This window comes from Shewanella sp. ECSMB14102 (assembly GCF_000813075.1).
GTDB classification, from domain to species: Bacteria; Pseudomonadota; Gammaproteobacteria; order Enterobacterales; family Shewanellaceae; genus Shewanella; species Shewanella indica.
This window is the reverse complement of record NZ_JWGX01000002.1, coordinates 57,672-115,342: the sequence shown is the minus strand read 5'-3', so window position 1 is coordinate 115,342 and position 57,671 is coordinate 57,672. Positions and strand designations below refer to the sequence as shown.

At 52.1% G+C, this 57,671-nt stretch carries 49 protein-coding genes and 1 pseudogene (1 of these 50 only partly in view); 16 read left to right on the top strand and 34 right to left on the bottom strand.

Annotation, left to right across the window (positions count from 1 at the left end; genetic code table 11):
- Nucleotides 1-10: 10 nt before the first annotated feature.
- Genes RC73_RS00555 through xthA form a run of 3 tightly spaced genes read left to right on the top strand, consistent with a single transcriptional unit; the run spans nucleotide 11 to nucleotide 1,661 of the window.
- Nucleotides 11-556, top strand: a complete 546-nt coding sequence (locus tag RC73_RS00555) for a septation protein A (RefSeq protein WP_039032799.1) — start codon at nucleotides 11-13, stop codon at nucleotides 554-556.
- Nucleotides 556-855: a YciI family protein gene (locus RC73_RS00550; protein ID WP_025011774.1), complete on the top strand. Its 300-nt coding sequence runs from the start codon at nucleotides 556-558 to the stop codon at nucleotides 853-855. The genes RC73_RS00555 and RC73_RS00550 overlap by 1 nt, the downstream gene beginning before the upstream one ends.
- On the top strand, nucleotides 855-1,661 hold the full coding sequence (gene xthA / locus RC73_RS00545; RefSeq protein ID WP_025011773.1) for an exodeoxyribonuclease III: 807 nt from the start codon (nucleotides 855-857) through the stop codon (nucleotides 1,659-1,661). Before RC73_RS00550 ends, xthA begins: the two co-directional genes overlap by 1 nt.
- Nucleotides 1,662-1,809: 148 nt before the next feature.
- Here xthA and RC73_RS00540 read toward each other — a convergent pair whose 3' ends face one another.
- The 3 genes from RC73_RS00540 to RC73_RS00530 all read right to left on the bottom strand — a co-directional run bounded on the left by RC73_RS00540 (nucleotide 1,810) and on the right by RC73_RS00530 (nucleotide 4,635).
- Nucleotides 1,810-3,225 carry a methyl-accepting chemotaxis protein gene (locus RC73_RS00540; protein WP_039032798.1) on the bottom strand — a complete coding sequence of 472 codons (1,416 nt, stop codon included), beginning with the start codon at nucleotides 3,223-3,225 and terminating at the stop codon, nucleotides 1,810-1,812.
- A 56-nt stretch (nucleotides 3,226-3,281) separates the two neighbouring features.
- Complete coding sequence (locus RC73_RS00535) at nucleotides 3,282-3,785, bottom strand: DUF1097 domain-containing protein (RefSeq protein ID WP_039032797.1); 504 nt, start codon at nucleotides 3,783-3,785, stop codon at nucleotides 3,282-3,284.
- 202 nt (nucleotides 3,786-3,987) lie between these two features.
- Nucleotides 3,988-4,635 (bottom strand): MBL fold metallo-hydrolase, encoded by a 648-nt coding sequence (locus RC73_RS00530; RefSeq protein ID WP_028781082.1) that lies wholly within the window; start codon nucleotides 4,633-4,635, stop codon nucleotides 3,988-3,990.
- A gap of 192 nt (nucleotides 4,636-4,827) precedes the next feature.
- Between RC73_RS00530 and RC73_RS00525 the strand changes: the two genes are divergently transcribed.
- Nucleotides 4,828-6,114: an alpha/beta fold hydrolase gene (locus RC73_RS00525; RefSeq protein WP_039032796.1), complete on the top strand. Its 1,287-nt coding sequence runs from the start codon at nucleotides 4,828-4,830 to the stop codon at nucleotides 6,112-6,114.
- Nucleotides 6,115-6,317: 203 nt separating this feature from the next.
- On the opposite strand, the gene RC73_RS00520 is transcribed toward RC73_RS00525, so the two are convergent.
- From RC73_RS00520 to RC73_RS00510, 3 genes are read right to left on the bottom strand one after another with little or no spacing between them, the layout of a single operon-like run.
- Nucleotides 6,318-6,701, bottom strand: a complete 384-nt coding sequence (locus tag RC73_RS00520) for a cytochrome c3 family protein (protein WP_039032795.1) — start codon at nucleotides 6,699-6,701, stop codon at nucleotides 6,318-6,320.
- 44 nt (nucleotides 6,702-6,745) lie between these two features.
- A complete protein-coding gene (locus tag RC73_RS00515; protein WP_039032794.1) occupies nucleotides 6,746-8,383 on the bottom strand; it encodes an HAL/PAL/TAL family ammonia-lyase in 1,638 nt (545 codons plus the stop codon).
- Between the two features lie 26 nt (nucleotides 8,384-8,409).
- Nucleotides 8,410-9,969, bottom strand: a complete 1,560-nt coding sequence (locus tag RC73_RS00510; protein WP_039032793.1) for a flavocytochrome c — start codon at nucleotides 9,967-9,969, stop codon at nucleotides 8,410-8,412.
- A gap of 168 nt (nucleotides 9,970-10,137) precedes the next feature.
- Here RC73_RS00510 and RC73_RS00505 point away from each other — a divergent pair, with 168 nt between their 5' ends.
- The gene (locus tag RC73_RS00505; protein WP_039032792.1) at nucleotides 10,138-11,661 is read left to right on the top strand and encodes a sigma-54-dependent Fis family transcriptional regulator; all 1,524 of its coding nucleotides are present in this window, start codon (nucleotides 10,138-10,140) and stop codon (nucleotides 11,659-11,661) included.
- Nucleotides 11,662-11,722: 61 nt separating this feature from the next.
- Here the strand turns inward: RC73_RS00505 and RC73_RS00500 are convergent, their stop codons facing one another.
- Complete coding sequence (locus RC73_RS00500) at nucleotides 11,723-12,478, bottom strand: hypothetical protein (protein WP_039032791.1); 756 nt, start codon at nucleotides 12,476-12,478, stop codon at nucleotides 11,723-11,725.
- Between the two features lie 91 nt (nucleotides 12,479-12,569).
- The gene (locus tag RC73_RS00495) at nucleotides 12,570-13,742 is read right to left on the bottom strand and encodes a porin (protein WP_039032790.1); all 1,173 of its coding nucleotides are present in this window, start codon (nucleotides 13,740-13,742) and stop codon (nucleotides 12,570-12,572) included.
- Nucleotides 13,743-14,254: 512 nt separating this feature from the next.
- Between RC73_RS00495 and RC73_RS00490 the strand changes: the two genes are divergently transcribed.
- A complete protein-coding gene (locus RC73_RS00490; RefSeq protein ID WP_039032789.1) occupies nucleotides 14,255-14,446 on the top strand; it encodes a DUF4250 domain-containing protein in 192 nt (63 codons plus the stop codon).
- Nucleotides 14,447-14,456: 10 nt separating this feature from the next.
- Here the strand turns inward: RC73_RS00490 and RC73_RS00485 are convergent, their stop codons facing one another.
- A complete protein-coding gene (locus tag RC73_RS00485) occupies nucleotides 14,457-16,493 on the bottom strand; it encodes a DNA topoisomerase III (protein ID WP_039032788.1) in 2,037 nt (678 codons plus the stop codon).
- A gap of 318 nt (nucleotides 16,494-16,811) precedes the next feature.
- Between RC73_RS00485 and RC73_RS00480 the strand changes: the two genes are divergently transcribed.
- The 5 genes from RC73_RS00480 to RC73_RS00465 all read left to right on the top strand — a co-directional run bounded on the left by RC73_RS00480 (nucleotide 16,812) and on the right by RC73_RS00465 (nucleotide 20,590).
- Nucleotides 16,812-17,255, top strand: a complete 444-nt coding sequence (locus RC73_RS00480; protein ID WP_235369932.1) for a redoxin domain-containing protein — start codon at nucleotides 16,812-16,814, stop codon at nucleotides 17,253-17,255.
- Nucleotides 17,252-17,425 carry a hypothetical protein gene (locus RC73_RS21050; protein ID WP_235369931.1) on the top strand — a complete coding sequence of 58 codons (174 nt, stop codon included), beginning with the start codon at nucleotides 17,252-17,254 and terminating at the stop codon, nucleotides 17,423-17,425. Before RC73_RS00480 ends, RC73_RS21050 begins: the two co-directional genes overlap by 4 nt.
- Nucleotides 17,426-17,542: 117 nt before the next feature.
- Nucleotides 17,543-18,406, top strand: a complete 864-nt coding sequence (locus RC73_RS00475; protein ID WP_039032787.1) for an MBL fold metallo-hydrolase — start codon at nucleotides 17,543-17,545, stop codon at nucleotides 18,404-18,406.
- Between the two features lie 15 nt (nucleotides 18,407-18,421).
- Entirely contained in the window at nucleotides 18,422-18,832 is a 411-nt protein-coding gene (locus RC73_RS00470; RefSeq protein ID WP_039032786.1) for a TIGR01244 family sulfur transferase, read from the top strand.
- Between the two features lie 33 nt (nucleotides 18,833-18,865).
- Nucleotides 18,866-20,590, top strand: a complete 1,725-nt coding sequence (locus RC73_RS00465) for a SulP family inorganic anion transporter (protein WP_039032785.1) — start codon at nucleotides 18,866-18,868, stop codon at nucleotides 20,588-20,590.
- A gap of 147 nt (nucleotides 20,591-20,737) precedes the next feature.
- On the opposite strand, the gene RC73_RS00460 is transcribed toward RC73_RS00465, so the two are convergent.
- The 5 genes and pseudogenes from RC73_RS00460 to RC73_RS21345 form a co-directional block, all read right to left on the bottom strand.
- Complete coding sequence (locus RC73_RS00460) at nucleotides 20,738-22,687, bottom strand: acyltransferase family protein (RefSeq protein ID WP_039032784.1); 1,950 nt, start codon at nucleotides 22,685-22,687, stop codon at nucleotides 20,738-20,740.
- Between the two features lie 367 nt (nucleotides 22,688-23,054).
- On the bottom strand, nucleotides 23,055-24,647 hold the full coding sequence (locus tag RC73_RS00455) for an ABC-F family ATPase (RefSeq protein ID WP_025009796.1): 1,593 nt from the start codon (nucleotides 24,645-24,647) through the stop codon (nucleotides 23,055-23,057).
- A gap of 204 nt (nucleotides 24,648-24,851) precedes the next feature.
- Nucleotides 24,852-25,238 (bottom strand): hypothetical protein, encoded by a 387-nt coding sequence (locus RC73_RS00450; RefSeq protein WP_052247896.1) that lies wholly within the window; start codon nucleotides 25,236-25,238, stop codon nucleotides 24,852-24,854.
- A 283-nt stretch (nucleotides 25,239-25,521) separates the two neighbouring features.
- Nucleotides 25,522-27,726 (bottom strand): heavy metal translocating P-type ATPase, encoded by a 2,205-nt coding sequence (locus tag RC73_RS00445; RefSeq protein WP_276529997.1) that lies wholly within the window; start codon nucleotides 27,724-27,726, stop codon nucleotides 25,522-25,524.
- 192 nt (nucleotides 27,727-27,918) lie between these two features.
- A pseudogene (locus tag RC73_RS21345) lies at nucleotides 27,919-28,572 on the bottom strand (heavy-metal-associated domain-containing protein); the annotation flags it as partial.
- Between the two features lie 190 nt (nucleotides 28,573-28,762).
- On the opposite strand from RC73_RS21345, the gene RC73_RS00440 reads away from it, so the two are divergent.
- A complete protein-coding gene (locus RC73_RS00440) occupies nucleotides 28,763-29,161 on the top strand; it encodes a MerR family DNA-binding protein (protein ID WP_039032783.1) in 399 nt (132 codons plus the stop codon).
- Nucleotides 29,162-29,166: 5 nt separating this feature from the next.
- Here the strand turns inward: RC73_RS00440 and RC73_RS00435 are convergent, their stop codons facing one another.
- The 12 genes from RC73_RS00435 to RC73_RS00380 all read right to left on the bottom strand — a co-directional run bounded on the left by RC73_RS00435 (nucleotide 29,167) and on the right by RC73_RS00380 (nucleotide 41,705).
- Nucleotides 29,167-31,224 carry a S9 family peptidase gene (locus RC73_RS00435; RefSeq protein WP_052247894.1) on the bottom strand — a complete coding sequence of 686 codons (2,058 nt, stop codon included), beginning with the start codon at nucleotides 31,222-31,224 and terminating at the stop codon, nucleotides 29,167-29,169.
- Nucleotides 31,225-31,291: 67 nt separating this feature from the next.
- On the bottom strand, nucleotides 31,292-31,513 hold the full coding sequence (locus tag RC73_RS21040; protein ID WP_039032782.1) for a hypothetical protein: 222 nt from the start codon (nucleotides 31,511-31,513) through the stop codon (nucleotides 31,292-31,294).
- A 102-nt stretch (nucleotides 31,514-31,615) separates the two neighbouring features.
- The gene (locus RC73_RS20705) at nucleotides 31,616-31,792 is read right to left on the bottom strand and encodes a hypothetical protein (protein ID WP_160289552.1); all 177 of its coding nucleotides are present in this window, start codon (nucleotides 31,790-31,792) and stop codon (nucleotides 31,616-31,618) included.
- 104 nt (nucleotides 31,793-31,896) lie between these two features.
- Entirely contained in the window at nucleotides 31,897-32,652 is a 756-nt protein-coding gene (locus tag RC73_RS00425) for an SDR family oxidoreductase (protein ID WP_039032781.1), read from the bottom strand.
- A gap of 10 nt (nucleotides 32,653-32,662) precedes the next feature.
- Complete coding sequence (gene mmsB, locus RC73_RS00420) at nucleotides 32,663-33,562, bottom strand: 3-hydroxyisobutyrate dehydrogenase (RefSeq protein WP_039032780.1); 900 nt, start codon at nucleotides 33,560-33,562, stop codon at nucleotides 32,663-32,665.
- Between the two features lie 77 nt (nucleotides 33,563-33,639).
- Entirely contained in the window at nucleotides 33,640-34,752 is a 1,113-nt protein-coding gene (locus RC73_RS00415) for an enoyl-CoA hydratase/isomerase family protein (protein ID WP_039032779.1), read from the bottom strand.
- A gap of 12 nt (nucleotides 34,753-34,764) precedes the next feature.
- Nucleotides 34,765-35,538 (bottom strand): enoyl-CoA hydratase, encoded by a 774-nt coding sequence (locus RC73_RS00410; protein WP_039032778.1) that lies wholly within the window; start codon nucleotides 35,536-35,538, stop codon nucleotides 34,765-34,767.
- A 37-nt stretch (nucleotides 35,539-35,575) separates the two neighbouring features.
- A complete protein-coding gene (locus RC73_RS00405; RefSeq protein ID WP_025009787.1) occupies nucleotides 35,576-36,733 on the bottom strand; it encodes an acyl-CoA dehydrogenase family protein in 1,158 nt (385 codons plus the stop codon).
- A gap of 123 nt (nucleotides 36,734-36,856) precedes the next feature.
- The gene (locus RC73_RS00400) at nucleotides 36,857-38,350 is read right to left on the bottom strand and encodes a CoA-acylating methylmalonate-semialdehyde dehydrogenase (RefSeq protein WP_025009786.1); all 1,494 of its coding nucleotides are present in this window, start codon (nucleotides 38,348-38,350) and stop codon (nucleotides 36,857-36,859) included.
- 125 nt (nucleotides 38,351-38,475) lie between these two features.
- A complete protein-coding gene (locus RC73_RS00395) occupies nucleotides 38,476-39,657 on the bottom strand; it encodes a thiolase family protein (protein ID WP_039032777.1) in 1,182 nt (393 codons plus the stop codon).
- 638 nt (nucleotides 39,658-40,295) lie between these two features.
- Nucleotides 40,296-41,240 (bottom strand): homoserine O-acetyltransferase MetA, encoded by a 945-nt coding sequence (gene metA, locus RC73_RS00385; RefSeq protein WP_039032775.1) that lies wholly within the window; start codon nucleotides 41,238-41,240, stop codon nucleotides 40,296-40,298.
- A 51-nt stretch (nucleotides 41,241-41,291) separates the two neighbouring features.
- Nucleotides 41,292-41,705, bottom strand: a complete 414-nt coding sequence (locus RC73_RS00380) for a YbaY family lipoprotein (RefSeq protein ID WP_039032774.1) — start codon at nucleotides 41,703-41,705, stop codon at nucleotides 41,292-41,294.
- A 117-nt stretch (nucleotides 41,706-41,822) separates the two neighbouring features.
- Here RC73_RS00380 and RC73_RS00375 point away from each other — a divergent pair, with 117 nt between their 5' ends.
- Nucleotides 41,823-42,569 (top strand): SDR family NAD(P)-dependent oxidoreductase, encoded by a 747-nt coding sequence (locus RC73_RS00375; protein ID WP_039032773.1) that lies wholly within the window; start codon nucleotides 41,823-41,825, stop codon nucleotides 42,567-42,569.
- A gap of 100 nt (nucleotides 42,570-42,669) precedes the next feature.
- Here the strand turns inward: RC73_RS00375 and ompW are convergent, their stop codons facing one another.
- The 5 genes from ompW to RC73_RS00350 all read right to left on the bottom strand — a co-directional run bounded on the left by ompW (nucleotide 42,670) and on the right by RC73_RS00350 (nucleotide 47,364).
- On the bottom strand, nucleotides 42,670-43,317 hold the full coding sequence (gene ompW / locus RC73_RS00370; protein ID WP_039032772.1) for an outer membrane protein OmpW: 648 nt from the start codon (nucleotides 43,315-43,317) through the stop codon (nucleotides 42,670-42,672).
- Between the two features lie 497 nt (nucleotides 43,318-43,814).
- The gene (locus RC73_RS00365) at nucleotides 43,815-44,441 is read right to left on the bottom strand and encodes a nucleotidyltransferase family protein (protein ID WP_226684086.1); all 627 of its coding nucleotides are present in this window, start codon (nucleotides 44,439-44,441) and stop codon (nucleotides 43,815-43,817) included.
- 66 nt (nucleotides 44,442-44,507) lie between these two features.
- Entirely contained in the window at nucleotides 44,508-44,621 is a 114-nt protein-coding gene (cydX, locus tag RC73_RS19980) for a cytochrome bd-I oxidase subunit CydX (protein ID WP_039032771.1), read from the bottom strand.
- A 12-nt stretch (nucleotides 44,622-44,633) separates the two neighbouring features.
- Complete coding sequence (gene cydB / locus RC73_RS00355; RefSeq protein ID WP_039032770.1) at nucleotides 44,634-45,773, bottom strand: cytochrome d ubiquinol oxidase subunit II; 1,140 nt, start codon at nucleotides 45,771-45,773, stop codon at nucleotides 44,634-44,636.
- A 16-nt stretch (nucleotides 45,774-45,789) separates the two neighbouring features.
- A complete protein-coding gene (locus RC73_RS00350; RefSeq protein ID WP_039032769.1) occupies nucleotides 45,790-47,364 on the bottom strand; it encodes a cytochrome ubiquinol oxidase subunit I in 1,575 nt (524 codons plus the stop codon).
- A 125-nt stretch (nucleotides 47,365-47,489) separates the two neighbouring features.
- On the opposite strand from RC73_RS00350, the gene RC73_RS20700 reads away from it, so the two are divergent.
- On the top strand, nucleotides 47,490-47,633 hold the full coding sequence (locus RC73_RS20700; RefSeq protein ID WP_160289551.1) for a hypothetical protein: 144 nt from the start codon (nucleotides 47,490-47,492) through the stop codon (nucleotides 47,631-47,633).
- Nucleotides 47,634-48,541: 908 nt separating this feature from the next.
- Here the strand turns inward: RC73_RS20700 and purL are convergent.
- A complete protein-coding gene (purL, locus tag RC73_RS00345; RefSeq protein WP_039032768.1) occupies nucleotides 48,542-52,423 on the bottom strand; it encodes a phosphoribosylformylglycinamidine synthase in 3,882 nt (1,293 codons plus the stop codon).
- Nucleotides 52,424-52,713: 290 nt separating this feature from the next.
- Between purL and mltF the strand changes: the two genes are divergently transcribed.
- Entirely contained in the window at nucleotides 52,714-54,162 is a 1,449-nt protein-coding gene (gene mltF / locus RC73_RS00340; RefSeq protein WP_039032767.1) for a membrane-bound lytic murein transglycosylase MltF, read from the top strand.
- Nucleotides 54,163-54,397: 235 nt separating this feature from the next.
- Here the strand turns inward: mltF and tadA are convergent, their stop codons facing one another.
- Together tadA and RC73_RS00330 are read right to left on the bottom strand one after the other, a co-directional pair.
- Nucleotides 54,398-54,910, bottom strand: a complete 513-nt coding sequence (gene tadA / locus RC73_RS00335; RefSeq protein ID WP_039032766.1) for a tRNA adenosine(34) deaminase TadA — start codon at nucleotides 54,908-54,910, stop codon at nucleotides 54,398-54,400.
- 363 nt (nucleotides 54,911-55,273) lie between these two features.
- Nucleotides 55,274-57,187, bottom strand: coding sequence for a TonB-dependent receptor domain-containing protein (locus tag RC73_RS00330; protein ID WP_039032765.1), 1,914 nt, complete (start codon nucleotides 57,185-57,187; stop codon nucleotides 55,274-55,276).
- 234 nt (nucleotides 57,188-57,421) lie between these two features.
- Here RC73_RS00330 and RC73_RS00325 point away from each other — a divergent pair, with 234 nt between their 5' ends.
- On the top strand, nucleotides 57,422-57,671 hold the beginning of the coding sequence (locus RC73_RS00325) for an alpha/beta hydrolase (protein ID WP_052247893.1). 821 nt of this gene lie beyond the right edge of the window; only the first 250 of its 1,071 coding nucleotides appear in the window; the start codon lies at nucleotides 57,422-57,424; its stop codon lies beyond the right edge, outside the window.

Here is a 57,671-nt window from a genome sequence, read left to right as displayed (position 1 = left end):
TCTGATTACTATGAAACAACTGCTGGATTTCCTGCCGCTGGTCATCTTCTTCGCCGTTTATAAGTTTTACGATATCTACGTCGCCAGTGGCGCCCTGATAGCCGCAACGGCGCTGCAACTCGTGGTGACCTATCTCTTGTACCGCAAGCTTGAGAAAATGCATCTCATCACCTTTGCCATGGTGGCCGTATTCGGCACCCTGACTCTGGTGTTTCACGACGATACCTTTATCAAATGGAAAGTCACCATAGTCTATGCCCTGTTCGCCTTGGGTCTGGGTGTCAGCCAATTGCTGAATAAGCCTGTACTCAAGGGCATGCTGGGGCAAGAACTCAAGGTCGCCGACAAGATATGGGCCCAAGTCACCTGGTACTGGGTCAGTTTCTTTATTGTCTGCGGCATTATCAATATCTATGTCGCCTTCAGTCTGAGTCAGGAAACCTGGGTCAACTTCAAGGTCTTTGGCCTGACCGCAGTGACGCTGCTGAACACCATAGCAACCGTGGTTTATCTCTTTAAACACATCCCCGAAGAGCAACGCAAGGAACTCAAATAATGTGGTATATGATCTCATCCCAAGATGTTGAAAACAGCCTGGAAAAACGTCTTGCCGCTCGTCCGGCCCATCTACAGCGCCTGCAACTGCTGGCCGATGAAGGACGATTGATGCTGGCCGGCCCACATCCCGCCGTGGACAGTGAAAACCCGGGGGACGCAGGATTCAGCGGCTCTTTGGTGGTGGCCGAGTTTGAATCGCTGGAAGCCGCCCAGGCCTGGGCCAATGCCGATCCTTATGTTGCCGCCGGCGTTTATCTGAGTGTTATCGTTAAACCCTTCAAACGAGTGCTGCCCTGATGAAAATCGTTTCCTTCAACATCAACGGATTGAGAGCCCGTCTGCATCAGCTGCAACAGTTGATAGACAGCCACCAACCGGACATCATAGGGCTGCAGGAAACCAAGGTGCACGACGAGGCCTTCCCTCTGGCCGAAGTGGAAGCCATGGGTTATCAGGTACATTTCCACGGTGGCAAGGCCCACTATGGTGTGGCTCTGTTATCCAAACAGGCCCCCATTGAGGTTCAAAAAGGCTTTCCCACCGACGATGAAGATGCCCAGCGCCGGCTTATCGCCGGCAAGTTCATCCAGGACAACGGCCGTGTACTGACAGTGATCAACGGCTACTTCCCCCAGGGGGAGAATATCAATCACGAGACCAAGTACCCGGCCAAGCGTAAGTTTTATGCCGATCTGATGCAGTATCTGCAAAACTCATTCAGCCCGGATCAGGATATTGCCATCATAGGAGATATCAATATCTCGCCGCTGGATCTGGATATCGGCATCGGCGACGCCAATGCCAAACGTTGGCTGAAGACGGGTAAATGCAGCTTCCAGCCGGAAGAGCGTGAATGGTTGCAAACCCTGCTGGACTGGGGTTTGGTGGATACCTTCCGCCAGTTGCACCCGCAGCGCAGCGAACGCTACTCCTGGTTTGATTATCGCAGCCGTGGCTTTGATGATAACCGCGGCCTGCGTATCGATGTGATCCTGGCAACCGAGTCGCTGGCAAGCCGCTTGAGTGAGGCCGATGTAGATTACGCGCTTCGCGGCATCGACAAGCCCTCGGATCACGCGCCTATCTGGAGCTGTTTTCGCTGACCTGGTTGTGAGCGCTGATGGCGCTGCTGATGCTGACCACAGCGAGCGGCGCGCTTGAGGCAAAAAACAAAGCTCAGGAAACGCTATAACGCAAAACGCCGACATCTGATGGTGCCGGCGTTTTTTTATGGCGCTACTGTCTACCCGTTTAACTGGTTTTATATTGTGCCAGCAGCCGGGTCAGAGAGGCTGAAGCCTGGGCCAGTTTTTGACTCAGCTCTATCGCCCTTTCGCTGGCCTGGCGCATCTGATCCGAGTGGCTGCGGATATCGCCAAGCTGCGAGCTGATCTCCCGGGCCGACACGCTTTGCTCTTCGGCCGAGGCTGCGATTTGGCTGCTGCGATCAAATACCGCATCCACTGAGCCACGCATCCCCTCAACATCCGTACCCACCTGAATGATCGCCTGGCGGCTTTCATCGGCCTGCGACACTATCGCCTCAGTCAGCTGAGACAAATTGCGGCTGCCCGCCTGTAAACCCTCTATCATACGTTGAATTTCCACTGTCGCTTCCTGGGTTCGTCCCGCCAGGGTCCGCACCTCGTCGGCAACCACGGCAAAGCCACGCCCCTGTTCACCGGCTCTGGCCGCCTCAATAGCGGCATTGAGCGCCAGCAGATTGGTCTGCTCGGAAATGCCATCAATAGTGGTCACCACAGCGCCAATCTCGGTAGCCTCCCGCGACAGTTGCGATACCGAAGAGAACGCCTCGGCAATCCGGCTCGACAACTCACCTATGCTGGCAACCGTTTCTGCTATATGTCTGGCACCCAGGCCCATCTGAGAGGCATTGTCCCGGGTCTGGGAAGAGGTTTCGGCGGCGTTGTGGGACACTTCGGTAATGGCATTGCTCATCTGCTCCATCGCCGTGGCCACAGTATCGAGAAACTGCCACTGAATTTTGCCCATCTCATCACCGGCAGCGGCTTGCTCGGCAAATTCGGAAGCCGCCATCGACAAGGTTTCAGCATTACTGCTGATGGCGGTGACCATTTCGCTCATGTTATCGGCGCAGCGGTCAATCTCGCGGGCTATCAGGCTGAAATCATCTGTACCGAAGAAATTGAGCCTAAAGCTCAAATCGCCGTCAGCCAGGCGTTTGATCGCCATATACATATCCCAGAGTCCGCCGCCGAGAGAGGTGGAGATCCAATAGCTGAGTTGAAACAGTGGCAACAGCCCGACAAAAGCCAACAGCAGCAACCAGTTCGCCCTGCTGAGCATCTCTTGCTCTTGCAGTGTTAAGCTGTCACCGAGCCAGTAGTTACCACCATGGCTACTGAGCATAACTTTGATCTCGGCGCGCGGTTCATTACGGCTAAGACCTTGCTGCTGTAGCCAAAGATCGCGCCCCTGCTTGGGCGCTAGCTGTAGCAGGGTCTCGGCTTTGGCTTGTAAACGCGCCTCAGCGCCCTGGGTTAAACTGGCATCCAACTGCCACCAGTTAGCCAGTGCGATAGCGACGGTTATGGCGCTAACCAGCGAACACACAAGCCAGAACTTACCGTTGAGACTGAACTTAATCAGCATGGCATCAACTTTTCTAAACTGGATCTGCTTCATCAGTGCTCCTCAGCGCGAAGCTAAAAGCCGGGACAGGATCCTGGCAATATAATCTATTACTCCACCGCCCTTTCGACCGGCAGAGGTTTTGTTTGAGTTTGACGACTGCGACTGGTTTGGCAATAGCCCATGAGGTCGGTCAAGCGACTCATGGCATAACCGAATACGGCGCCAATCAGCAGCGGCGGCATAATAGCTGCAATGTCCGCCGACATGGCAAAGGTGATGCAACAACCAATAAAGGCACCGGGAATAAAGTTAAGTTTACCGAAACAGGCCTGCAGGCACATGGCACTGGTGGCTATACCTGTGAAGATCCAGCCAAATAGCGGCGAGACAAAGAAGCTACTACCACTGATGATAAGCCAAGCCCAGAATACTCCCGATGTATTGGTGCACCAGGCCTGAAGCAGACCGGCGAAACCACTGCGTCCTTGAGCAAAGAAAGTACTGCATCCTAGAAACCCTATCCAGGTGATCAGCCCAAAGGTGTCGGCAACCCCACACCAGACAGTGGCCAAGAGACCGGCAGATATTGCTGCATGCCAACGCTGTTGCATAGGAGTATCTCCACAAAATGTAAACATTGGTTAAATTACCCCGATTTTGATAACAAAAACCGGATCTACACCAAAAAAGGGCTTATTAATGCCGAGATCCGGCTCACTTTGCAAACGTTTGGTAGTAAAAAAACAATAATGGAGTGAATTTTAGCCAAATAAAAACCCGGGCATGCCCGGGTCTGTTGCGACTAGAATAGCCTCAATCGGCCAGTAGCTGATCGGCAACAAAGGGGTTATTACGCCTTTCTTCACCAAAGCTCGACATAGGGCCGTGGCCGGGAATGAAATTGACCTGCTCGCCCAAAGGCCAGAGTTTGTAACGAATGGAGTCAATCAGCTGCTGATAGTTGGAGCCGGGAAAGTCAGTACGGCCTATAGAGCCACGGAAAAGGACATCTCCCACCCAAGCCAGGTTCTCTTCGCGGTCAAAGAAGATCACATGCCCGGGTGTATGCCCCGGACAGTGAAACACCTGCAATGCCTGCTCGCCCAAGATAACCTCTTCGCCATCTTCCAGATAGCGGTCAGCCTCGAAGGCGGCGCAGGCCGGGAAACCAAAGTTCTGGCTTTGGCGTGGCAGGTTCTCCAGCCAAAATTTATCGTCGATATGCGGGCCAATAATCTGCACGTCACATTCGGTGGCCAAAGCCTTGGCGGCACCAACATGATCTATGTGGCCGTGAGTCAAAAGAATATATTGCAACTGCAGGCCGTGCTGCGCCAGGGCATCCATGATGCGCTCATGGTTACCACCTGGATCTATCACAGCGGCTTTGCCACTCTTCTCACACCAGATGAGGCTGCAATTCTGCTGGAAAGGGGTCACTGGGATGATCTGGTATTTCATTACACACACTCGCAGGCTGTTATCGTTCCATGATCGATAGATCGTCTCGGTGCATGATCCATCAACCCTGCAACAGAAAAATTGATCCCGGGCAGGAAAGCGCCAGATAGGCGGCTTTTCTGGCGCCGGTTTGCAGCGCAGGGATTTTTGTATACAATTTTGAGCCATCCACTGTCAAGCCCAAGGCCCTACATGATAACAGACAGCCGTCTTGCTGGCATCCTGAGCCGCAAACACTTCTTCTCTCTGCCACTGGATTATCAGCATCCCACCGGGGAACAACTGCAAATTTTTGCCCGGGAGCTTATCGGCACCCAAGATAACGCCGCGACCCTGCCACTCTTGGTGTTCTTTCAGGGTGGCCCTGGCTTTGGTGCCGCCCGCCCCCTTGCCAATGGTGGCTGGATTAAAAGAGCACTCAAGGAGTATAGGGTACTCTTGTTGGATCAGCGCGGTACTGGTCTTTCAAGTCCGGTCAGCTTCAAGACGCTGGACGGCATGACGCCTGACGAGCAGGCCGAGTATCTGAGCCATTTTCGCGCCGACAACATCATCCGCGATGCCGAGGCGATTCGGGCACAACTTAGTCCTGATACTCCCTGGAGCATTCTTGGTCAGAGTTTCGGTGGTTTTTGCGTACTCAGATACTTGAGCGCCGCACCGCAAGGACTCAAGGAAGCCTATATTACCGGCGGTATCCCTTCCCTTGAGCGCCCCGCAGCCGAAGTTTACCGGGCAACTTATCAGCGCTTGCTGGCCAAAAACCAGGATTTCTTTGCCCGCTTCAAGGATGCCAAAGCCCTATTGGTCGAGCTCAGAGACTTTATCAATAACCATGATGCGCGCCTGGCTACAGGAGAGCGGCTGACCCAGGAAATGCTGCAACTTTTGGGGGTCAACTTAGGCATGGAGCAAGGGCCGGAGGCCGTCTACTATCTGCTGGAGCAAGCCTTGATAGATACCCCAAGTGGCAAGGCACTGAATCCTCTGTTTGAGGCGCAGTTCTGCCAAATGCTGGATTACAATACCAACCCACTGTTTGCCATCATGCACGAGTCCATCTACTGCCAGCAGCAAGCCGCCAACTGGGCTGCCCACAGGGTGCGGGCCGAATATCCGGCTTTTGCCCCGGACGCCAAAGAGCTGCTTTTCAGTGGTGAGATGATTTATCCCTGGATGTTCGAACAGTTTGCCAACCTCAAGCCGCTGAAAGCCTGCGCCGAATTGCTGGCCGCCAAAGCCGATTGGCCCTCACTCTATGACCCTAACATTCTCGCCAACAACCGCGTACCTGTCGCCGCTGCCATCTACAGCGAAGATATGTATGTCGAGCAGGCCTACAGCCTGGAAACCGCCGCCAAGGTGGGCAACCTCAAGTATTGGTTGACCTCTGAGTATGAGCACAATGGCATACGCATGGATGGTGAGCGGATCTTGGATAAGCTTATCGCCCTCAATCGTGGCCAGGCACTCAGGTGATTTCAGCTTAGGTTAATTTACAAAGCGCACACTGAACTTGGTTCCACATCCATTGACGCTTTGCTTAAACGCTTGTTTTGGTGTCGTCCCGGTCTGCTCTTTTGGCAGACCTTTTTTTATCCAAAAAAAACCGCAGCCTTGGCTGCGGTGGAAAAAACGGACGGGGTCCAATCCAAAAATACAGGGAGACTCGAACCGCCGACTTAGCGCTTCATTGCTGGATAAGTGAACTCATGGCACTGATTGCAATAAACCTTGCTCTCTTTGTGCTCCTGATGGCAGTAAGTACATGGCAAGTCCGTGCCATAGTGCAGGCTGTCATGGGGGTTGGGTTCAACATCATGACCGGCGTTGGCCGGACGTGCAGTCTGCTTGGCAACGTCTTCAGGAGTACCGTGGCAGGCTTCACAGGCTGTCGCATCGGGAATAGTCTTGCGCTTGGCATCACCATGGCAGGCGGCGCAATCAATACGACCATTTTCAGTCGTCATGACTTCTTTATGGTAGTCCTTGATCTTCATGGCGTTGGCCGCTCCAGGCAGCATCAAGGCGCAGGCTACAAGAACAGTGGATATCATCTTCAACATCTTGGGCTTCCTGTTGCGGGGCAGTGACCTGCCCCGCTCTTCTATCAGTAGTTGGCAATAAAGTCGTGTGACGCCTGAATATCAGGAGTGAAAGGACGATCCTTGCTTACGAAAGGCACTTTCTGACGATAAGCTTCATACATGGCGCCTGTGGCTTTACCCTGCTTCAAGCTCTTATCGTGCATCTTGCGCAGATCAACAGCTTGAGTAGAGTGCAGCAGCTCCAGACCATAGATGGTGTTGGTGTTATCAACAATCTGAACCAGATTGTCAGAAGCCAGTTTCAGGTTGGTGAAAGTGTCTTCGATATTACCGGCAATCTGAACACCATCGAATGAAACCGGGCTAGCCAGTTGCTTGTTACGTACCTGCATGTCAACGAAGGCTTTCTGGATAGCACCGAAAGCATGACCATTATTTTCCGGACCGGCCAGGAAGCGGCTCAGACGGGTAAAGTGAGCATCAGACAGGTGGATAGTACGCATCACGCTGTTGTGAGACACGTGAGTCAAAGCAGTGCTCAGGTTCTGTACCGCCAGGGCGACAGGCAGAGGCTCGAAGTTGGTGGTTGGGAACACACCGCCCTTGCCTTCAACCATGTACTTGGCAACCTGAGGGAATTGGCTGTAGTCCTTGGAGGCACCCAGTACTACGGCTGGGTTATCGTCTGAGTGGTTGATCTGGATATCGATCACTTCACCCAGATCCACCAGGGCTTTCTTGGCGCTGGCCAGAGTATAGGCTGTGGTACGGTAGCTCAGAGGATCCTGCAGCGGACGCTCATCATTCAGTTGCCACAGATAGCTGCCATCCAGCTGCGCCAGAATATCCTTGGTGGTGGCCTGAATATATGGGAAAGGACGGATGTCATTGGTTTGTGGCAGGAAAGGCGCCACGTTACCGTTCAAACCTTCAAGGCTCAAACCGAATACGGTTGGAGACACTTCCAGCAGATGCTTGGCATCCTGATAGCCCTTCATTGCATAGGCTACAGCCACTGCGTTGTTGGACAGGATAGACAGGGCATCTTTACCCATAGGCTCCAGCAGAGGAATACCGGCATCGGCCATGGCTTCACGGCTGCTTACGCGCTTGCCCTTGTAGAACACTTCCCACTCACCAATCATCGCCAGACCGACGTGAGAAGCCAGCAGGATGTCGGCTTCACCCACAGTACCCTGTGAAGGAATGACAGGAGTAATACCCTTGTTCAGGTAGGCTTCGTAAAGGTCGGCAACCACAGGCTGAACCCCGGTTTGACCGGCCAAAATGGTGTTCAGACGCACGGCCAGAGCCACACGGGTCAGACGTACAGGCATTGGCTCGCCAACACCGGCACTGTGAGCGCGCAATGTGCTGTAGTTGAAGCTGCGGGAAGCATCCATAACAGCGGCACTCAGTTTACCGTTGGCATCAAACAGCTTGTGGTCTTTGTTCAAGCCCACACCTACAGTCAGACCATAAACCGGCTTACCCAGACGCGCAGCTTCCATCAACAGCTCGTGCGCCTTAACCAGTTTGGTACGGGCCTGAGAGGCTACTTTGACTTTGGCGCCATCGGCAATGGCCCAGGCTTGTTCCTGAGTCATATGCTTGCCATCCAGAACCACTTGTTCCATTGCCAGAGCACTGCCTGACATCAGGCCCAGCGTCAGCGACGCCAGCATTAGAGATTTGTTCATCATCTTACTCCTTATTATTGAATTTGTTACGCTTGTTTCAGTGCAACCGGCTTGGCAGCAGCACAATTACGGCCGGCGTTACGGCCAGTAACAATACCTTCAGCCACGGCGCAAGCACCTAGACGGCTGGCACCGTGAATACCGCCGGTGGATTCGCCGGCCGCATACAAGCCTGCAATCGGCTGGTTACTGACCAGATGCAGAACTTCAGAATTGGTATTAACCTTGACACCACCCATGCAGTAGTGAACTTTCGGCCACATACGCACTGCGTACCATGGGCCCTTGTCCAGCACTATGGCTTCCTGCATTGGTCGACCAAACTCTTTGTCATCACCGCTCTTGACCGCTTCGTTCCAACGGGCCACCTGCGCCTTGAGCTTGTCGGCCGGCATACCATAAGCCTTGGCCAGCTCATCCAAGGTATCGGCCTTGGTGATCACCTTGTACTTGATGCCCCAATCCAAAGTTTGGGCATTCTTGGCGCCTTCGGCATTGGTAAAGCCAATGGGATACACAGGGTTGTTGTGCTCATCTCTGCGGGTCATGATGGCATCGGCACGCGCCTTACGGTCGGCCAACTCATTAAAGAAACGCTCACCGGTGCGCACATCCACTACTATGCCGTGAGGATAAGTGGCAATGGTGTTGAACTGGGATGCAGTTCCAAAACCTTTCTCATCGGGTGATGCCCACGGACCCAATTGGATTTGATCCAGATGGATAGGGTTGGCACCCAGAAGCATCATCTGCTTCAGTGCTTCAGATGTGGCACCCGGATGGTTGGTTGAGTCCAGGTCATTGTTCAGCTCAGGCAGCTGCATCATGCGATATTCGATATCCCGACCAAAGCCGCCGGTCGCCATGATCACCCCTTTGCGGGCACCTATGGTGCGTATCTTACCTGTCCGCTCCCTTGGGAAATAATAACCTTCACGAACCTCGACCCCGATCACGCGGCCTTCATCATCTCGGATAAAAGATTCGAGCTTGGTTTGATTTTTCATGATCACGCCTTTGGCGCGGGCAGCCTTGACCAGCGGACGTATGATACCGGCGCCGGAGCTTTCAACTGTCTGCAGTACCCGCTGCACACTGTGACCACCGAAATGCTGTACGAAAGGCTTCCACTTGACGCCATAATCTATCAGCCACTGGCAAGATTCCGCCGTGCCGTTACATACCAGCTTGAGCATCTCAACATCATTCATGCCTCGACCTGCGCGCAACATGTCGGCGACCATGGCATCAACTGAATCTTCAATACCGGCCTGCTTTTGCAACGGAGAACCGGCAACCGCCATGGCACCACCGTTAATGGTTGAGTTGCCGCCAAAAACAGGCATCTTGTCGATAACCATTACGCTGACGCCGGCTTCCCGGGCCTGCAGCGCCGCAGCCATACCGGCAAAGCCACTGCCGACTACCAATACGTCTACCAGTTCATCAAAGGATTCCGGCGCCTGTTCGCGGCACTGGGCCATGGCACCATTGCTGACAGCCATCCCCACCCCGGTCACTGCCAGAGCGGCGCCGCCTTTGAGCAACTGACGACGACTACTGTCTATTTTCTGTTTTTCTGTCATGTACTTATTTTCCTTTCATGCAGGGAAAGAACTTCAGTCAACCAGTTGCACCGGCCATGCCAACTAACCAAAAAGAGGTGCTCAGGGGGAGATTTATGATTACGGCCACAGAATCACGAAATATAAAGATCTACAATCACGAAACTTCGCGGTTTATTTGAAATATCAATGGAAAAACACTTTTATTACGAGTGTACCAGGCGGCTCTGCAGTAGCCTGCAGTTGGAAACCTCGCTTAAGCACTACTTCGACTATGTACGTGACTCAGTGCCACTCGACGGCCTATTCATTAACATTTATCGAAAAGAATTCAATGAAATACAATTTATCGCCCAGGCAAGCGAAACGCAGGCAAGTACCCTCGATATCCAGGTATCCCTCCCTGAGGGACTGGCCAAAACACTGGAAGATCCCGATAGGCCCAGGGTGAGGATTGTTAACGACATTGATCATGATCCCGTGACATCCCAGGCTGCCCCTAAGGTGATCCCCGGGATCCGCTCACTGATCATTTTACGTATGTCGATGGAAGATACCCATTTGGGCATAGTAGGCTTTTACTCCAAGAGCGTCGGCACTTTCCGTCCCCGCCACGCAGATATGCTGGCGCCGCAGATGAGTACCTTTGCCCTGATCACCGCCCTCAATCTCAGAGGTCGTAATCTGCTGCTGGAAAATCAGGCGCTGGCAAAACAAAACGTTAGCCTCAAACGCACTCTTGATGTACAAAACGGTGTGGTCGGTGCCAATTCAGGGCTAAAGCAGGTGATGCAACAGGTGCAATCCATCGCCCACCTCAACACCACAGTATTGATGCTGGGGGAAACCGGTTGCGGTAAAGAAGTGATCGCCAACGCCATTCATGAACTCTCGGCCAGAGTCGGCAAACCCTTTGTCAAAGTCAACTGCGGCGCCATTCCTGAAACCCTGATCGACTCTGAGTTGTTCGGCTATGAAAAAGGCGCCTTTACCGGCGCCGAGTCGCGCAAGGCCGGTTACTTTGAACAAGCCAATGGCGGCACCATCTTCCTCGATGAGATTGGTGAACTGCCACTCTCGGCTCAGGTGAGATTGCTCAGGGTACTGCAAAACAGCACCATCACCAGGGTCGGCGGCCATGAACAGGTGCATTTGGATATCAGGGTGATTGCCGCGACTCACAGACACCTGCAAGCCATGGTGCATCAGGGGGATTTTCGCGAGGATCTCTGGTACCGACTGGCAGTATTCCCGATTGATATCCCTTCTCTGCGCCAACGAAGGACAGATATTCCGCTATTGGTGCAGCATTTCATTGAACAGCTGAGCGCCCGATTCCAGTTGCTCAAACTCCCCTGCATCCGCCCTGAGCAGTTGGCCATTCTCAGCCAGTACAATTGGCCCGGTAATGTCCGGGAGCTGATCAATGTGCTGGAGCGGGCCATCATTCAAAACCCGGCCGGACCACTGGACTTCAGTTTCCTGGCGCCGCAAACCGAAGCCGTGGCCACTGCCAGCGGCCAGACCATAGTGGTCGACCCCAGTCATGCGGGCAATCAACTGGTACCATTGGAAACCATGACCCGTAAATACATAGAGCACGCCCTTAAAGTGACCGGCGGCAAACTCTACGGCCCCGGCGGCGCTGCCGAGCTGTTGGATATCAACCCCAATACGCTGCGCAGCAAAATGAAAAAACTGGGAATTGTGTAATCGACAACTCAAAAATAATAAGGCCGAAAGTCATCTCTTTCGGCCTTATTGGTTTAATAGATCAAAATGCGTAATTGACGGCAACACTGTATTCCAAACCATCGTTGGGCGCAGTGCCCCAACTTTGGTAATGCGTCAACTGCAGTTTCAGGTTCAGATCTTTGACTAATGAACCGGAGATCGCTGCAAACAACTGATGCCCATAATCGTCGTCATAACCAAATACCGCCGCATGCTCGCGGTCACGCCCAAAAGCCGCAGTATAATCCAGGTTTAATTTCCAGCCCTTGGGAAACACTGGCAAGTCGTAATAACTGTTGCCATTGAGCACCACGCCGGATAACCCTGAGTAATCCCTGTCGGTCAGATTGGACTGGCTTACGCTATAGTGCCCCGCCAGCCCCAGATTAAAACGCAGCGAGCCGTAATCAAAATGCTGTTTTAATCCCAAATAGAAATTATCTTCGGTCAAATGTTTATGAGTACCGAGAAAATTTTGTAACCATAAGGCGGTACGCTCTTCATTAAGGCGATAATGCCAAATGGTCAAAGATTTAAATGCAACCCGTTTATCGGCGACGGCTTTAGCCGGGTTCTCCACCTTCAATAGTTGATAAAAGGTGTTATGTTCATCACGATTAAAATAGCTCAAAGCCACAAAAGGTTGGTTGAAAGCGCCGCGATTGTCGCTACGGGTATCCCCGGAAAACCCCAGGTAACCAATTTCCACACGAGTAGATGCCGCGGCGGCACCAGTCTCTCCCAATGCCAACAAGCTAAATAATGCCGTTAACCACAGACCTTTACTCACTGTCATAGTTTCGCTTGTTCTCCTTTCGAATCAAGGCAACAAAAGTGAAAAAAAGGCCACCCTAAGGTGGCCTGTGCAGGGAAATACTGGGAGCCCCTTAGAAGAAGTAACGGATACCTACCGCATAGTTGTTGTCCTGCAGATCTTCCCAGGACTTGTCATCCATGCTGCTGAAGTCAATCTTGGCTTCGGCATACATCACAGTGTCACGGCTGTAACGGTAGTGCAGACCCAGAACTGCAAATTGGCGGGTCCAGTCGCCTTGGATGGCGGTGTTGGCATCAGTATCCAGATCCTGATAGCTCAACAGGAATGAAGGAACAAAGCCGTTGTCATACTGGTAAGCAACGATGAATTCTCCACCGGTAGAATCGTACAGGTTGCCACCAACCAGTTCGTTTTGCTTGCTCTTGTGAGCGTTGAAGCCAACGTACAGACCATCTGCTTCGCGGCCTGGAGCATACTGGTAGAAGCTGCCGTACTGGGCACCGATACCGACGATCTGGTTGGTATCATCAACGGCGACACCGGCCAGGTTGCCTTCAAAGTCACCACGGTTGAAACCGGCCAACACCTTGAACTTATCGGTTACATAGTAAGTCACGCTGGCACCATAGCTGGAGTCAAAGCTCAGCTCAGAGCCATCATTGAGCGCCACGCCGTTTTCGTCAAACAGGGCAACATCGTCATTTTGCTTGGAAGCGTACTGCAGGGCGATATGCAATTTACCGAAGAAGGTGTTGCGATACTGGAAGGCAGCATCGGCGCGACCGGCACCAGTCAGGCCGCCGTCACCAAAGGTGTAGGCACCCACAGACCAACCAGTGAAGGCATCCAGGATATCTGTGGTATAAGCCACATCATAATATGCCCCCCACTGCTTACCGAAAGTCAGAGTCCCCCACTTGTCGTGAGCCATACCCACATAACCCAAGCGGTTGAACAAGAAGTCACTGTTCTTCTCGGCACGCATCTGACCACCGCCCTGGCCTTGGGTGTAGATCAGGCCGTCATCACTGGTCACCATGTTGATGCCCCACTCAGTGTGGGCAAAGGCGCGCCAGCCATTGCGTTCCTGACGATCAAAACGGAAACCTACGCGAGAGAAATTATCGATAACAGAGGTTTCATGACCATCATTGAAGGCAGCAAAACCCAGCCAGCCGATCATGTTTACACTGTTGGTCTGATCTTTATACAGCTCCACAGCCTGGGAAGCGCCACTCGCCAGCATAGCCGGGATCACAAGTGCCAGGATCTTCTTGTTCATATTCATTACCCTTTTATAAGTAAAACGCGTTTAATACGCTGATTTATTAGACATATTTATATGTGTTACTCGAGGGCTGCAGTTTGCGTGCCAGCTGTAAAAAAGCCAATTCCAGCCCCTGGTTTCCTGCGCTGGATCGACAAATCGTGAAATATCGTGATTGGAAAGCGTTAAATGCCGTGAGAAGAATTAAATATCGTTGTAACAAGCGAACTGTTTCTGCAGCAAAAGGAATGCATGCGTATCGACAAGGGCAGAATCAAATACCTTGATAACAAACATTAACAGATTGATTTTTAAACAATTATATTGAATTTAGTTAAAGTGTTTGCGAATATTTGATCTAGCAGGAACCGGTAAAAAGATTGATAAAACCGCCTGGAACAGAAAATAAAATTACTTTATTAAGATGTTGATTTTTTTAAAACTTTAAATACACTCAGGTGAGATTTGCAACCCAAGCCAACTCTATTGCATTATGGTGCAGTCAATAGCTGACACTTGGAGGGAATATGGAAAGCCTGCAACATCTGCCCGCCGAAATACTGTTGGGCATAGTCAATGAGAAACTGAGGCTAAGTTGCCCGGACAAAGATGCACTTTATTACGAGCTTGACCTGTCACCTACCCTGCTCGAGCATAAGCTCAGGGCGCTGGGATACGAGTACCATCCCCTGTCCAACCAATACCGACGCTTGACATAATCGCCAGTCCTCAGGAAGTTGCGGACTGGGCTTTGGTTTTGCTCTTGGTCGCTGAGCGATAGTTGCGCTTGGCGGTGCCAGTCTTAACGCCAGTGCCCTTCTTGATGCTTGCGCCCTTGGAGGCACCGGCCTTAGCGGCATAAGCGCCCCCTCGGCGTTTACGTCCTTTGAAGCCTGTACTTTTCACGCCGCTCAAGGCCGTAGGCAGTTGTGCCTTGGCCTGCTCAATAAGCTCGCCCAATTTAGCCGTCAAGGGCTGCATAAAAGCCTGATATTTAAGTTCACGGCGACAAATCGCATCCAGGCTACTTTCCCACAGCGCCGTCATATCCGGCGTGGTGGCCACTTCGGGCAGGCTTTGAATAAGCCCGCTGCCGGCCTCGGTAGCCAAAATACTCTTGCCCTGACGTTTCAAAAAGCCACGTTTAAACAAGAGTTCAATGATCCCGGCGCGGGTTGCTTCTGTCCCCAGCCCATCGGTTTCCTTGAGAATTTTGCGGATCTCAGTGTCTTTCACATAGCGGCTTATGCCTGTCATCGCCGCCAGCAGTGTGGCATCGGTAAAATGCTTGGGCGCCTGGGTCATCTTCTCCACTAATTCACCCTTGAGGCAATCCAGCATCTGCCCCTGAGTCAGCTCAGGCAAAACAGTTTGAATATCTTCCGCTTCATCGTCGGCTTTTTGTTTGCCAAACAATTGCTTCCAACCCTGTTTTAATGGCTGTTTGGCCTTAGCCACGAAGCAACCTCCGGCAATGTCGATCACAACGCGGGTTTCAAGGTATTCATAATTGGGGTAAAACTGCGCCAAATACTGACGGGCAATCTGCAAATACACCTGACGCTCACGCTGTGACAACACACCGAGGTTAGCCGTCTTTTCCGTAGGCACTATTGCATGATGGGCATCTACCTTGGCATCGTTCCAGGCCTTGGACTTAAGGGCGGGATTAGGCGCTTCACAGCCTTGCAGCAGCTCTGCTGCCCCTTGGGTAATAGCATTCAAGACTACCGGGGCCAGCTGTAACTGCGCCTTGGGCAAATGGCGGCTATCGGATCGCGGATAGGTTATCAATTTATGCCGTTCATACAGAGACTGCGCCGTATCCAGCACCTCTTTGGCGCTCATGCCGAAGCGTTTGGCACAATCAATCTGCAGCGCCGATAGACTATAGAGCAAAGGCGGCGCCTGGTGTCTTTGCTTGCGCTCCAGCTCATCTACCCGGCCGGGTTGGCCGGTGATCCTGCCGACTACATTCATTGCCAAACCGCGGGAGAGCACCCGCCCCTCCTCATCCATCCAAGGTTGACAGGCCTCACTGGGCTGCCAGCGGGCGCTGAAACAGCTGCCCTCTTGGGTGCTAAGATGGGCCAGCACTTCATAAAAAGGTTTGGGCACAAAGGCGGCGATTTCCTGATCGCGCCGGACAACCAAACCAAGCACAGGAGTTTGCACCCGACCGACCGAAAGCACGCCCTGATAGCCCACCTTGCGCCCCTGCAGGGTATAGGCACGGGTCATATTCATGCCGTAGAGCCAATCTGCTCGGCTGCGTGCCAGTGCCGAAGTCGACAATGGCACAAACTCGCGGTTGCTGCGCATCTGTCCCAGGGCGCGTTTTACCGCCTGCGGGTTGAGGTCGCTTATCAACAAGCGTTTGACCGCCGCCAGCTTATCGCCCTTGACCCCAAGGTGAGCAATCACTTCATCTACCAACAACTGTCCTTCCCGATCCGGATCGCCGGCATTGACCAGCTCACTGGCCTGCTTGACCAATTTACGCAAGACACTAAGTTGCCCGCGACTGCTGGCTTTGGGTTTAACCTGCCAATCGGACGGGACAATAGGCAGATGCTCCAACTGCCAGGACTTGTAGGCGGGATCGTAGGCATCCGGCTCAACTTGCTCCAGCAGATGACCTATACACCAGGAAACACAATCACCATTGCCAAGCTCGATATAGCCCTCATGTTTGCGATGGGGTTTAGGGAGCACCTCGGCGATGGCGCGCCCAAGGCTGGGCTTTTCGGCGATATAGAGGATCATCCACTGCGTCCTTTGACTGTCACTGAACAGTATTACTGGATAAAATTACAGTGATTTTAGCCAAGTCAGCTTGAGGCTGCAAATTATCCTTCATATGCTTCCCTATGGTAACTCCGGAGCCGTAGTTCTTGGTTTGAAGCCGCGCTGTTTAACGCAACTTTGCTCCGATACTTATTATCTGAATTCCTGCTTCCCTAATCGCTATACCCTCTCGGACTAATTGAGAATTTCTATTTGTACTTAGTAGCGAATGCTATTATAGTATATCCATTAGAAAAATCTTATTGACAAAATCCTGATGCAAGTAAGAAACGCTATATGACTGAACAGACAACTGTAGTTGCGATGCCAGGTCTAAATGAAGCAGCTCCGCCTTTCACCGCAAAAACCACCCCGGGTACGCTTAGCCTGGAAGACTCCAAAGGTAAATGGTTGGTTCTTTTCTCTGATCCGGCAGACTTTACCCCGGTATGTACCACTGAATTTATGGCGTTTACTCAGGCAAGTGCAGATTTTACAGCTCTTAATTGTGAACCGATGGGGCTGTCTATCGAAGGTATTCATGCACACATCGCATGGGCTCGTAGCATTAAAGATAACTTGGGTGTTGAAATTAACTTCCCGATTATTGCTGACCTAAATATAAAATTGCTGGTGCTTACGGCATGGTTCAGCCAGGTGCGAGTAATACTTCTGCGGTTCGTGCCACTTTTGTTATCGACCCTGAAGCCGTACTCCGCGCAATGCTTTACTACCCAATGAGCAATGGCCGTTCTGTGGCAGAAATTTTAGGTCTAGCTGAAGCACTACAAACTAGCGATGCAAACGTATGTGCAACTCCAGAAAGCTGGATCCCAGGCAATGAAGTGATTGTTCCACCACCGGCAACCACTCAAGAAGCCGAAGTACTTAAAGTTCAAGGTTATAACTAGGTTGACTGGTGCTTCAGTAAAAAAGCTGTAATCCGCAAACCATGCGAGTTGCTATGTAAACGGATGCTATCCGGCCCACGTGACGTTAATCATCTTTTATGGAATCAAGGAGGAAATATGACCCCCAGCGTTTACGAATTTTTCGATCCGAAAACATTCACCTACAGCTATGTAGTCGTAGATCCAAACAGCCAGCAATGTGCCGTTATCGATTCGGTACTAGACTACGACCCCGCTTCAGGCAGGACTTCTTACGAAACAGCAGATAAACTGATTGAGTTTGTAACGAAAAGTGGCTTAAAGGTCGAGTGGATCCTTGAAACTCATGTTCATGCTGATCATCTAAGTGCGGCCCCCTATATCAAGCAGAAACTTGGTGGCGAACTGGGTATTGGTGAAAAAATCACTGTGATACAAGATACGTTCGGCAAGCTATTTAATGCCGGTAGTGATTTCGCGATGGACGGCAGTCAGTTTGATCATTTGTTTGCCGATCAAGAGACTTTTACTCTTGGTAATATTGAAGCGCACGCAATTCATACTCCGGGCCACACTCCTGCCTGTATGGCTTATGTGATTGGTAACTGCGTATTTGTTGGCGACACTTTATTTATGCCCGATTACGGCACCGCCCGTTGCGATTTCCCCGGAGGAGATGCAGCAACCCTCTATCGCTCAATTCAGAAATTGTTCGCTCTGCCTGATGAAACACGCGTCTTTATGTGTCATGACTACAAAGCACCAAATCGCGAAGAGTACCTGTTTGAAACTACGATTGGTGATGAACGCCTATACAATATTCACGTCAAACAGAATATTTCTGAGCAGCAATTTGTTGAGATGCGCAGAGGACGTGATGCCACACTGAATATGCCAACCCTGATTTTGCCTTCGGTTCAGGTCAATATGCGTGCCGGAGAGTTACCACCGGAAGAAGATAATGGTGTGCGCTATCTGAAAATACCATTGAATAAAGTCTGAAACTGAGTTGCGATTATGCTAATACCAATCTATTTAACGGAATCAATTACCGTTTCACCACAAATTTTACCCAGCGACATACCACGTCTGGCATCAATGGGATTTAAGTCGATCATCAATAACCGTCCAGATGGGGAAGAAAATGATCAGCCCCTGAATAGAGAAATTGAACGACTGGCTAAAGAACAGGGGATGACCTATTTTCACCTGCCGGTTATTTCCGGAAATATTACTCAGGATCAGGGAAAGCAGTTTGGTCAGTTCTTTATGCACGCCCCTAAACCTATTTTGGCTTTCTGTCGCACGGGAACACGTTGCAGCGCACTCTGGTCGATGAGCTGCACCGAATTGGGTTCATTTGATCGACGTATTGCCCAAGCTACCAAAATGGGTTTTGATCTTAGTTGGGTTAAGCAACCCGATTAACCGAATTCACACATTGGTTAGGATAGCCAAAGCATGAAAAATTCTTGGTTAGAATGGTTGCCGATATCATCTTGGTTGCCTGATTATTCGCGTCATGACGCCACGAAAGATGGCTTAGCTGCTATTATCGTGACTTTGATGCTTATCCCACAAAGCCTTGCATACGCGATGGTTGCTGGTCTGCCCCCCGTTGTTGGTCTGTACGCCAGTATCCTGCCGCTGATTGTTTATACTATGCTTGGCACCAGTAAAACACTGGCCGTGGGCCCGGTAGCGGTGATCTCGCTAATGACCGCAGAGGCCATTGCTCCACTGTTTGAAACTGGTAGCCAGGGTTATATCACCGCCGCTGCAACCTTGGCATTTCTTTCCGGTATCGTGCTATTGCTGATGTCGGTACTAAGACTGGGATTTCTGACCACATTTTTAAGCCATCCGGTGCTTTCTGGCTTTATGACTGCTTCTGGTATTCTTATCTCTATTGGCCAGCTTAAACATATTTTTGGCTTGCCACTGCATGGGGAAAATGTGCTGCAGCGCGTGGCTAATCTGATTCTTGCGTTACCCCAAACTAATCTCTATACCCTGATGATTGGGGCATTCAGTTTGATTGCCCTTATCTATGCACGCAAAAGCCTCAAACCCAATTTAATCAAACTAGGACTTTCATCAGAACTGGCAGGTCATGCAATCAAACTGGCTCCTGTGATAGTGATGATATTGAGTATTGTGCTAGTAGCCCTATTTGATCTGGACAAAAAAGGCGTCAGCGTAGTTGGCCAGATCCCAAGCGGTTTGCCTAGCTTTTCACTGCCTTCGCTCGACCTCGCACTAATCGGAGACCTGCTTCCAGCCTCAATTCTGCTGAGTGTTATCGGTTTCGTCGAGTCAGCTTCAGTTGGGCAGACATTAGCGGCGAAACGTCGCCAGAGAATTGAGCCGAATCAGGAGCTGATTGCCTTAAGTGGTGCCAACATCGCATCAGCTATTAATGGGGGATTTCCAGTTACAGGTGGTCTGTCGCGCTCAGTCGTTAATTATGATGCTGGCGCTGAAACGCCAATGGCGGGGACATTTACCGCAATTGGAATCGGCATTACCGTACTTTACTTCACCCCGCTGTTTACCTATTTGCCACATGCGGTGTTAGCGGCAACTATTATCGTTGCTGTATCGGCACTGATTGATGTGCAAGCCATTATCCATACCTGGAAAAGTGCCAAGAGTGATGCCATCGCCATGTTTCTCACCATTATCGGTGTACTGGCATTTAATGTTGAGATTGGCGTATTAGCGGGACTGGCTACATCTCTAGCGCTATTTCTATGGCGCACCAGTCGGCCACATATTGCAGTGGTTGGTTTAATCGAGGGAAGCCAACATTTTCGCAACATTCTTCGTTTTAATGTAATCCAAAGTAAAACGGTACTCAGCCTGCGGATTGACGAAAGCTTATATTTTGCCAATGCTCGTTATCTGGAAGATCAGATAATGGAATATTTGCAACAGTATCCTAAAACCCAACATCTGGTATTGATGTTATCCGGGGTAAACACAGTCGATGCCAGTGCGCTGGAAAGCTTGACGTTAATTCACGACCGCCTGAAAGATTCCGATATTCAACTACACTTATCAGAAGTTAAAGGCCCGGTCATGGATAATATTAAAAAATCGGACTTCTTTGAACACTTCAAAGGCAAAGTTTATATTAGTCAGTATGAAGCGATAATTGATCTGGATAGTTCGATAGTTCACTAACTTATTAGCTTAAAAAATACTGCAAACCTCTAATGCCGAACAGTTCCATTATTATATCAAAAAGGGGATTACATCTATCCGATGTAATCCCCCAAGCTCATATGAGCACTACCATGTATACTAGGAACAATGCGAAAATTAGTCTTACTATTGAAATAAAGGTTTAAACATGGGTGTTAAAAACTTATTCCCATATTCACTCAAGTGGTTAGTATCATAATACAGAGAAAGTCCATCCTTACTTCCCATACAACGCCCATTAACGCAAAGGTAAGGCAATGGATTAAGCACTTTAGCACCACAAGCGGCCGCAGCTTTATCCTGTGCTTGCCAAATCAGGGTATGACGTTGCATATAATCTTGATCAGTAATAAAAACATCTTGTAACCCATTGTTAAACATTAAGTTACGATAAACAGTAGTTGGTACATCAACATCCATTTCAGGCAACGGACGAACCAGGTATACCGGACGATATTGACTTAATTGACACACAGTTTCGATCTGTTTCATCACAAAGTCTTTATATACCTCGTCACTAGTCTGTTCAGGATTATCACCAAAGTAGATCACTGGTCTATTTTGGAATTTGTGCCGTTCGTTATAACCAAAAACACTACCTGTTAATCGAGAAATTAAAATTACAGGTATATCACTGGTGGTAGATAAGGTATCAAGCACATGTTGATTAAACAGATCACATTGTGATTTAGGTATATGACTCTTGGCTCCAATTAGGGTTGAGCAGCCATTATAGGTCATCTCCACAACACTTCCTTTGTCTTCAGCAGCTAATACCACACTCGATATCACCGCATTGGCATGGCTATCGCCAACAACCACAGCTTGTACTTTTCCTGTGCCATGTATACAGCTAGATTCGGGAATATCTCGTCCAGGTCCAAGAAGACATTCATTTAATCTAGGGTTACGATCAAATGACCCTTGACTTGCTTTTTCAACTTTTTTAGGTAACCGTCCTTCAACCTCTAAATGTCGTGCGGTTACTGCTAATAACTCAACCAATAATAAAACGCAAAATAATACCCATGTAGCCTTTTTAAAGCTAAGTTGACCTAGGTAATAACTAGAGCGAGTTTCAATAAATCGATACGATAGTTCTCCGAATGCAAACGTAAGCAAGATACCAGCAACAATCCAAGTAGGATTATTTTGCTCCCCCGCATAAGCAAGAAACACGACAATAGGCCAGTGCCATAAATAAAGTGAATAAGAAATCAATCCCACACGTGCGATAAGTGGATTAGCAGTCAAAGGAGACTCTTGACGGTTGGCAGCTAACACCAATACAGCCCCAAGCACCGGCACTAAAGCATATCCTCCAGGCCATGGCGTTGCCTCATTAAAACCGAAGATAGCCATTAGAATTAACGTAAACCCGAGCAACTCTATGACTTTACTGGCCATCTGTCCCAGTTGCTTATGTCTCATCACCCACCAAATAAGTCCACCTGTTACCATCTCCCATGCCCTAAAAGGTAAAAGATAGAATGCCGCACTAGGGTTAGTCTCCACGGCATACACAGACAACATAAAGGAAACCAGCGCAATAGCTAACAAAGAGAGTAATACAGCTTGTTTACCGCGCCAGCGCCAAGCCAACATCAATACCAGTGGCAACAATAAATAAAACTGCCACTCAACTGACAGCGACCAAGAATGAAGCAACCATTTTTCATAAGATGCCGCATCGAAATAACCAGCCTCACTGTAAAGCTTATGATTAGAAATGAATAAAGCCGCACCAACAATATGAGTACCTAATTTTTGATAATCGATCGTTGACAACCAAAACCAACCGAAAACCAATAATGCTACACATAATACGGCCAATACGGGAAAAATTCGTTTGGCTCTTGCAAACATAAAACGGCTATAGGAGAAACTGTTACTTTCTAAGCCTGTCACTATTATTTTTGTCATTAACAGACCCGAAATAACAAAAAAAATATCGACTCCTACAAACCCTCCAGCAAATCCTAGCACCTTAAAATGAAATAAAATAACTGCAACAACAGCCCAAGCTCTTAGTCCGTTAATGTCATAACGAAACTTTTTAGGCAATACAACCGACATATATAAGCATTTCCTACAACACGCCCTTTGAGGCAAGAAAGCCAGCAATTGTATACCTAAACCTTGGCTAACGGCAGCGACTCATATTGAACTATTGGAAATCAACGCAAAAAAAGACAACTCAAGTGAATAGATTATATAGTTCACACAATATTGTTGCGGTATTACTAGTTAAGGAAGGCAATGGTCGCAGATTTTTGATCTGCACCAGCAATATGGCCACAGTCAGAAGCTTGACTCCTCGGAAGAATAAGTCAGCGCGCCTCTGATCCAAGCCTTTAAAAAAACAGCAAGGCCGGTTCAATGAACCGGCCTTGTTTATTGTGATTTTTTTACTTGGTGTTAAACCAAGCTCGCCATAAAAGACTTAGGCTTCAATGCCTTTGCTGGCCAGGAACTCATCATAAGTGCCCTTGAAGTCGCTCACGCCATCAGCGCTTATCTCTATGATACGGTTGGCCAGAGATGACACGAAGGCGCGGTCATGGCTGACAAACAGCAAGGTGCCTTCATAGAGCTCGAGGGCGTTGTTCAGCGACTCAATCGATTCCATATCCAGGTGGTTGGTTGGTTCGTCCATCACCAGAATATTGGGCTTTTGCAGCATCAGCTTGCCAAACAGCATACGACCCTGCTCACCACCGGACAGTACCTTGACAGATTTCTTGATGTCGTCGGCGCTGAACAGCATACGGCCCAGCACTGAACGCACCGCCTGATCGTCATCGCCTTCCAGACGCCACTGACCCATCCAGTCGAACAGGTTCATATCATTTTCAAAGTCGCTGGCATGATCCTGGGCGTAGTAGCCGATACGATGGTTTTCAGACCATTGAATGGTACCACTCTTTTGTGGCAACTCGTGGATCAGAGTACGCAGCAAGGTGGTCTTACCCACACCGTTTTCACCCAGAATAGCGATACGCTCGCCCACTTCTGCGATAAAGTTCACATCCTTGAACAGCAGCTCATCGTAACCATTGCTCATGTTCTCAACAATCAAAGCGTTACGGAACAGTTTCTTCTCCTGCTCGAAACGAATGTAGGGGTTAACCCGGCTGGAGGCCTTGATCTCATCCAGCTTGATCTTGTCGATTTGACGGGCACGGGATGTGGCCTGCTTGGCCTTGGAAGCGTTGGCAGAGAAGCGCGCCACGAAGGTTTGCAGCTCGGCAATCTGTGCCTTCTTCTTGGCGTTTTCAGCCACCAGGCGCTCGCGGGCCTGTGAGGCGGCTGTCATGTATTCATCATAGTTGCCCGGATAGACCCGCAGCTCACCATAGTCCAGATCCGCCATATGGGTACAGACAGAGTTGAGGAAGTATCTGTCGTGGGAAATGATGATCATGGTGCTGTTACGCTGGTTAAGCATCTCCTGCAGCCAGCGAATGGTATCGATATCCAAGTTGTTGGTCGGTTCGTCGAGCAGCAATACATCGGGATCAGAGAACAAGGCCTGTGCCAGCAGCACCCTGAGTTTCCAACCCGGTGCCACTTCACTCATAGGGCCAAAATGTTGCTCCAGCGGAATACCCACCCCGAGCAGTAACTCACCGGCGCGGCTTTCTGCGGTATAACCGTCCATTTCGGCAAACTGCATCTCAAGATCGGCCACTTTAATGCCGTCTTCTTCGCTCATTTCCGGTAAGGAGTAGATGCGATCGCGCTCCTGCTTCACCGCCCACAGCTCTTTGTGGCCCATGATCACTGTGTCGATAACGCTGTGCTCTTCATAGGCGAACTGATCCTGGTTCAGCTTACCCAGACGCTCGTTGGGATCCAGCGAAACATTACCCGAGGTTGGCTCCAACTCACCGGAAAGGATCTTCATAAAAGTAGACTTACCGCAGCCATTGGCGCCGATAAGGCCGTATCTGTTGCCTTCGCCGAATTTAACCGAGATGTTTTCAAACAGCGGCTTGGCGCCAAACTGCATGGTGATGTTAGCTGTCGTTATCACTGTATGATTCCAAAATATCCAGATGCGGGACCGGGCTATGTAAAGCCGCGTCCAAGAGCCCAAGGCCTATGATTGGCCGGGTAAATAAAGCCGGGCACTATAACATTCCTGCGTGAATTATCAACCAAACTCGCGGTCGATCATCGAGATAAAAAAGTGCAACCAGCTGTTTATAAAAGACTTTAAAAATCTTCTGCAAGCAGATTAAAAATCCAGATCGCGGCCACACACCAAGGTAGTTTCCGTCTTGTTTGTTGCAAAAGTGCTGTAACAGCCAAGTTCGGGGCGCAAAATATCCGCCGGCAAGGCATATCCCGGCTCACCATTGATAGTGATGCTCTCGCTGTCCTCGGTGTAATCCGTGCTCAGCGTGGTGCCATCGGCCAACTGCCAGCGACTGAGAAATGAGTGCACATTGGCACAAACCGTGATTTCACACTCCAGGGTCTTTTGGCTGTCGCCCTTGATCACTATGCACTGAGTGCTTTTCACGCCGCAGCCCGCCTGAGCAGGTACAGAGACGGCACTAAGCAGTAAGGCGCCGCCTAGCAGACTCAGCTTAGCTGCCGCGGTGAATTTTCTGGATTGCATTTTCCGGCTCCTTCCCCATTCCTTTTCTCCTTTCCCATTTCTTTTCTTATTCCCTGTTGTCCTTGCTGTGACTCGCTTGGCCCGCGATATCCAGCCCCAAGCTTATATTGACCAAAGGCTCTTTAGACTAAAGGCTCTAACTGGCTAAGGCCGTGACCGCAGGCTCTCTTTTCGGCAGGCATTATTGCTGAGCAAAGGCAAACCCCTTATTTAAACAGGAAAAACAAGGCGATAAAACAAGAAAAAGCCGGGGCAATTTCCCCGGCTCGAACGCTGAAAAAGCTTAATCCAAAGACTGACGCCGCAAGCGGTTGGCGTTGGTCACCACAGTCAAGGAAGACAGCGCCATTGCCGCGCCGGCCACCACAGGGCTCAGCAAGATCCCTGTCAGCGGGTACAGCACCCCGGCAGCAATCGGGATCCCCAGAGTGTTATAGATAAAGGCGCCGAACAGGTTCTGCTTGATGTTGCCAAGCGTCGCCCGCGACAGGGCAAATGCCCCGGCCAAGCTGCCCAGCCTTGGGTTAAGCAAGGTCAGGTCGGCGCTCTCTATGGCAATCTCTGTGCCCGAGCCCATGGCAATGCCGACATCGGCGGCCATCAGCGCCGGGGCGTCATTGATCCCATCACCGACCATGGCCACCACTTCACCCTGCGCTTGAAACTTACTGACCCAGGATTGCTTTTCATCCGGTAACACCCCGGCGATGACTTCCTCTATCCCCACCTGACGCGCCACGGCTTCGGCGGTGACCTGGTTATCACCACTGAGCAATACCAAGCGCTTGCCCTGGGCCTTGAGCGCGGCCATGGCTTCTTTGGCATCGGCTTTGATTGGATCACTGATCCCCACCAGCGCCAGCAGCTGATTATCTCGGGCCACCAGCACCTGGGTGTGTCCAAGCGCCGCCCCCTGCTCCAGCCTTGCCTGATGCGCCTCGGTCAGCCTAATGCCCAGTGCGTCCATTAGCTTGCTGTTGCCGACCGCCCACTGCCGGCCTTCAAACTGACCCAGCAGACCTTGCCCCTGACGATAGTCAAACCCCTGCGGTTCACTCAGCACAACCTCTTTGGCTTTGGCGGCATCCAGCAGCGCCGCCGCCAAGGGGTGGCCTGAGTGTTGCTCAAGGCTCGCCACGGCACGCAGCAGCTCGCGCTCATCAAAGGCATCATCGAAAATATCCACCTGAGTGACGGCGGGCTTACCTTCTGTGATGGTGCCGGTTTTATCCAGCACCACACAGCTGACCTTGCTGGCGGTTTGCAGCGCCTCACCGTTTTTCACCAACACCCCCATGGAAGCGGCGCGGCCGACAGATACCATGATGGACATAGGCGTCGCCAGCCCCAAGGCGCAAGGACAGGCGATAATCAGTACACTGGTCAGCACCACCAGCGCATGGGACAGCGCGGGCTCAGGACCGGCAAAATACCAGATGATGGCCGCCAGCAGCGCAATAACCACCACCACAGGCACAAACACGGCGGCTATCTTGTCTGTCAATCGCCCTATGGGCATCTTGGAGGTCTGGGCCTCCTGAACCAGGGCGATAATCTTCGCCAGGCGGGTATCGGCAGGCCCGGCAGTAACTTGGTAAATAAGGCTGCCGTTACCATTAACTGTGCCGGCGCTCAGACTGTCGCCCACGGATTTAGCCACAGGAATGGGTTCGCCTGTGAGCATGGACTCATCGAGCAACGAATTGCCTGAAAGCACTTCACCGTCGAGCGCCACTCTGTCACCCGGGCGCAGTCTCAGCTTGTCACCCACCACCAGCGCCGCTATGGCCACGGTTTCATCGCCGTTTTCGGTGATCTTGATAGCCGTATTGCTCTGCAGGCCAATAAGCTTCTGCACCGCTTCACTGGTCTTGCCGCGGGCTCTCAGCTCCAGCGCATGCCCAAGGTTAATCAAGCCAAGGATCATCACACTGGCCTCAAAGTACACATGACGGGTGCCGTCGGGGAAAAAGCCGGGAATAAGCACCACCAGCATGGAGTAAAGCCAGGCCGTGCCCGTACCCAAGGCGATCAACGTATCCATATTGGCACTCTTGGCCTTGAGTGAGCGCCACATACCACTGAAGAAATGCCCCCCTGTGGTGACCAGCAACAACAAGGTCAGCAGCCCCATGGCGCCCCAGATAAGTTGGCTTTGGCTATCGTGGATCATCATGTCACCACCGGCCAGGCCCCAGATCATCAAGGGGATCCCCAGCCCAAGACCGGCAATGGCCTGTCTGATCCGGGTGCGATATTCCCTGGCATCATGCTCGGCCTTGTCGGCCATGGCACTGGCGGCGTCGGTTATTGGCTCGGCGCGATACCCGGCCGAGAGCAGCAGCGCAACGGCTTCAGCCACAGGCAGCCCAGCGGCTACGCTCACCTGCTTGTCGGCCAAGTTGACTCTGGCCTCGACCTCTTTGGCGGCAAAGGCTTTTTCTATCTTGGCCACGCAGCTGGCGCAGCTCATATCCGGCACAAACAGTAGTGTGGGGTTGGCAGGATAAGCCGTGGCGGCCTTGTGCTTGACGGCTTTATCGGCATGGTTGCCAGTTTCAGCTTCAGTTGTAGTTGCGGCCACTGCCGGTTTCGAAGCGTCAGCCTGAGCTTCTGTTTCAGTCTCGGTATCAGCCTCGGTATGCTCATCGCGCCAAGGCTCGGCGGTAAACCCGGCGGCCTTTAACAGTTCGGTCAACTCGGCGGCGGTTTTATGGCTTTTCAGTGCAAGCTGTTTCTGGTTCAGATTGACCGTCACCTCAGCTTCATCGCTGAGCGCCTTACGAATACTGGCCTCACAATGGCCACAGGTCATATCGCCAACATAAAAGCGGAAGTTTTCCGGCTCACTTGTATTGCCAGGCGCAAGCGTTTGCGGGGTAAAGCCTGCGCCGGTTATCAATTCGGCCAGTTCGGCCGCGCTCTTGTGACTTTTCACCCGTAGCTGTTTGTCTTTAAGGTCGACTTCTACCTCAAGCTCATCAGCCAGCGCCTTGCGAAGCTTACTCTCACAGTGGCCGCAGTTCATATCGGCAACATGGAAGTTAAAGCTGGCAGGGGTTTCAAGGCTGGGTTCAGGGCTGGGCTCTTGCGCGCTGTCACCGGCACCGGGAGCAGCAATCTTGGCCTGCTCGGCGTCATAACCTGCGTCTTTCAGCCTCGCCAGCGCCGCGGCGGGGGTAAGCTCAGCGCCCGGGGCGAATGTCAGCGTCAACGACTTATCTGCCACCTCGGTAGCGGCTTCTACGCCGGTATCATCGGCGAACAGGGCCTTTATCTTGCGGGCGCAGCCGCCGCACTTCATATTCGCTATGGTGAATTGTATCTGGTCCATTGGAAACTCCCATCAGTGCCCCTCGCAAGCGAGGCTGGCTCAACACTGAGATAAAGGTTAAAGTCTCCAGTAACGGGAGAGTCAAGCCCGGATAATTATCCATAACAGAAAAGGTGCACTGACTCTCAACAATGCGCTTGCGGCGCGACAAAATAGCCCACAAGAGTCCCAACACGGCAGGAGTTCAGCGATGAAAATAGGCGAAGTGGCCAAGGCAACAGGTCTGAGTATCAAGAGTATCCGCTATTACCATGACATAGGCTTGGTTGAGGCCCACAGAGGCGACAATGGGTATCGAGTGTATCGGGCGGCTGAAATCGAGGCGCTCAAGTTTTTGCAGCACTGCCGCGAGCTGGGCTTTACCTTGGATGAATGCCGGGATCTGTTGCAACTGAAACACAATCCCAAGCGCTGCGCCGAGGATGTCAAACGTCTGGCCAAAGGGCACCTGCAGGCGTTGGAAGACAAAATGGCCAGACTGGCGTCGCTGCATGCCCAACTGAGCGAACTGGTATCCCAGTGCCGCGGCGGCAATCAGTCTGAATGCGCCATCATAGATGGCCTGTCCAGCGAAACCAAACAGGCCTGAAGCTATCACTCAACTTGTTGTCCGGGCCGCGCCAAGGCTGCGGCATTGTCCAGCTTCAGTGCCGGTAGTGTGCCCGCCGGGGTGAAATCAAACACCATACCATAGAACACCAGCTCTGATTCCAACGCCAGTATCTTGTTGTGAGGCTGGCGGAAGCCATGTCCTTCTCCCTCTATGCCGATAAATGCTGTGGGCACCCCCTTGTCTTTCAGCGCCTTGTAGATATGCTGCGACTGACTCGGTGGCACCACCTTATCTTCGAGCCCTTGCAACAGCAGCAAAGGTTCGTTGAAGCCCTGCAGGTGGTACAGGGGCGAGCGTTCACGATACACTGCCTTCATTTCCGGGTAAGGGCCTATCAGTTGATCCAGGTATCTTGACTCAAACTTATGGGTTTCCTTACCCAGCACCTCAATATCACTGATCCCGAAATAGCTCACCCCGGCCTTGAACTTATCATGGAAAGCCAAGGCTGAAAGCACGCTCAAGCCACCGGCACTACCGCCGCGAATCGCCAGTTTGTCAGCATTGACCCAGCCTTGGTCAACTAAAAAACCTGCAGCCCAGACAGCATCCTCAACATCTGCCTTGCCCCAGTTGCCATAGAGGCTCTGGCGATATTGGCGGCCAAAGCCGGTACTGCCGCGATAATTGAGTTCAAACACGGCAAAGCCGCGGCTGGTCCAGTATTGAATGGCGCTGTCGTATGCCCTATTTGCGCTGGCGGTCGGCCCACCATGCAACATCATCAAAAGAGGCGGCCGGGTATCCGGCAGAGGTTGGTAATCACCATTTACCGGCGGATAAAAATAGCCGTGAGCCTTGCCTCCCCCCTTGGTGGTGAACTCAACATTGACGGCGCGGGAGATGTATCTGGGATCCAGACCACAAATTTTAGGTGCATACACAAGTTCTGTGCCGCGGCCGGAAACCTTATAGATGCCGCGCTCTGGTGTTGGCCTACTGCCAACGAAATAAACCCCGTCGGCCCCCTGCACCACCTGTTTGATATCGGCAAAGTCAGCAGCCAGCACTTCAATAACCCCGGTCTGCAGATCCAGTCGCAGCAATCCGGCATCCCCTTCCTTGTTGAAGCTGGCTATCAGGGTATTTTCATTTTCAAAGGCGTAAGCGTGCTGCCCCAACTTCCAGGCAGGGCCGCCAATTTCAGCCTTGAGTTGGGTAACCTGTTCGATATCGCCTTTGCCATCAAGCCGATAGAGGTTCCACCAGTTGTCATAGTCGGCAATAAAGTAGAGCACGCCGTTTGGGCTAAACAGGGGTTGCATCAGTGCGCCCTTGCGCTCGGGTGCGATTTGGCGAATGTTAGTCAACTGCCCCTTGCGATTGAGATCCCCAAGCCACAACTGAGTATTATCCCAAGGCATGTTGGGATGTTCCCAGGTGATCCAGGCAAGCTGAGTATTGTCGGCATTGATTGCCGGAGAACTGATAAAGTCGTGCCCATCGACAAAGATATCCCCTTCACCGGAGAAATTCAGGTTAATGGTCACCAAACTGGCCTTGGGCTCACCCGGTTGGCGATGATCTTCCCGAACACAAATAATCCGTGAGCCCTTGGGGTAAGAGATACATTCCCCGTGACGGGTGCCATTGGGAGTCAGAGCCAGCGCCTCCTGATTCGGCGCTATCCGGTAAAACAGCTGATCCTGCCCCTTGGTGACAAACAGGCTCTGACCTATACCGAGAAAATCGCCACCGCCATACTCGTGAACGCGACTGCCAACACCAAAGGCCGGTGCCACCACACTGGTAATGCTGCCATCTTTTTCAAGACGCTTTATCCCCACCTTGCCGCCTTCGGCCGGGCTGGATTCCGAGAAATAAATCGCATCACCGACACTCTGCAGCTCACCTATTGCCGAGGCACTGCCGTAGACTTCGGCGGCCCCCAAAGGCGAGGCCCAGCTGCCATAAGCGGCGCTAATCCTCTGCTCATTGTCGGCAGGCGCTTGTTGCTCCTGCGCAGGTTGACCGCAACCCTGCAGCACGAACACCATCAGCGCTACGGCCAAAATTTGCTTTCCGGGATTGAAAATCATGGTTTCGTTTCCCCCCAACACCCACCCTCAGGCAGATTGAAACTACTACAACTTAAGTCTTGTGTTGTTATTTAAATTTGGCGCAGAACCACTGCAACACCCTGTACTGCTGCAAACTGGATAATCCAAAAAAGATGCAGATCCAAGGTGAAAGCAAATAGTACCAGGTGATGGGTTCAGTAGAGCGACCGCTGAGAAGCAGATAGAAGAATCCGAAATAGATTACCATGACACCCGCAATTCCCACCAACAAAAGCAGGCGCTTAATCTGTTTCTCCAACCAATGCATGGGTGAGTGTCGATACCTCTGGTACTTTTAACTTTTATTAGGGGGGATTGTTCAATCCGAGACAAGAATTGTCAACGTCTGTAATACAAAGCGGACAAGTATCTACCCCTCACCATTGCAGAATGATAACTTTTGCAAGACCCTGGCGCGTTCGCCGGTTTCATCCCGCTCACCGGCCAAATCCTCATAGAAGTACATAAGTTCAGAGAAGATATTCACCAACTTATCGCCGTCGTTCACATAGAGCTGCGGCGCATCATGGCAAAAGAAAATTAACAAACAAGCTGCCCGGTGGAGGAAGAAAACATCATCCCTGCCTTTGTTTGAAACCCGGTAAAGAACAGGGATGATATCTATTTTGGCCTTGATCTCAAGGCATTTAATTACAGGCGGATACCGCCGTCAATTTCAAATACCCGGCCATTGACATAGTCGTTTTCAATGATGAATTTAACTGTCGAGGCGATTTCAGCGGCATCCCCCAGACGGCCGACCGGTACCATTTTCTCCAGGCGCTCCAGCGCTTCCGGTTTCATGGCGGCGGTCATTTCGGTGGCAATAACCCCGGGTGCAACAGCAGCGGCCCGGATCTTGTAGCGCGCCAGCTCCTTGGCCCAGCCCACCGCCATGGCAGCGACACCTGCCTTGGAGGCGGCATAGTTGCTCTGCCCCACATTGCCGGCCCGAGCCAGGCTGGAGATATTGATAATCACCCCTTCCTGACCAGAGCTTATCATGGCGGCGGCGGCTTCACGGCCACAGAGGAAACTGCCGCTCAGGTTTACATTGATAACCGACTGGAACTGCTCCAGCGACATACGGTCTGTCACCTGACCCTCTTTGGCTTTGATCAACATGCCGTCACGCAAAATACCCGCGTTGTTTACCAGCACATTAAGCTGACCAAAATCTTCCAGAATGTACTGAAAGGTTGCCATCACATCTTCTTCATCTGTGATGTCCACCGCATAACCCTGCACTTCGGTCTCACCCAGCAGAGCACAGGCTTGCTCCAGACGGTCCTGATCCACATCGATCAGCGCCAGACGGGCACCGGCTGCGGCCAGCTCCTGCGCCATCGCCAGACCCAGTCCACCGGCTCCACCTGTGATGGCGACTACCTTACCTTTTACATCCATTGGGTTATCCTTATTTCTCTTGCTTGAATTGTTCAAAAATACTGGAAAAATCGCGACGACCATTACCCTTGCGGGCATGATTGACATAGAGGCTGCGCGCCAGTGCGCCCATGGGGGTGCTCGACTGACTGGACAGCGCTGCTTCCTGGGACAGACCGAGGTCCTTAACCATAAGATCCACCATAAACCCGCCCTGATAGTCATTGGACGATGGCACGCTTGGCATCACCCCGGGACAGGGGTTGTATTTCTCCAAGGTCCAGTTGCCGCCGCTCGAAACTTTCATGATATCTGACAGCACCTTGGGATCCAAACCATTATCTATCCCCAGACTCAGCGCCTCGCTGGTACCTACCATCAAGACAGACAACAGCATGTTGTTGCAGATTTTGGCAACCTGACCGGCTCCGGCACTGCCTGCATGGAAAATATTGGCGCCCATGCACTCGAGAACGGGTTTGGCCTTGGCAAAACCTGCGTCGCTGCCGCCGCAGATAAAGGTCAGCGTACCGGCCGCGGCCCCGGCGGTGCCGCCGGAAACCGGCGCATCAACAAACTCAAGCCCTTTGGCGGCCGCCCCAGCCGCCACTGCGCGGGCACTGTCAGCATCTATGGTCGACGAATCGATAAGCAAGGTTCCCTCGGCCACAACATCCAGCAGCCCTTGCTGCTGCTCGCTACCGAGGTACAGACTACGCACATGCTTGCCAGCCGGCAACATGGTTACCACCACATCGGCACCCGCCGCTGCGCCACAGGCGCTCTGGGCAGTTATAGCCCCCTGCTCTGCCAGGCTCTGCATCGCCGCCGGCACCAGATCGAATACCCTAACAGTCATCCCGGCCTTGATCAGGTTGACCGCCATCGGCCCACCCATGTTGCCCAAACCAATAAAAGCCACTGTTGTCATCTGTTTGCTCTCCCTGTTGGAATCTTGTTTGCCGACGCCTTAACCAAAGACACCGGTCAATCTTGCAGTTAGGCCTGTTACAGATCGGCCAATGGGTGTTCATGTTCAAATGGCGACTCGAGCAAGGCAGATACCGCTTCTTGCGGTGCTATCTTGCCCTTGCCGTAACGCCAGTTGGGATTACGGTCCTTGTCGATAAGCAGCGCCCTGACACCCTCACAAAAATCACCTATGGCGCAGCAGTTGAGGCTGAGACCCAGCTCGAAGCGGAAACAATCCGCCAGGCTCATGTCAGTCCCAAGCCTTGACTGCTCGTAGGCCAGCGCCCAGCTCAGCGGGCTGCCGCTCAGCATGGTGTCACGGGCACGCTGCAACCAGCCCTCTTCGGTTTCCAAGGTCTGCATCTTGACGAGAATTTCCGCCATATCCCCGGTCATCAGCTCATCTATCTGAGCCTGATGGCCCTTCAAGCGACTGCTGCCGGGACGCTCTTCACTCTGGGTTTCCAATTCATTGAGCAGATCATGCAGCTTCTGCTGGTTGAGACTGGTGTTATTGCCCCAGTTAACCGTCGCCATGGCATCGAGCATGCGCTCTTTATCCGTTGAGGCCAGAAAATGATTGCCAATGCCGGTATAACGGGCATCGGCCGCATTCATATTGTAGGCGGTCAGGCCGAGAAACAGCCCAGTTTTACCCGGCATGCGGCCGAGAAAATAGCTGCCGCCGACATCCGGGTAAAGGCCAATGGTGACCTCAGGCATGGCGATGCGCGAGCGCTCGGTCAATACCCTGTGGCTGGCACCTATCATCAGCCCCAGACCACCACCCATCACTATGCCGTCACCCCAAACCAATACAGGCTTACCGAAGGTATGCAGCTGAAAGTCGAGCCGATACTCCTCTTCGAAAAACACCCGGGCTTCCTGGGTGTAACTGCCGGGATTGGCCTGCTGCGCCTGATACAGCGCCCGCACATCACCACCGGCGCAAAAGGCCTTGTCGCCGCTGCCGTCGAGGATCACGCAGGCAATCTGCTCATCCTGTTTCCAGGCAGCCAACTGCTTGGCCAGCAAACGCACCATGTTGAGGTTCAGTGCATTGAGTGCTTTTTCTACATTAAGTGTGGCCACACCAATCAACTTGCCGCTGGCGGTTCCCAGGGTCTGAAATACCACTTCATGACTCATATCAGCGCCTCCTTATGCGTTTTTCCAGTTGGCTGCGCGCTTCTCCAGGAAGGCATTGACCCCTTCTTTCTGATCTTGGGTGTCAAACAGAGCCACAAACAGCTCACGCTCCAGCGGCAGTGCCTGAGCTCTTGGCATATTACGTCCGGCCTGGATCAACTGCTTGCAAACGGTCACGCTCGATGGGCTCTGCTTGGCGGCCTTGGTCGCCAGCGCAATGGCGGCGCTTAGGGCCTCACCCTTACCAACTACCTCTTCGACCAGGCCAATCTCACGGGCCTTGGCGGCATCGATTCGCTCACCGCACAGGATCATCCGCTTGGCCCAGCCCTCACCGACCAGAGCGGTCAGATTCTGGGTGCCGCCGGCGCAAGGCAGCAGGCCAACTGTAGCCTCGGGTAATGCCAGCTGCGCCTGCTCTTCGGCGATACGGATATCACAGGCCAGTGCCACTTCCAAACCGCCGCCCATGGCATAGCCGTTAATGGCGGCAATAGACACACCACGAAAGGCGCTCAGGGTTTCAAATGCTTCGCCAAAACAGCGTGCCATGGTGGCGGCATTGCCTTTATCACCGTCGGCAAACAGCTTGAGATCGGCGCCGGCCGAGAAGAATTTCTCCCCTTCCCCTGTCAGTACCAAGGCATAGATATCGGGATCATTGTTGAGCTCTTCCACCTTGAGGCGCAGTTCATTGAGGCTCTCGGCCGTCCAGGTGTTGGCCGGTGGATTATTGATGGTCAGAACAGCCGTATGGCCTTCGATATGCTCAATCAAAAAAGACATGAATGACTCCTTGCAATTCGGTTAAATGGGTGTGGCCTTAGAGGATCTCGCCGGCATGCTCATCCAGCAGACGGCGGGCGATGATAAGGCGCATAATCTCATTGGTTCCTTCCAGGATCTGGTGTACCCGTACATCACGGAAATGTCGCTCCAGCGGGTATTCGCGGATGTAGCCGTAACCGCCGTGAATTTGCAGCGCGCTGTCACACACGGCAAACCCTATGTCTGTGGCAAAACGCTTGGCCATGGCGCAATAAGCCGTGGCTTCGGGATCGCCGCTGTCCAGCTTAAATGCCGCCAGACGCACCATCTGCCGCGCGGCGACCAGTTCTGTGGCCATGTCGGCCAGCTTGAACTGCAGCGCCTGGAAGGCGGCCAGTGGTTTGCCGAACTGCTTGCGCTCATGCATATATTCGGTGGCGCGCTCAAGCGCAGCCTGAGCAGTACCCACAGAGCAGGTGGCGATATTGATGCGGCCGCCATCCAGGCCCTTCATGGCGAAGGTAAAGCCCTGGCCTTCCTCACCCAACAGATGATTAACCGGCACCCGCACGTTTTCAAAAGTAATGAGTCTGGTTGGCTGGGCGTTCCAGCCCATCTTGTCCTCGGCCTTGCCGTAGATAACGCCCTTGGCATCAGCCGGGATGGCAATCGCCGAAATGCCCTTGGGGCCGGCCTCACCGGTGCGGCACATCACCACCAAAAGCTCGGTGGCGCCGGCGCCCGAGATAAACATCTTGGAGCCGTTAATCACATACTCATCGCCGTCGCGCTCGGCGCGGGTGGCAAGTGAAGCGGCGTCACTGCCTGAACCCGGCTCGGTCAGGCAGTAAGAAGCCAGCTTGCTGCCTGTGGTCAGTGCTTCAGACCACTCGGCCCGCAGACTTTGCTGGCCCCAGGTCGTCACCATCCAGGTGGCCATGTTGTGAATGGTCAGCATGGCTGTGGTGGCAGTGCAGCCCTTGGCCAGCTCTTCAAAAATAATCGAGGCATCCAGACGCGACAGGCCCATGCCGCCTTCCGACTCGGGAGAATAGAGTGAACAGAATCCCAGCTCCCCGGCTCTTTGGATCACGTCTTTGGGAAAGTGATGCTCCTCATCCCATTTGGCGGCAAATGGGGCCAGTTCATCGGCGGCAAACTGGCGGGCCAGCTCGGCGAATTGGCGCTGATCTTCGTTGAGATTGAAATCCATGCTTGACTCCTGTGCGCAGATCTCTGCGTCTTGCGGTGATCCGGTGATGCCGGATCTCTTGTTATTTACTGTTGCGATTAAAAAGGGGCACCGGCCATTGCCGGTGCCCTTGGGCTCACACTATTATTTGAGGGCGATAGTCATGTTGGGACCAGAGGCGATATCAGACTCGAACCAACGGCTGGTGATGGTTTTGGTCTCTGTGTAAAAACGCACCGCCTGCTTGCCGTAGGCGTGCTGATCGCCGTAGAAGCTGCCCTTCCAACCCGTGAAAGAGAAAAATGGCAGCGGCACTGGAATGGGCACGTTGATACCCACCTGACCCACTTCAATTTCATGCTGATACTTACGCGCCGCGGCGCCGCTGGCAGTAAAGATAGAGGTGCCGTTGCCGTAAGGACTGGCGTTAACCAGCTCAATGGCATCTTCCAGCGACTCGGCTTCCATACAGCAGAGCACAGGGCCGAAGATCTCTTCCTTGTAGATGCTCATGTCCGTGGTTACCTTGTCGAACATGGTCGGGCCGACCCAGTTGCCTGACTCATAACCGGGTACAGTGCAGTCGGAACCATCAAGCAGACACTCGGCGCCTTCGGCCTTGCCCTCGGCGATAAGCTTGAGCACACGCTCTTTAGCGGCCGGGCTGATGAGTGGGCCGTAACCGGCTTCCTTGTCATCCCAAAGACCGGGACGCACCTTGGACAGGGCTTCTTTCAGCTCAGGGATCCACTCTTTGGCGGCGCCGACAAACACAGCGACCGACAGCGCCATACAGCGTTGACCGGCAGCGCCAACCGAGGCGCCCACCAGGTTATTGATCACTTGCTGCTTGTTGGCATCAGGCATGATCACGCAGTGGTTCTTGGCACCGGCAAAGGCCTGCACCCGCTTGAGGTTGTCAGTGCCTGTCTTGTAGATGTACTGACCCACGCCCACAGAGCCCACAAAGGAAATCGCCTTGATATCCGGGTGAGACAGCAGTACATCAACCGCCGTTTTATCACCATGAACCAGCTGCAGCACCCCCTTGGGAGCCCCGGCCTGTTCAAACAACTCCACCAGACGCTGCGGCGTCATTGGGTCCTGCTCAGACGGCTTGAGAACGAAGGTGTTGCCGCAGGCGATAGCCAGCGGAAACATCCACAGCGGGATCATCGCCGGGAAGTTGAATGGCGTAATCCCGGCACAGACACCCAGCGGCTGAGTGTAGGAGTAGGTATCTATGCTGCGGGCCACGTTCTCAACCGTTTCACCCATCAGCAAGGAGGCGATGTTGCAGGCATGCTCGGCCACTTCGATGCCGCGCCAGACATCGCCCTTGGCATCTTCAAAGGTTTTACCCGTTTCCTGAGCCAAAATGGTAGCCAGCTCGTCATGGTGCTCTTTCAAAAGGTGCTGATAACGCAGCATTACCCGAGCGCGTTCGGAAACGGCCACTTCCTTCCAGCTCTTGAAGGCTTCCTTGGCGCTGGCGATGGCGCGCTCAACTTCCGGCTGGGTCGCACAGTTGATAAAGGCGATGGTCTCATTGTTGGCCGGATTGGTAACATTGATCTGCTTGCTGCCGGAACCGTTGACGAATTCGCCATCTATGTAGTGCTTGACTTGTGTGCTCATAAGAATTCCTTGTAGGTAGTAGGACGACGCACCGACAGCTCTTGTGGCTGCTTTTTGATGGCGCCGTGTCCTGTCTTGTTGATTACTTTAATTTGTTGCCGGCCGCTGTCGCGGCCGACTGGATATCAGATCTCAATCGCCATGGCTGTGGCTTCACCACCACCTATGCACAGCGATGCCATACCACGCTTGAGGCCTCGGGCCTTGAGCGCATGAATGAGAGTCACCAGCAGACGGGCGCCGGAGCAACCTATCGGATGACCGAGCGCACAGGCACCGCCATTGACGTTGACCTTGGCGGCATCCAGTCCCAACTCACTGATGGCCAACATGGTCACCATGGCGAAGGCTTCGTTGATTTCGAAAAGGTCGACCTCATCCTTGCTCCAGCCGGTCTGTGCCAAGAGTTTTTGCATGGCGCCCACAGGCGCCGTGGTAAACATGGCCGGCTCTTGGGAATGGGTAGCATGGCCCTTGATGGTAGCCATCACTGCCAGCCCCAGGCTTTCAGCTTGTTCACGGCTCATCAGCATCAAACTGGCGGCACCGTCGGAAATCGAACTGGAGTTGGCGGCGGTAATGGTGCCGTCTTTGGCAAAAGCGGGACGTAGCGCCGGGATCTTGTCAGGGCGGGCATTGCCGGGCTGCTCATCGGTATCAATCAGAGTATCGCCGCGGCGGCTGCTTACGGTTACCGGGACTATCTCCTCCTTGAAGGCACCTGAGGTGATGGCCGCATTGGCTTTTTCCAGTGAGCTCAGGGCGAAAGCGTCCATGGCTTCACGGGTCAGGCCAAAATCGTCGGCGGTTTTCTGGGCAAAAGTTCCCATGGCGCCCCCTGTATAGGCATCTTCCAGCCCATCGAGGAACATATGATCCAGCACCTTGCCGTGGCCCATGCGCATGCCGCCGCGAGCCTTATCCAGCAAATATGGCGCCTGACTCATGCTCTCCATACCTCCGGCAATCACGATATTGGCACTGCCGGCCTTGATAAGATCGTGCGCCAGCATCACGGTTTTCATCCCTGAGCCGCACACCTTGTTGACTGTGGTTGCGCCAACAGACTGGGGCAAACCTGCCCCTAAAACCGCCTGTCTGGCAGGGGCCTGACCGAGGCCGGCCGGCAATACACATCCCATCAGCACTTCATCGACCTGTTCGCCCTTCACTCCTGTAGTTTCCACCAAGGCCTTGATGCTGGAAGCCGCCAGCTGAGGAGAAGGCACAGTGGAAAGACAGCCCTGAAAACCGCCCATGGCGGTTCGTTTGGCGGCGACGATAACAATATCCTGAGGACGACTCATTGTTGACTCCCTTGTTGGGCACCCAAACACCGGCCCAACAGCAGGCCGGCGGTGTTAGGTGCAGCAAATTTGCACTCTGTTGCTGCCACTTTGACGTTTACGCGAACGTAAGGCAAGTAATAATTAGTCTAATACAGGCTCTGTTTATAGGTATTTTTGTCAGGGAGGATTTACAGCAGGATGACAGCGCGTGCCCTGAAAGAAAGCCAAAACACTACGGCTTAGAAAATATTAGAGAAGGAAATATCAGTTTAAGGAAGCATAAGCAGTAGAGGCTGACGACATCTGGCTTGATATGAGCTAAGCCCTTTAGGACGCGAATAAGTCCTCGTGGCCTTCTCTTTTGTAGAGAGTGGCTTGCACAGCAATTGGCGTTCAAGGCATCTGACTGAAGGCATGCCGGGGCCTGTCAAAGTCGGATAACGCAGAGAGCCGGTTGCTGTGAAAGCCTCGAAGGGCGTGGCTTACAGGCCTGCCTGCTGTGTTGTGCCTCTTGCGAAGGACTAGGGCCATTTGCTGCGAACCACGCCTTGCATCCAGGCCCGTAAGCCGACGCAGAGCACACATGGGACTTGTTCGCACCTTCCTTGAGTCACAAGACTGCGACTCCCGCCAACAAAACATTTGGCATTTGCAGCTCAGCTACTCTGTTCCCAGGGCGTAATAGCACTGAGATCCGATAAGTCATAAGGGGTCAACTGGTAGACATAATAGTTGAGCCAGTTGCTGATCAGTAGACTGCCATGACTATACCAACGGGCAATCGCTTCTGCCTCTGGGTCATCGTTGCGAAAATAGTTTTGCGGGATCTTGGGCGCCAAACCGGCCGCCAGATCTCTTTGATACTCATCTTTAAGGGTCGACTTGCGATACTCCGGATGCCCTATCACAAACAGGTTGCGATTATCCTTACTGATCACCAGATAGGCACCGGCTTGGTCTGACTCGGCCAGGACAGTCAGTTCAGGATGCGCCTTAAGCTCGTCCACATCCATCTGGGCATAACGGGAGTGCGGAGCATAAAACTCATCATCAAAGCCGCGCAGCAAGGGCACGTGGGCGCGAATACGCCTATGCTGATATACCCCGGAGCATTTTTCAGTGAGGATCTTGCGCTCAAGTTGATACAGGTGATAAAAACCGGCGTGGGCCGCCCAGCAGAGAAACAGTACCGAGGTGACATGCTCCTGTGACCAATCGATAATCTCGCGGATATGATCCCAATAGGTGACCTCCTCGAAATCGAGCTGTCCCAAGGGGGCGCCAGTGATGATCAGGCCATCATAGTTGCGATGGCGCACATCTTCAAAGTCACGGTAAAAGGTATTGAGGTGATCGCTCGGCGTATGTTTCGACTCTTTGTCGTGGATCCTGAGCAGATCGATATCCACCTGCAACGGAGTGTTGCCCAACAGCCGCAGCAACTGAGTTTCTGTCTCAATCTTGTTGGGCATCAGATTGAGGATCAACACCTTCATCGGCCGTATATCCTGCATCGCCGCCCGGCTCTCGGACATAACAAAAATGTTCTCCGACTCAAGCACACCGGCGGCTGGCAGGTTATCGGGTATTCTTACGGGCATAAAGCGCCTCTCCTGAACTTTCAGGGCAAGGCGCTTGGCTCGTTATTCCTGTTAGCGCCCTACCTTTTGCACCATGATTGATACAGGCTCAACCTTGTCGATATTGACAGGATAGGCCTGGGTATTGATAAAGAGTAAGTCATCCTTGAGGGTGATCCTGGCGCTGACACTGTAGCTGTGGCCACTCTGGAACTGATCCCGGGCAAGAATGAACTTAAAAGGCGTTGGACTGGTTACGCTGTCGCGCTGAATAACCGCCAGCACTTCTGCCGGAGCATCCGCCTTGGAAACGTCCTGAACCTGAACCGTCAATACGGCTTCCGGTGGCAGGGCAATACGTTCGCGGTACCAGACATCGCCATCAATTTCGACTGTGGCATTCGGGGTTGCACAACCTGTGAGTGCCATCATTCCTGCTACAGCCGCCATCATTGGCATGCGCAGCCAGTTGCCTGTCATTTTCATTGCTAGCTCCTAATCATACACAAAGACTTCTGGATGTCTATACATCCAAGTTTAATCATTGAGAACCTGTGAGGATAATCCTATCATAGGACTCCATTTTTGAGTTCAAATATCCTTATGACACAAGCAACTGCGATTATTGTGGGCGCCAGCTCACTCCTCAGCCGTGAAATAGCCCGCCGCCTGGCCGATGAAGGCACTAAACTGGCATTGCTGGCACAGGATCCCGACTCATTGAAAGAGTTTGCCGCCACCCTGGCAACCGAGGCTCAAGTGTTTGGCCTGGACATAGATAAACCGCAAACCTTGATAGCCGAGCTGGAACAGATTTGGCAACAGTTGGGGGGCGCACATCTGGTGTTGGTCAATACCGGGCTCAACTCCTATCATCCGGATCTGCCCTGGCAGCTTGAAGATGAGATCATCAGTGTCAATGTCCGTGGCTTTGCCGCCGTCTGCAATACAGCTTTCAGGCTATTTCGCGAGCAAGGTTATGGTCAGCTTGCGGCCATCAACTCCATTGCCGGTCTTCGCGGTGGCCCCAGCGTGGCTTTTCATGCCTCCAAAGCCTTTGGAATCAACTATCTCGAGGGGTTGTCCATGCATGCTCAAAGGCTCAAGCTACCGATCACCATTACGGATATTCAATTGGGGTTGCTGGATAAAGCAGCGCTGCAACAAAGTAAGCTGTGGTTATCACCCGTAGATGTGGTAGCCGGGCAAATCATCCGCGCCCTGCAAAAAGGCAAACGCCGGGTCTATGTCACCAAACGCTGGGCGACGGTTGCCTGGCTCACCAAACTACTGCCTGAGTTTATCTACAATACCCGCCACTGGAAGGTGAAGAAACGCAGAGGGCAATAGAGATAAAATAAACTTCTCATTGTTGACCATAAAAAAGGCGCCGGAGGCGCCTTTTTTATGGTTGAGAGCTCTTGGGTTGGGAGCTTGGGCTTGGAAGACGTTAGAAAGTGTAACCTATGCTGACCATATAGACCCAAGGATCGATGTCAGTATCAACAACTTGCTCGGCTCCACCCATAGTGAATTTCACGTCTGTACTGATCTTGGCATACCAAACTGAAGCGTTCACCAACCAATTATCATTGATTTGGTAATCCAGACCCGCTTGTGCGGCCCAGCCCCAAGAGTTGCTCAAACTCAGGTTGTCCAGACCCAGACCTTTAGCTTCATCGGTGAAGTCATTGTCGAAGAAGTTGGTGTAGTTAACACCGACACCCACGTAAGGACGCAGCTTGGACTCGGCATTACCGAAGTAATACTGGGCCACCAAGGTAGGCGGCAAATGCTTAGTTTCGGCAATCTTGCCAAGTGCACCCAGAGATACGTCATGGCTGAACGGGGTCGCGGCCAGCAGTTCGATACCAAAGTTATCTGTCAGCATATAGCCGAAGTTCAAACCCAACTGGGTGTTATTGTCCACGCCAAAAGAGGCGATATCGGCCACAACCGGGCTAGACTCGTCCGGGGCGACTACAACAGCACCGGCACGAACGATAAAATCACCGGCCTTGTGGGCCAGTGCAGGGGCAGCAACAGTAGAAAAAAGGGCGGCGGCAATCAATCCTGATACGATATTTTTTTTCATCATCTCACTCCGTAGCGACAACACAGCGCTTTGTTTTTTATTACATCCATAACAACTGAGGCCACACTGCCAGATTTAACCCTTCACATTTTTGATCTGCATCAAGCGTTTCGAGTGATACCCAGTTTGAGATAGCACAAGCGCGAAACAGATCACACAAACTAAAGATTTATTGATATTGCACCTTTAAATTAAGTGAGCCAGCTCAAAACTTCACTATCCCTAAAGTGAAATAAAAGTACATTTTTCGAACAGACGCACCCAAGCGAAAAGCAACCAAAACTTAACAACCGGTGTCAGATATAAATGCTGAAAAATGTTCTTTAAGCGGTATTTTCAACTAAAACATGTCGGAGAGATCAACGAATATTTGAGAACATAAATCAAAAATGGAGGCCACTCGACAGAAGATATTCATCTGCAATAACGGCAAGCCAATTGTTCAAGTGAGGAGGGATTCAACGAAAATAATGGAGCCACAGGCGTTTGAGTGTGTGAGCCTAGAACAATGTTTCGAGTAATGGAGTTTTTAATAACGGAGTCTTTAATAACGGAGTCTTTAATAACGGATAGTCTGCCAACCAGTTCTTGGCCTTGAGCCGACTCTCGAATACTCCGGGAGTGCTCTTAGGATTAGGGCTGAGTTCCAACGCCAGCAAAGGGCCTAGCGGGAATAGATTAAGCAGTTGCAACTCCCCTGCCCTCAACCTGACAGCCAGGGCCGTTTGCTGCTCAGGCCAGTAACTCATGGCATCAGACACTGAAACATAGGGCTGATGATTGTTTTTAAGGTGCATCCTGGCTTGGTTCTTTACCGACCATGGTAAGTCGAGCGCGGCGACCAACTTGGCCTCATAGGCCCTGTCGGTGACTTCCGAGTGGTCGCTTGGCTCAAAGTAGATCACATCTATATCGCTGAGCCTGGATACAGTGCCGTGCAACTTGTCCCACACCAGGTTACGAACAAACCCCGCCGCCAGCCAGGCATCAATAGGCCCAAGGTTTGCAACACACTCAAGTGCCTGCATCCGCATCCTGTCTTGCCTGAGCCAGTTTTCAATCAGCTCAGTCGCCTCGGTTTCACTGACTTGCAGCGACCCTCTGGGCTCGAACTCATCGTATATCACCCATAGTCCCCCTTAAAAAGACAAAAGCCCCCGCAGAGCGGAGGCCTTTGAGTTTAACTCAAGCTATCACTTATCTTCAGTATCTCTATCCATGTTCTCTGTATTTTCCAGCCAGAGAGCATTGATGATGCCGAAAGAACAAGCCAATAAAATGCCGAGTATCCAAGTGAAATACCACATAATTCAGGCTCCTTAGTACAGTGATGCGCTGTTGTTTTCAATGTGCTTGCGATTCAAGCGACCATACATCTTGAAGTAGGTCCAACAAGTATAACTAAGCACAATAGGAACAAAGATAATTGCCACCCAAGTCATAACGTTCAGTGCCATCTGACTGGCAGTGGCATCCCACATGGTCAGGCTGACGTTAGGATCCTGTGATGAAGGCATCACGAATGGGAACATAGCTGCACCACAAGTCAGTATGATACCGGCAATGGCCAGTGAGCTGAACAGGAAGGCGAAACCACTACGGCCGAAACGGCTGGTCAGCAGTACCAAGGCAGGAGCCAACAGGCCCAGAGCCGGGAACAGCATAGTCACTGGATACTTGTCATAGTTGGCCAGCCAAGCACCGGCTACCACTTCAACTGTCTTCTGAGTTGGATCAGATACGGCGTTAGTATCCAGAACCGAAGTCACCACATAGCCGTCAATGCCATAAGCCAACCACACACCGGCAGCACCAAACAGTACTATCAGCAATACAGCAGTCAACTGAGCGGCAGCAGCGGCGCGATGGCGTAGCTCACCTTCGGTCTTCATCTGCAGCCAGCAAGCACCCTGCATCATGAACATACAGGCACTGACCAGACCGGCCAACAAGCCAAAGCCATTGAGCAGACCCAGCAGGCCGCCATCATAATGGGCACGCATATATTCATCAAAGCTGAACGGTACACCTTGCAGCAGGTTACCAAAGGCAACACCTATGATGAGTGGCGGTACAAAACCGGCCACAAACAAGGCCCAGTCCCAGCTCTTGCGCCAGCGTGGATCTTCTATCTTGGAGCGATAGTCAAAACCCACAGGACGTAGATACAGCGCCAATAACACTAAGATCATGGCGACATAAAAGCCGGAGAATGATACGGCGTAAACTGTTGGCCAAGCGGCGAACAGAGCACCGGCACCGGTAATCAACCATACTTGGTTACCATCCCAATGAGGAGCAACCGTGTTAATCATGATCCGACGTTCAGTGTCGTCTTTACCGAGGATTGGCAACAAGGCACCAACCCCCATATCAAAGCCATCGGTCACAGCGAAGCCAATAAGCAAAACGCCAACCAACAACCACCAGACAAATCTTACTATTTCATAATCAAACATAATGAAATCCCTCTGCTCAGGCTTCTAGTTTTTCAAAGTGATAACGGCCGGTCTTGAGACTGCTGGGACCCAGGCGCGCAAACTTGAACATCAGGAAGAGTTCGATAACCAGCAGCACAGTGTAGAACAAAGTAATGCTGATGATACTGAACCAGAGATCACTCACGGTCAGACTGGATGCAGACACAAAGGTCGGCAACACTTCTGAAATGGTCCAAGGCTGGCGACCATACTCAGCGACAAACCAACCACACTCGATGGCAATCCAAGGCAGAGGCAAGCTGTAAAGCGCGGCCTTGAGGACCCACTTCTTCTCTTCAATCTGGTGACGAGTGCTCTGCCAGAATGCGGCAGCAAACACCACCAACATCACAACACCCAGGGCAACCATGATACGGAAAGTCCAGAACAGTGGTGCAACACTTGGGATAGAATCCAGCGCGGCAGCTTTAATTTGCTCTTCGGTGGCATCAACCACTTTGTCTGTGTAACGCTTCAGCAGCAGGCCATAGCCCAGATCAACTTTCTGTTCTTCAAAGGCTGCGCGAACCGCAGGGTCTTCTTCAATAGCAGGGTCGGCCTTGGCAGCACGCAGTTGCTCAAGCAGAGCATATGCCTTCATACCGTTACGGATACGAACTTCGTGCTCGGCAACCAGATCCTTGATACCTGTCACTTCTTCATCAATAGAGCGAGTGGCGATAATACCCATGGCGTATGGGATCTTGATGGCATAGTCAGTATGCATAGTTTCCTGATTAGGGAAACCAACGGCAGTAAAGGCTGCCGGAGCAGGTTCTGTATGCCATTCAGCTTCGATTGCTGCCAGCTTAACCCGCTGAGCTTCACCAACCTTGTAGCCGGATTCGTCACCCAGAACGATAACGGACAGGATAGAAGCCATACCGAAGCTAGCTGCAATAGCGAAAGAACGGCGGGCAAAAGGTAAGTCACGCTTCTTGAGGATGTAGTAGGCACTGATAGCCAGAACAAACATGGCACCGGCCACATAACCGGAGGCCACAGTGTGAACAAATTTAACCTGGGCAACAGGGTTAAGTACCACGTCTGCGAAACTGGTCATTTCCATGCGCATGGTTTCATAGTTGAACACGCTACCCACAGGGTTTTGCATCCAGCCGTTGGCAACCAGGATCCACAGCGCAGACAAGTTACTTCCCAAGGCCACCAACCAGGTTACTGCCAGGTGTTGACGCTTGGAGAATCTGTCCCAACCGAAGAAGAACATACCCACGAAAGTGGATTCCAGGAAGAATGCCATCAAACCCTCGATGGCGAGAGGAGCACCAAAAATGTCACCCACATAGTGTGAGTAATAAGACCAGTTGGTACCAAACTGGAACTCCATTGCCAGACCTGTGGTAACCCCCAGGGCAAAGTTAATACCAAAAAGCTTGCCCCAGAATTTGGTCATGTCCTTATAAATCTGCTTATCAGTCATCACATAAAGTGATTCCATGATTGCCAGCAGAAAGGCCAGACCCAAAGTCAAAGGAACAAACAAGAAGTGATACATGGCTGTCAGCGCAAATTGAAAGCGCGATAGCTCGACGACTTCTTCAACTATCATTTGTGACTCCTTACATGGTGCTCCGCCCACTGCCTTTAGATCCCCATCAAAGACAGCGGGTGGTGAGTTGGATAGCTTAGTTCATTAATTTCTTATCTACCCGGATATCCGGATAAACCACCCAAATGATCCGCCTTGCCTCTCCCCAGCTTTCCAAAGGCTCAAAAATCGGCTTTTTTCAGCCAGAGCGAGAGGCGAATCACGCTTTTGCAGACTTATGCGATCAGCATCAGCATTTGCCAGTGTTCCAATATTTGCAAATTATTTAATATCAGTCACTTGCGCTATTAGTTCAGCTAAGATTTGCCCTGATTTTATACCACTTGAATTTGACGCAAATCAATCAAACTCCGGCCTTTAGCTGGGTTTTGCGGTGAGGGACACAGGCACCAATAAAATACATTGACCAATCACCATATATGTGCTAGACACTTTACTTCAATATGATATAACAACAACTTTTGGAAGCTTCACCAAGATTTAATCAAAAACCTGATAAAACAAACTTTTTAACAATTTCGAAAGTTAAATATACTAACAACAAAAATAAAACCCCACACACAACTATGAATAAATAACTGTTTTACATACACAAAATTAAACATATAAAAATCAACGAAAAACACAGCTATAAATCGGATTAGTTTTACTAATCTTATTATGTATTATTTCTCGTTTGATAAGTTCGATATAATTGACTACTATATAGCCTGTGTTAAGGAGACGCTCAGGTCGGTCGATATCGATATCTGCAGACCTTCCTCCGCGCACAATGATTGAACTTTGTGTGGAGATATTGCTATGAAAAAATTTTTCGAACGTCTGGTTAACTGGTATAAGCCTGTTTTTGCTGAACTTTATAAGTCTCAACTGGTTTATTAATCACAATTGAACAATTGTTTGTCTTGAAGTTTTGTTAGCGCAAAACAGCCCCGTAGGTAACCCTATGGGGCTTTTTCATATCTGCAATTAATAAAAAGAGATTACCGTCTTAGTCCGGCTTTAGCCTATTAAGTGATGTAAAGTCTACATTTTGACACTTCATTACATAAGGATGTACTGAACAAAATGTAAGCTATTGAAGGTTTGTGCTTTTTACTATGAAACAAAAGTTAAATAAAAAAGGCGGGTTATAAATACCCGCCTTTTTTTCCCTTTTATAGGATGATTTTCAACCTTATCCCAGCTTCACTCTGGCGTTACGGAACATTCTCATCCAAGGGCTATCTTCACCCCAGTTTTCCGGATGCCAGGAGTTGGCGACTGTACGGAACACCCGCTCAGGGTGAGGCATCATGATGGTGACTTTTCCATCCAGGCTACAGATCCCGGACAAGCCGTTGGGCGAGCCGTTGGGGTTCTGTGGATACAAGCCGGCCACCTCACCTTTACCGTTGACATAACGCAGCGCCACAGTGCCGCTCTGCTCGGCTGCTGCCATGGCAGCAGCTGAAGCAAACTCGGCACGCCCTTCCCCGTGGGAAACAGCAATCGGCATTCTGGAACCAGCCATACCGCTGAAGAACAGCGATGGGCTTTGCTGCACTTCCACCAGGCTGAAACGCGCTTCAAAGCGTTCAGAGCGGTTACGGACAAAGTGCGGCCAATGCTCGGTACCCGGAATGATCTCCTTGAGATTGGAGAGCATCTGGCAACCGTTGCAAACACCCAGAGCAAAGCTGTCGGCACGCTCGAAGAAGCGGCTGAAGTCCTCACGGGCACGGCCATTGAACAGGATGGACTTGGCCCAACCTTCACCGGCGCCCAGTACGTCACCGTAAGAGAAGCCGCCACAGGCCACCAGTCCCTGGAACTCTTCCAGGCTGATACGGCCACTGAGGATATCCGACATATGCACATCGCGGCTTTCAAAACCGGCGCGCTCGAACGCAGCTGCCATCTCAATATGCGAGTTGACCCCTTGCTCACGCAAAATCGCCATCTTGGGCGCTGCGCCCTTGAGGATATAAGGCGCGGCAACATCTTCTGCCGGATCAAAGCTTAAGTTAACCGTGAGGCCGGGATCGTTTTCATCCAGCTTGAGGTCAAACTCTTCACGGGCACACTCAGGGTTGTCCCTGAGCGCCTGCATTCTGTAGGTGGTTTCAGACCAGAGCTTACGCAGCTCGGTACGTGAAGCACTGTAGATTTCGGCGCCCTGATCCTGGATATAGATGCGGCCATCGTCGCTCAGCTCTGCTATCGGATGACAATCCACACCGGCATCTGTGTAAGCCTTGATAATCTCGGCGGCTTGGCCCTTACTCACCTGCAGCACGGCGCCCAACTCTTCGTTGAACAGGCGCGCCAGGGCGCTGCCGGCCAGCGCAGAAATATCCACCTTCAGACCAGTGTGACCGGCGAAGGCCATTTCCACCAAGGTGGTGAACAAACCTCCGTCACTCTTGTCGTGGTAAGCCAGCAAACTCCGCTCGGCCACCAACTGCTGAGTCACCTCGAAGAAAGCTTTCAATACGGCTGCCTGATCCAGATCCGGCGCGATATCGCCCAGCTCACCGAACACCTGCGCCAGGCAGGAACCGCCCAGACGAGTCTTGCCCTTGGCCAGATCGGCCAGCAGCAATACGGTTTCGCCCTTGTCGGTACGCAGCTCAGGGGTCACGGTATTGCGAATGTCGCGCACCGCACCAAAGGCGGTGATGATCAGCGACATAGGTGCGGTAACCGCCTTCTGCTCGCCCTTGTCTTCCCAGGCGGTCTTCATCGACATCGAGTCTTTACCCACGGGAATGGTCAGTTCAAGCTCAGGGCACAGCTCTTCGCCCACTGCCTTGACCGCCTCATAGAGGCCGGCATCTTCACCCGGGTGACCGGCTGCAGACATCCAGTTGGCCGACAGCTTAATGCGCTTCAGTGAGCCGATATCGGCACCGGCCATGTTCAGCAAGGATTCGGCCACGGCCATCCGCGCCGAGGCACCAAAATCCAGCAAGGCCAACGGAGTGCGCTCACCCATGGACATGGCTTCGCCCACATAGCTGTCGAACGAGGCGGCGGTAACGGCGCAATCCGCCACAGGTACCTGCCAGGGGCCGACCATCTGATCGCGGTTCACCAAGCCGGTTACCGTGCGATCGCCTATGGTGATCAAGAAGCTCTTGTCGGCAACGGTTGGCAGAGTCAGCACCCGCTTAACGGCTTGTGCGAGATCGATGGACGCTTCATCCAGCGCCGCAGACTGCGCCTTTTGACTCACTACATCACGGCTCATCTTGGGTGGTTTGCCCAGCAAGACTTCCAGCGGCAAGTCGATAGGCTTGTTGTCAAAGTGCTCATCGCTCAGGCTCAGGTGCTGCTCGGCAACCGCCTCGCCCACCACGGCAAATGGCGCACGCTCGCGCTCACAAATGGCGGCGAAGGTATCGATGTTTTCGGCTGCCACAGACAGCACATAACGCTCCTGGGATTCGTTACACCAGATCTCCAGCGGGCTCATGCCTGGCTCATCGGAAGGTACATTACGCAGCTCAAACTTACCGCCGCGACCGGCATCGCTGACCAGCTCAGGGAAGGCGTTGGACAAACCACCGGCGCCCACATCGTGAATAAACTGAATTGGGTTGGCATCACCCATCTGCCAGCAGCGGTCGATAACCTCCTGACAGCGGCGTTCCATTTCCGGGTTTTCCCGCTGCACCGAGGCAAAGTCCAGATCTTCACTGGACTGGCCGGACGCCATGGAGGAAGCCGCGCCGCCGCCAAGGCCAATGTTCATCGCCGGACCACCCAGTACAATCAGCTTGGCGCCTAAGGAGATCTCCCCTTTCTGTACGTGCTCTTCACGAATGTTGCCAAGGCCGCCGGCCAGCATAATAGGCTTGTGATAACCGCGCACCTCGACACCGTTGTGGCTGCAAACCTGCTGCTCATAAGTGCGGAAGTAACCCAACAGGGCCGGACGACCGAATTCGTTGTTGAAAGCGGCGCCGCCAAGAGGACCGTCGATCATGATGTCAAAAGCGGTCACAATCCGGTCCGGCTTGCCGTAGTCCCCTTCCCAAGGCTGCACAAAGCCCGGGATCTTGAGGTTGGATACGCTGAAGCCGGTCAAACCCGCCTTGGGCTTGGAGCCGCGGCCGGTAGCGCCTTCGTCACGGATTTCACCGCCCGAGCCTGTGGCAGCACCAGGATAAGGACTGATGGCGGTCGGGTGGTTGTGGGTCTCCACCTTCATCAGAATATGCATCGGCTCTGTGTGATAGCGATAAACGCCGTCACTGTCGGGGAAGAAACGCCCGGCTTCAAAACCTGTCATTACCGCGGCGTTGTCTTTATAGGCCGACAACACATAGTCCGGGGTCTTCTCATAGGTATTCTTGATCATCTTGAACAGCGACTTGGGCTGCACTTCGCCGTCAATGGTCCAGTCGGCGTTGAAGATCTTGTGACGACAGTGCTCTGAGTTCGCCTGGGCGAACATCATAAGTTCAATGTCGTTGGGGTTGCGCTCAAGGCGCAGGAAATTGGTGACCAGGTAGTCGATTTCATCATCGGCCAGGGCCAGGCCCATTTCGCGGTTGGCGATTTCCAGCGCCCGGCGGCCTTCGCCGAGAATGTTAACGCTGACAAAAGGCTTGGGCTCAGTGCGGGCAAACAGCATATCGGCCGCTTCAAAGCTGTCCAGAACCACTTCCATCATGCGGTCGTGCAGCAGCGCCTTGAGGCTCTTGAGCTGTTCGCCGCTCAGAGTATCGGATTCCACATAGTAAGCCAGACCGCGCTCCAGACGTTTTACCTGCTTGAGGCCGCAGTTGTGGGCAATGTCGGTGGCTTTGGAAGACCAGGGAGAAATAGTACCGGGACGGGGAGTAACAAAAAGGAGAGTGCCTTGGGGTTCGTGGGATTCGATGGCCGGACCGTAGGTGAGAATCTTACTCAACTGCGCTTGGTCATCGGGGGTGAGCGCTTCGCTCAAATAAGCCAAATGAACGTATTCGGCATAGATTTGCTTTACCGGAAGCTGAGCGGCTTCACAGGCCTGCATCAGCTTTTGCACTCTGAATGCCGAGAGTGCGGGGGCTCCGCGGATGATCTCCATCACGTCTTATCACCTTATTATTTATAATTACAGGGTCAGAGGTGGCGCTATTATAGGTAAATGCGCCCTACAAATCACCTCAGACTTTGCTCAAAACAGTGTTTCCTGTGATATAAAGTAATCCTATGGGGTAATATACCCTCCGGCGTAAAACCTCTGACTAAATCAACAGGAAACAGCGCTGAAAACCAATACACAATTCATTGAATTTGTTTACAAACATATCAGACATAAGGGATAAGCCCTATCCCGGCAGCAAACCACAGGCTAAAGGCTTTTACCGATAGATAATGAAACGAATTACCGCGACTCTCACCCTGATCATCTTGCTGGCCGGCTGCCGGCAACCTGTCGTGGATGAAGCTCAGGTAAGCCCGACGGTGAAAGAAATCAAAGAGCTCAGGGTGGGTACCCTTTATGGCCCACAAATATTTGTCTCCTCTACTCAAGGAAACACTGGGTTTGACTATGAGATGGCGGCGCGTTTTGCCGACTTTCTCGGCAAGCCGCTGGAAATGAAGCCCTACGGCAATATCAGTGAGCTTTACCAGGCGCTGAAGCAAAACGAAATTGATTTGATTGCCGCCGGGCTGTCGGATACCCGCAGTCGCAGACAGCAATTTCGCCTCGGACCGCCGCTTTATCGGGTCAATCAGGTGATGGTCTACCGCGCCGGCACTCCTGTTCCCAGAGATCTCAACGCCCTGGATGCGCCAGTCACTGTAATAGCCGACTCGTCGTTTGTGGAAACCCTCAACCGACTCAAGACAGATAATCCCAACCTGGAGTGGCAACAGGTCGCAGATAAAGATAATGAAGAGCTACTGAGCATGATAGCCAGCGGCGAACTCAGCTATACCATCTCTGACTCCACCAGCATCAATATCAATCGCCGTTTTATGCCTGAGCTGAGATCCGGCCAGGTACTGGAGCGCCAGCAGGCTGTAGTCTGGCTGTTGCCACCCAGAGGCAGCGATCAACTGATGAGCCAACTGCTGCGTTTCTGGCATCAGGAACAAAGAGATGGCACGCTGGAACACCTGGTGGAAAAGTACTTCGGCCATGTCAAACGTTTCGACTATGTCGACACCCGCGCCTTTATCCGTGCAGTGGACAGCAAGCTGCCCAAGTACCGCCATCTGTTTGAAACTTATGCCGGTGAACTCGACTGGCGCAAGCTGGCCGCCACCAGTTATCAGGAGTCGCACTGGAACCCCAGAGCCCGCTCACCGACCGGCGTGCGCGGTATGATGATGCTGACCCTGGCAACCGCCAAACAGTTGGGAGTGGAGAATCGCCTCGATCCCGAGCAGAGCATCCGTGGCGGTGCCCGCTATCTGAGCGACATTTTGGTACGCCTGCCTGAGTCTATTCCTGAGGAGGAGCGGATGTGGTTTGCCCTCGCCTCATATAACATAGGCTATGGCCATGTGGAGGATGCCCGTAAGCTGGCACAGGCCAGAGGCCTTAATCCCAGCGCCTGGAAAGATCTCAAGCAGGTATTACCCTTGCTGCAAAAGCGCAAATACTACCAGCACACCCGCTATGGCTATGCCAGAGGTAACGAGGCGGTGCACTATGTAGACAGTATCCGCCGTTACTACGACACCCTGGTGTGGATAGACAATCAAGCCAAGCAGGAAATGCTGGCTAAAGAACAGGCCCAGCAAGAAACCCAGGCTGAGGTGCAACGACAGAGCGAGGAAGCAACCGATCTCAGTGGCGCCCAGCCCGACTGAAAACCCTGCAGACCACTCATTTTCGCGTCAAACAGTCTGGCTATTATACACAACGCGCCATTTGGGGCTGGCGCAAGCTTAAATAAGCTGTTAGCTTGTCATTGCTGCAAAAAACTTACGAACACACCTTAAGGTAAGCTTATGAAAAGAAAGACTATTAATAATGCAATGGCCCGTCGTCGTAGCCTGGTTAAAACCCGTCACAAGCGTATTCTCAACCGTCACAAACTCTTCTTCAGTTTTCTGCAGCAGGCGGATTAAGCTTTCTTGCTTGCCTCAACGCTTTTTGCTCCTGTCTGCGGCGCCTGAAAAACGCACTCAACTGTTCGCTGCACTCCTGTTCCATCACCCCGCCGCTAACGGCCAACTTGTGATTGAACAGGGGATGACGCACCAGATCCAACACTGAACCAGCCGCGCCAGTTTTAAGATCGGCAGCCCCGTATACCAATCTCCCCACCCTGGCATGTACCATGGCACCAGCGCACATGGCGCAAGGCTCCAGCGTCACATAGAGGGTTGTATCCAACAGACGGTAGTTTTCCAGTTGACCGCCTGCCTGCCTGAGACAGAGAATTTCCGCGTGGGCACAGGGATCATTGGCGGCAATAGGTTGGTTCCAGCCGCAGGCAATAAGCTGGTCATCTTTAACCAACACAGCTCCGACCGGTACTTCACCGAGAGCTTCCGCCTTTTGCGCCATCTCCATGGCCAATTGCATCCAATGTAAATCGCGATTCTCTGTCATTCTATCTGTCCGTCGTCAATGCGGCGCCAGAGTATAATACGTTTCCTGCTATAAGTTTAAGCCTAACCTACTCACCCTTTTGTTGACTCTATAACGGCATCATTTTGAGCCAACTCAACAAAACACCTTGGTGAAATAAACATATGGCTGACAATCTCTCTTGAATTAGCTAAAAAACACCTATCCCTACCAGATCATATCCGTATGAATGAACAGCAAACCCGAATTCTTACCACAATGAGACCAGTACAAAGTAATTAACACCCAAGCAGCAAACTCATGTCCGCTTAAAGTTACAGCCGTAATATAATGGCTTTAACTAAAAGACCTGTGATAGTGAGTATCTTTTATAATTCAAGGTATTCAGAGGCTCAAACTGACACCGACAAAGAAGGCGCGCCCTTGCAGTATCATATCACTGTTGGTGTCTTCCTCTGCCGGTTGCTCATCGGTAAAGTTGGTAACCCCGGCACGTAGTTTCAGGTGATCGTTTAGCCGATAACTGCTGCCGATATCGAAGCGGCTGTAGCCATCCTGACGCACGGCACTGCTATCCAGATATGAACCGAAATAGTTACCGGCAACATACAGCTGCCAATCGTCGGTGAGATACCAATCCAGTTGCACATTGGCACTCTGGCGTGGGCGACCGGTGAGTTCACCGCCGTCACCTGTCTCGGTATCGAGATAACTGTAGTTTGCCTTGAGGCCGAGATCTGCTGTGATATCCACGCTGGCGGTCAACTCTACCCCTTGCAAAGTTACCTTGGACTCGTTGTAGTAAGTACGGGTTGGGCTGGAGCCATCCCAAGCCGAAACAGTGATCAGATCTTCCACCTTGTTATGAAACAGGGTTGCTGACAGCTCGTAGGAAGGCTGACTCCATAAGGCTGCCAGCTCATAGTTGACACTGGTTTCGGGCTCAAGATCCGTATTGCCCACTACAGTACAAGCGCCGCGGCAACTGACTGAAGAGAAAGTCGGAGATGATTCAAACAGTGCCGGCGCCCTGAATGCCGTGCCAACACCGCCTTTAAGCACCAGTGCATCAGAGGCACGGTAAACCAGATATGCCCTGGGGCTGAAATGGCTGCCGTACTTTTCGTTATCTTCGTAGCGGCCGCCGAGGGTCAGGGTGAAATCATCCAGGAAATCGAACTGATCCTGAATAAACAGCGAGTATTGTTCAACACTGTCACCACCGGTAAGCGGATATTGCACGGGATCGTCGACTTCAGTATCAAAGTACTCGGCGCCGACTGTCCAGTCCTGCTGCCACAGGTTAAAGAAGGCCGAGCCTCTGAAGGTAGTGTTTTTCTCTTCGATGTCGCGTCCCAAAGGGGGCTGCAGCGAATAGCGGCTGTTATAGTCGTAGATATCCGACTTTTCCAGGTTGGCCAAAAGCTCGGTGCCACCCCAGCTCCACTCGCCTCTGTGAGTCAGAGCAAAGGTGTTGCGCTCTATCTTCTGCTCGCGTTTTGAATTGGCAGCAAAAGTGGTCAAGGGCACCTTGTCATTATCGTATTGATAATCCAAGTCCAGCGATTGATTGTCTGCCAACTGCCAGGTGAGCGAGCCATAGAGCTTGCGGGTCTTGCGCTCTTCTATGGTGTCCTGATTCGGGGTCAGTTCGGGCATCAACCAGGCGTCCTGCTCGGCCACCTCTGCGGTGAACATCAGCCCCAGATTATCTGTGAGTTTGCCCGAGCCAAACAGGTTGGTACGACTGCGATCACCGCCTTCGCCGTCCTGCATCCAACTGTACTCGCTGTCGAGTACCAGTTGCCAGTCATCATCTGGCGCCTTGGTAATCACGTTGATGACCCCGCCAACCGCATCTGAACCATAGAGAGCCGACATGGGGCCGCGAACAATCTCCACTCGGGAGATGGCGTCGATGGGGATAGCGGTCAAGTCAAAGTTACCACCGCGCCACAGACCATTGGAAGAAGAAACCCGTTTGCCGTTGATCAACATCAATATATAGTCTTCATCCATACCACGGATATAGATGCTATTTCGGCCCGAGTCGTTGGTCACCACATTGACGCCGACACTGTTTCTCAGCACATCCCCCAGATCTTTGACCGGCATCAGCTTAATCGCTTCGGCATCGATCACCGAGATTGAGGCAGGTGCAGTACTGAGTTGCTGATCCTTGGCACTGGCGGTAACGACCATATGCTCCATTTCACCTTCATCTGCCTGGGTATAACCACTGACAGCCATGGCGATCAGGCTCAAGGTAAGCAGTTTACGGCACTTATCCAGTTTCATTCTATTCCCCCGATTATCGCGGCGACGATTGCGCCCTATAGCTTGTTGCTTTTGGGTAAATCCAGGTAAAGCCCCTGGTTCCATAGCGCGAAAAAGTAGCATAATTCTTACAACATAGGAATGATATTAGTTATCATTTACAATGTAATACGCGAATGTGAGACAGGCCACTCAAAAGCCCATCAGGGCTGAATTTCAAGCTGAAAATATCACCTTTACCGAGTAAATATTTCGATGAAAAAAACACTGTTTATCCCTCTGACGCTATTGTTCGGTATGCTGGTAGGCTGCAGCGCCCAAAGCCTGGACAAAGAAGGCGCCGGGAAAAAACAGCGATTGACGCTGAACTCCAACATATTAGGGGAATCGCGGGAAGTATTACTGCGCCTTCCCAAACACTGGGACGCCAGGCAGAGCAAGAGCTTTGCCCGTTATGTGATTCTGGATGCCGAGCAGCAGTTTGAGCATCTTGCGCCCATGCTGG

What these genes read in the sequence shown, in the direction of transcription:
- RC73_RS00555 (WP_039032799.1), top strand. Translation starts at nt 11, where the DNA reads ATGAAACAACTGCTGGATTTCCTGCCGCTGGTCATCTTCTTCGCCGTT.
- RC73_RS00550 (WP_025011774.1), top strand. Translation starts at nt 556, where the DNA reads ATGTGGTATATGATCTCATCCCAAGATGTTGAAAACAGCCTGGAAAAA.
- xthA (WP_025011773.1), top strand. Translation starts at nt 855, where the DNA reads ATGAAAATCGTTTCCTTCAACATCAACGGATTGAGAGCCCGTCTGCAT.
- RC73_RS00540 (WP_039032798.1), bottom strand. Translation starts at nt 3,225, where the DNA reads ATGAAGCAGATCCAGTTTAGAAAAGTTGATGCCATGCTGATTAAGTTC.
- RC73_RS00535 (WP_039032797.1), bottom strand. Translation starts at nt 3,785, where the DNA reads ATGCAACAGCGTTGGCATGCAGCAATATCTGCCGGTCTCTTGGCCACT.
- RC73_RS00530 (WP_028781082.1), bottom strand. Translation starts at nt 4,635, where the DNA reads ATGAAATACCAGATCATCCCAGTGACCCCTTTCCAGCAGAATTGCAGC.
- RC73_RS00525 (WP_039032796.1), top strand. Translation starts at nt 4,828, where the DNA reads ATGATAACAGACAGCCGTCTTGCTGGCATCCTGAGCCGCAAACACTTC.
- RC73_RS00520 (WP_039032795.1), bottom strand. Translation starts at nt 6,701, where the DNA reads ATGTTGAAGATGATATCCACTGTTCTTGTAGCCTGCGCCTTGATGCTG.
- RC73_RS00515 (WP_039032794.1), bottom strand. Translation starts at nt 8,383, where the DNA reads ATGAACAAATCTCTAATGCTGGCGTCGCTGACGCTGGGCCTGATGTCA.
- RC73_RS00510 (WP_039032793.1), bottom strand. Translation starts at nt 9,969, where the DNA reads ATGACAGAAAAACAGAAAATAGACAGTAGTCGTCGTCAGTTGCTCAAA.
- RC73_RS00505 (WP_039032792.1), top strand. Translation starts at nt 10,138, where the DNA reads ATGGAAAAACACTTTTATTACGAGTGTACCAGGCGGCTCTGCAGTAGC.
- RC73_RS00500 (WP_039032791.1), bottom strand. Translation starts at nt 12,478, where the DNA reads ATGACAGTGAGTAAAGGTCTGTGGTTAACGGCATTATTTAGCTTGTTG.
- RC73_RS00495 (WP_039032790.1), bottom strand. Translation starts at nt 13,742, where the DNA reads ATGAACAAGAAGATCCTGGCACTTGTGATCCCGGCTATGCTGGCGAGT.
- RC73_RS00490 (WP_039032789.1), top strand. Translation starts at nt 14,255, where the DNA reads ATGGAAAGCCTGCAACATCTGCCCGCCGAAATACTGTTGGGCATAGTC.
- RC73_RS00485 (WP_039032788.1), bottom strand. Translation starts at nt 16,493, where the DNA reads ATGATCCTCTATATCGCCGAAAAGCCCAGCCTTGGGCGCGCCATCGCC.
- RC73_RS00480 (WP_235369932.1), top strand. Translation starts at nt 16,812, where the DNA reads ATGACTGAACAGACAACTGTAGTTGCGATGCCAGGTCTAAATGAAGCA.
- RC73_RS21050 (WP_235369931.1), top strand. Translation starts at nt 17,252, where the DNA reads ATGAGCAATGGCCGTTCTGTGGCAGAAATTTTAGGTCTAGCTGAAGCA.
- RC73_RS00475 (WP_039032787.1), top strand. Translation starts at nt 17,543, where the DNA reads ATGACCCCCAGCGTTTACGAATTTTTCGATCCGAAAACATTCACCTAC.
- RC73_RS00470 (WP_039032786.1), top strand. Translation starts at nt 18,422, where the DNA reads ATGCTAATACCAATCTATTTAACGGAATCAATTACCGTTTCACCACAA.
- RC73_RS00465 (WP_039032785.1), top strand. Translation starts at nt 18,866, where the DNA reads ATGAAAAATTCTTGGTTAGAATGGTTGCCGATATCATCTTGGTTGCCT.
- RC73_RS00460 (WP_039032784.1), bottom strand. Translation starts at nt 22,687, where the DNA reads ATGTCGGTTGTATTGCCTAAAAAGTTTCGTTATGACATTAACGGACTA.
- RC73_RS00450 (WP_052247896.1), bottom strand. Translation starts at nt 25,238, where the DNA reads ATGCAATCCAGAAAATTCACCGCGGCAGCTAAGCTGAGTCTGCTAGGC.
- RC73_RS00440 (WP_039032783.1), top strand. Translation starts at nt 28,763, where the DNA reads ATGAAAATAGGCGAAGTGGCCAAGGCAACAGGTCTGAGTATCAAGAGT.
- RC73_RS00435 (WP_052247894.1), bottom strand. Translation starts at nt 31,224, where the DNA reads ATGATTTTCAATCCCGGAAAGCAAATTTTGGCCGTAGCGCTGATGGTG.
- RC73_RS21040 (WP_039032782.1), bottom strand. Translation starts at nt 31,513, where the DNA reads ATGCATTGGTTGGAGAAACAGATTAAGCGCCTGCTTTTGTTGGTGGGA.
- RC73_RS00425 (WP_039032781.1), bottom strand. Translation starts at nt 32,652, where the DNA reads ATGGATGTAAAAGGTAAGGTAGTCGCCATCACAGGTGGAGCCGGTGGA.
- mmsB (WP_039032780.1), bottom strand. Translation starts at nt 33,562, where the DNA reads ATGACAACAGTGGCTTTTATTGGTTTGGGCAACATGGGTGGGCCGATG.
- RC73_RS00415 (WP_039032779.1), bottom strand. Translation starts at nt 34,752, where the DNA reads ATGAGTCATGAAGTGGTATTTCAGACCCTGGGAACCGCCAGCGGCAAG.
- RC73_RS00410 (WP_039032778.1), bottom strand. Translation starts at nt 35,538, where the DNA reads ATGTCTTTTTTGATTGAGCATATCGAAGGCCATACGGCTGTTCTGACC.
- RC73_RS00405 (WP_025009787.1), bottom strand. Translation starts at nt 36,733, where the DNA reads ATGGATTTCAATCTCAACGAAGATCAGCGCCAATTCGCCGAGCTGGCC.
- RC73_RS00400 (WP_025009786.1), bottom strand. Translation starts at nt 38,350, where the DNA reads ATGAGCACACAAGTCAAGCACTACATAGATGGCGAATTCGTCAACGGT.
- RC73_RS00395 (WP_039032777.1), bottom strand. Translation starts at nt 39,657, where the DNA reads ATGAGTCGTCCTCAGGATATTGTTATCGTCGCCGCCAAACGAACCGCC.
- metA (WP_039032775.1), bottom strand. Translation starts at nt 41,240, where the DNA reads ATGCCCGTAAGAATACCCGATAACCTGCCAGCCGCCGGTGTGCTTGAG.
- RC73_RS00380 (WP_039032774.1), bottom strand. Translation starts at nt 41,705, where the DNA reads ATGAAAATGACAGGCAACTGGCTGCGCATGCCAATGATGGCGGCTGTA.
- RC73_RS00375 (WP_039032773.1), top strand. Translation starts at nt 41,823, where the DNA reads ATGACACAAGCAACTGCGATTATTGTGGGCGCCAGCTCACTCCTCAGC.
- ompW (WP_039032772.1), bottom strand. Translation starts at nt 43,317, where the DNA reads ATGATGAAAAAAAATATCGTATCAGGATTGATTGCCGCCGCCCTTTTT.
- cydX (WP_039032771.1), bottom strand. Translation starts at nt 44,621, where the DNA reads ATGTGGTATTTCACTTGGATACTCGGCATTTTATTGGCTTGTTCTTTC.
- cydB (WP_039032770.1), bottom strand. Translation starts at nt 45,773, where the DNA reads ATGTTTGATTATGAAATAGTAAGATTTGTCTGGTGGTTGTTGGTTGGC.
- RC73_RS00350 (WP_039032769.1), bottom strand. Translation starts at nt 47,364, where the DNA reads ATGATAGTTGAAGAAGTCGTCGAGCTATCGCGCTTTCAATTTGCGCTG.
- RC73_RS20700 (WP_160289551.1), top strand. Translation starts at nt 47,490, where the DNA reads ATGATCCGCCTTGCCTCTCCCCAGCTTTCCAAAGGCTCAAAAATCGGC.
- purL (WP_039032768.1), bottom strand. Translation starts at nt 52,423, where the DNA reads ATGGAGATCATCCGCGGAGCCCCCGCACTCTCGGCATTCAGAGTGCAA.
- mltF (WP_039032767.1), top strand. Translation starts at nt 52,714, where the DNA reads ATGAAACGAATTACCGCGACTCTCACCCTGATCATCTTGCTGGCCGGC.
- tadA (WP_039032766.1), bottom strand. Translation starts at nt 54,910, where the DNA reads ATGACAGAGAATCGCGATTTACATTGGATGCAATTGGCCATGGAGATG.
- RC73_RS00330 (WP_039032765.1), bottom strand. Translation starts at nt 57,187, where the DNA reads ATGAAACTGGATAAGTGCCGTAAACTGCTTACCTTGAGCCTGATCGCC.